This is a genomic window from Streptomyces sp. UC4497 (assembly GCF_054871485.1).
The window spans coordinates 55325-111461 of sequence record NZ_JBTYHB010000025.1 but is presented as its reverse complement, the minus strand read 5'-3'; the positions used below and the strand labels follow the sequence as shown (position 1 = coordinate 111461).

The window sequence follows — 56137 nt, the reverse complement described above, 5'->3', positions numbered from 1 at the left end:
CGGACGTCGTGGTGGAGGCCGTGGGTCGCCCCGAGACCTACCAACAGGCCTTCTATGCCCGCGATTTGGCGGGCACCGTAGTCCTCGTGGGCGTCCCCACCCCCGAGATGAAACTGGAACTGCCGCTCGCCGACGTCTTCGGTCGCGGCGGCGCCCTCAAGTCGTCCTGGTACGGCGACTGCCTGCCCTCCCGCGACTTCCCCGCCCTCATCGACCTCTACCTCCAGGGCCGCTTCGACCTCGGCGCGTTCGTCAGCGAGGAGATCGGCCTGGACGAGGTGGAGTCCGCGTTCGACGCCATGCGCCGCGGAGACGTACTGCGCTCAGTGGTGACGCTGTGAGCGCGGGGGCCCTCTGAGCACGGGGCCCCCAAGCGTGGGTCCCTCTGAGCCCCGACACCACACACAACTCGCTTCGCTTCGGCACCTGCCGCGTGTCCGTACGACATCTACCGAGGTGACTCCTGATGAGCATCACGAGCCTGCCCCCGAGTCTGATCTCCACGCTTCCCGGCGACTACTACACCGACCCGCAGATCTTCGCGCAGGAGCAGGAGCACATCTTCGAGTCCATGTGGTTCTGCGTGAGCCGGGCCTCCGACCTCACGAAGCCGGGCAGCTTCCGCACCTACCAAGTGGGCCGCGAGAGCGTCCTCGTCGCGCGTTCCCGCGACGGCTCCGTGCGCGCGTTCCTCAACATCTGTCGGCATCGCGGCGCCAAACTGTGCACCGAGGAGTCGGGTGAGGTCAGGCGGAACTTCCAGTGCCCGTACCACGCCTGGACCTACGGCCTCGACGGCAAGCTGATCGCCGCACCCAACCTGACGTCGATGCCGGACATCGACCGCACCGAATACGGCCTGGTCACCGTGCATGTCAGGGAGTGGCTCGGATATGTGTGGGTGTGCCTGGCCGAGCAGCCGCCCTCCTTCGAGGACGAGGTGATCGGAGCGGTCAGCGAACGCCTCGGCGGCGCCGACGCGATCGAGAACTACGCGATCGGGGACCTCGACCTCGGCAAGCGCATCACGTACGACGTCCAGGCGAACTGGAAGCTCATCATCGAGAACTTCATGGAGTGCTATCACTGCGCCACCATCCACCCCGAACTCACCGAAGTGCTGCCGGAGTTCAAGGACGGACTGGCGGCCCAGTACTTCGTCGGCCACGGCGCAGAGTTCGCCGAAGAGGCCAGGGGCTTCACCGTCGACGGCTCCGAGGGCCTCGACCGCATCCCCTCGGTCGCCGACGAGCAGGACCGGCGCTATTACGCGATCACCGTGCGGCCCCAGGTGTTCATCAACCTGGTCCCGGACCACGTGATCCTCCACCGGATGTACCCGATCTCCCACGACCGCACGATCGTCGAGTGCGACTGGCTCTATCTGCCGCACGTCGTGGGCAGCGGAACCGACGTCGAGCGCTCCGTCGAACTGTTCCACCGCGTCAACCAGCAGGACTTCGACGCCTGCGAGCGCACCCAGCCCGCGATGAGTTCGCGCGCCTACGCCAAGGGCGGCGTCCTCGTCCCCAGCGAACACCACATCGGCGAGTTCCACGCCTGGCTCCAGGCCCGGCTCGGCACGCAGCGCGCCAACTGACCGTCCATTTGTTTCCTGGAGGTTCCCCATGATCCCGGTGTGCCGCATCGAAGATCTGCCCCCTGGTGAGTCCATCCGCGTGACCGAGGGAGTGCCGGCCCCCGTCGCCGTCTTCAACGCCGACGGCACGGTGTACGCCATCGACGACACCTGCACCCACCAGGACGCCTCGCTCGCCGACGGCTTCCTCGAGGGCTGCTTCGTCGAATGCCCCCTGCACGAGGCGTCGTTCGACCTGCGCGACGGACGCCCGACCTGCCCGCCCGCCAAGACGCCCGTCCGCACCCACCACGTCACCGTCCAGGACGGTCAGGTCCTGCTTCACGTCACCGTTGGGGAGCCCGCATGAAGCACATCACTGTCGTCGGAGCCTCGCTCGCCGGCCTCGGCGCCGTCCGATCGCTGCGCTCCGAGGGATACGACGGAGGGATCACCGTCGTAGGAGAGGAACTGCACCGCCCCTACGACCGCCCGCCCCTGTCCAAGGCCTACCTCAAGGGCGAGGTCACGGCCGATGCCCTCGAACTCGGTGACGCCGAGGAGTACGAACAGCTCGGAATCCACTGGGAGTTGGGCGAACGCGCCGTACACCTGGACTGCTCCACCACATCCGTCATCCTCGCCAACGGGCGCAGGATCGACACCGACGGCGTCGTGGTCGCCACCGGTTCGACCGCCCGCCGTCTCCCCGGCACGGACGGACTCGCCGGTGTCCACACCCTGCGCACCCTGGACGACGCCCGGAGCCTGCGTGCCGAACTGCTGAGCGGGGCGCCCCGGATGGTGGTCATCGGCGCCGGGTTCATCGGGGCCGAAGTCGCCGCCACCGCCCACCACTTGGGCCTCGACGTCACCGTGGTCGAGGCGCTCGACACCCCGCTGGAACGCCAGTTGGGCGCCGAGATGGGCCGCGTCTGCGCCTCCCTCCACACCGACCATGGCGTACGCCTGCTGTGCGGCACGGGGGTGGCGGAACTGGAGAGCGGTGGCGGCCGGGTCACCGGGGTGCGGCTCACGGACGGGCGGCTGCTGCCCGCGGACATCGTGCTCGTCGGAGTGGGCGCCCGGCCGGTCGACGACTGGCTCGCCGACTCCGGTGTGTGGGTCGACAACGGCGTGGTGTGCGACGCGGGCGGCGCCTCCAGCGTCCCCAACGTCGTCGCCGTCGGGGACGTGGCCCGCCGCCCGCACCCCTTCACCGGCCGGCACGCCCGCATCGAGCACTGGTCGAACGCCGCGGAGTCGGCCGCCACGGCGGCCCGCACGCTGCTCACCGGCGAGTCCGCGACCCCGCGGGCCACCCCGCCGTCCTTCTGGTCCGACCAGTACGACGTCCGCATCCAACTCGCGGGCTGCGTCGGTCCCGGCGCCCAGGTCGAACTCGTCGAGGGCTCCTACGAGAGCCGGTCCTTCGCGGCCCTCTACAAGGAGGACGGGGCGCCCACTGCGGTCCTCGCCATGAACCGCTCCAAGATCTTCAACCGCCTGCGCCGCACCCTGATCCCCGCCACGGAAAGGATCGCGCCCGCCGCCGCCTGACGGGCCCGCCACGATGCCTTCGCCTCTCCCGCCGCTCCGCACCCCTGATATATCAATGCAGGGATGCGGTACGGTGAGGTCTCATCGCGGACACGTCAGGGGAGGGGCGAGATGGCATCTGTGCCTGCCGCCGGGGGCCAGTCGCACGGCGCGACACTGGCCGACCAGGCGTACCAGGAGATCACGGACCGACTCGTCACCCTGCAGATCCGCCCCGGCGAACCCGTCCACGACGGGCGCCTCGCCGCCGACCTCGGCCTCGGCCGCACCCCGGTCCGCGAGGCCCTCAAGCGCCTGGAGATCGAGCGGCTCATCGTCGCCTTCCCCCGGCGCGGCACCTTCGCCACCGAAGTACAGATCGCCGACCTCGGCCACATCTCCGAAGTGCGCCAGGAACTCGAACCCCTCGCCGCCGCGCGCGCCAGCAAGCGGGCCACCGCGGCGGACCGGGAACGGCTGCGCGAACTGCTCACCCGCGTGGAGGAGGAGTCGCAGGGAGCGCCGGAACACGGCGAGATCGGCCTGCTCCGGCTCGACATGGCGGTGCACCGCGCCGTCTACGCGGTCACGTACAACCCGTACCTCGAAGCCACGCTGGTCAACTACGACAACCTCGCCACCCGCATCTGGTGCCTGTTCATCGACCGCCTGTCCGGACTCGAGCAACACGTCCACGAACACGGGCAGTTGCTGCGGGCCGTCATCGACGGCGACGAGGCCAAGGCCTCGGCCGTGGCCGCCGAGCACGTCGAGAACTTCGAGCGCGCGATCCGCTCGATCATCTGAAGCACCCGGCTGCCTCTCAACTCCGGTCAATCCGGGGCCCATTGACGCCCGCCGCGCGTCGGTTCTAGTGTGCCGATCGCTGGTATATCAATCTCGTTCATCTGTCGTTTCACTCCCACGTGAACGCGCGGCCGTCCGCCTCTGACGACACCGCCCCCGATCCCTCCCACGTCACCCTCGTGCACCCTTGAACTCCCGGAGGACCCACCATGAACTCGCAGTCTTCGCAGCCCAAGGTGGTCATCATCGGAGCCGGAATCGTCGGCTGCTCCCTCAGTGACGAGCTCACCGCACTCGGCTGGACCGACGTCACCGTCCTCGAACAGGGCCCCCTCTTCGCGACCGGCGGTTCCAGCTCGCACGCCCCCGGCCTGGTCTTCCAGACCAGCCCCTCCAAGACCATGACCGAGTTCGCGCGCTACACCGTCGAGAAGACGAGCGCCCTCGACCTGGACGGAGACTGGTGCTACCGGCAGGTCGGCGGCCTGGAGATCGCCACAACTCCAGAACGCCTGCGGGAACTTGAACGCCGGCACGGCTGGCTCAGCTCCTGGGGCGTCGAGAGCCACCTCCTCGACCCGGACGAGTCCGCCAAGCTCCACCCGCTGCTCGACCCCGGCGCCATCCTCGGCGGCTACCACATCCCCAGCGACGGCCTGGCCAAGGCGCTACGGATCGGCGAGGCACAGGCCCGCCGCGCCCTCGCCCGCGGCGCCACCTTCCTCGGCCACCACACCGTCACGGACGTCGAGACATCCGGCGGAGCCGTCAGTGCCGTCGTCACCGACCGCGGCACCTTCCCCGCGGACATCGTCGTCTCCTGCGCCGGATTCTGGGGCCCGCGCATCGGCCGCATGGTCGGCCAGGACGTGCCGCTCGTCCCCATGGGCCACCAGTACGCCACCACCACACCCATCACCGAACTCAAGGGCCGCAACAGCCAGTTGGACGAGGCGAACCTGCCGATCCTGCGCAACCAGGACGCCGGCCTCTACTACCGCGAACTCGTCGACCGGATCGGCATCGGCTCCTACGCCCACCGCCCCATGCCCCTGTCGCCCGACGACGTCGCCCACCCCGCCGACAGCCCGGACCAGCCCTCCAAGCTGGACTTCACGAAGGCCGACTTCGAGGGCGCCTGGGCGGACACCCGCAGGCTGCTGCCCGCTCTGAACGACGCGGACATCGCCGACGGCTTCAACGGACTGTTCTCGTTCACCGTCGACGGCATGCCCCTGATCGGCGAGTCCCCGACGGTGTCCGGCTTCTGGCTGGCCGAAGCGGTGTGGGTGACCCACTCGGCGGGCGTCGCCAGGGCCGTCGCGAAGTGGATGGTCGAGGGCCGGCCCGGCATCGACGTCCACGGCTGCGACATCAACCGCTTCGAGGACGTGCAGCTCGCCCCCGACTACGTGCACGAGCGCAGCTGTCAGAGCTTCTCCGAGGTCTACGACATCATCCACCCGCTCCAGCCGCCGAACCGCCCCCGGCCGCTGCGCGTGAGCCCCTTCCACATACGCCAACAAGAGCTCGGAGCCGTGTTCCTGGAGGGCGCGGGCTGGGAGCGCCCGCACTGGTACGAGGCCAACGCCGACCTCCCCGAGGTGTCCCACATCGGCGAGCGGAACGAATGGGCCTCCCGCTTCTGGTCACCCGTCGCGGGCGCCGAGGCACTGGTCACCCGCGAGCGCGTGGCGATGTACGACATGACCCCCCTCAAGCGCCTCGAGGTCACGGGCCCGGGCGCCCTGACATTTCTGCAAGGCCTCTCAACGAATCAGCTGGACAAGGCAGTCGGCGCGGTGACGTACACCCTGCTCCTCGATGAGGCGGGCGGCGTGCTGAGCGACCTCACCGTCGCCCGGCTCGCGGAGGACCGCTTCCAGGTCGGCGCCAACAGCAACCTCGACCTCGTCTGGCTGCGTCGCCACCTGCCCGCCGACGGCACGGTGCAGGTCCGCGACATCACGGCAGGCACCTGCTGCATCGGCGTGTGGGGGCCGCGCGCCCGCGACCTCGTGCAGCCCCTCACCGACGCCGACTTCTCGCACGAGAACTTCGGCTACTTCAAGGCGAAGCAGGCCTTCATCGGGGACGTCCCGGTGACCGCGATGCGCCTGTCCTACGTCGGTGAACTGGGCTGGGAGCTGTACACCACCGCCGATCTGGGCCTGCGCCTGTGGGACACGCTCTGGCGGGCCGGACAGGAGCACGGGGTGATCGCGGCGGGCCGCAGCGCCTTCAACTCCCTTCGCCTGGAGAAGGGTTACCGCGCCTGGGGCCACGACATGACCAGCGAGCACAACCCCTACGAGGCAGGTGTGGGCTTCGCGGTCCGCAAGAAGAAGGGCGACTACGTGGGCCGAGACGCGATCGTCGATGTCACCAAGGACACGGTGGATCGCCGCCTCACCGCCCTCCTGATCGAGGACGACCGCTCGGTGGTCATGGGCCACGAACCGGTTCACGTGAACGGCCGGCCCTGCGGTTACGTCACCAGCGCCGCGTACGGCTACACCCTCGGCCGCCCGATCGCCTATGCCTGGCTCCCGGCCGAACACGCGGAACCCGGAACACGGGTGGAGATCGGCTACTTCGGCGACCGTGTGGCGGCGACGACTGCGGCGGAGCCGCTGTTCGACCCGGAGATGACGCGGATCCGCCGGTGACGGAGGCCCCGCGGAAGCGAAGGTGGACGGGCGGCGACGATCGGGCGGCGCCCGGTCACCCCACCAGGTCCCCGATGGCCCGTGCTACTTCGACCGCCCGCGGATCCGCGCCGCCCGGCCACGGGCCCCGGGCCACCGTGTAGCCGAAGGCCACACCCGTGTCCGGGTCGACGCAGCCCACCGCGCCGCACGCGCCGTCGTGGCCGATGCTGCGCGGGCCGCCCCACGCCAGCTGCCTGCTCGGCTTCTGGAAGACGATGGCGTGTGCGCGGTCGTGCTGGTCGAGTACCTCGTCGTAGCCGCGCACCTGCTGTTGGCCGACCGTGGCGACGGTGTCGGGGCTCAGTAGTGGCGCGGATCCCTCGACACCCGTGACCGCGGCCGCGAGCAGTGTGGCGATGCCGAGGGCGTCGGCCGTCGCCGAGCCCGCCGGGTGGCCGAAGCGCCAGGACTGCTCGTCGTTGGCGAGGTGGACGGCCGGTCCCGGCCGGGGTCCGAAGGTCAGCCGCTGCATCGCATGCGGTGGGCCCTGCGGCTTCGGGGGTTCGCCGAGCGGCGGGATCATGGGCAGGACGTCCACGCGCCGCTCCTCGAGCCCCTGCCCCTCGGGGAGACCGAGGTGGAAATCGGCGCCGAGCGGCCGGCGGATCTCCTCCTCGTAGAAGTCGTGGAGCGTGCGCCCGGTGATCCGGAAGACCAGCTCGGCGGCGAGGTTCCCGATCGTCAGGCCGTGGTAGCCGAAGGCCGACCCGGGATGCCACAGCGGCCGTGTCGCGGCCAGCCGCTCGGCACCCTTGTGATGGTCGAGCAACTCGTCCCAGGTGAGGCGGGGTTGAGCCTCCGGGAGCCCGGCCTGGTGCGAGAGCAGCTGCCGTACGGTGACCCGCTCCTTCCCGGCCTGTCCGAACTCGGGCCAGTACGACGCCACCGTCGCGTCGAGTTCCAACAGCCCGCGCTCGACGAGGAGCCCGACCGAGACACCGATGATGCTCTTCGACGTCGAGTACGGCACGATCAGCGAGTCACGTCCCAGATGCGGCCCGCCGTACGCGTCGAGCGCGATCTCCCCGTCCACGTACGCCGCGACCTGGAACGAGAGGTCGGGATCGGCGGACAGCAGCCGGTCCAGCCGGTCGACGACTTCCTCGAGACCGGCATCGGCCCGTCCGGACAACGGCCCTTGCAGCTCCGACAGCTTCATCGCTCTCCCTCGATCCGCGCGTGCGCCCAACCGATCACCGGCGCTTGCACGTGTCAAGAGGCTGCGCGGAGTCCCACCGGAACCCTGCGAAGTGCGCCTGAAACATCATGTGTTCCCATATCCGGGCCGAGGGAGTGGGATGTCGCGCGGACGCCGCGCGGGTCGGCGTGGCGAAAGGGCGGGTGGCGGGGTGGCAGGCGCAGGGAACAGAGGCGCGCGGACAGTCATGTGGCTGCTGGGCGCGGTGCTGATGCTCGCCGTCGGGGCGGCGATGGTCCCGGAGTTCCGCGCGGCGCAGGAACGGGAGCGGGAGTTCCGGGCGGCACCGGTGTGCGCCTCGGCCCCGGTCGAGGTGTCGAACTGCCGGTGGAAGCAGAAGTTCACCGTACGCAGTGTGGACCTGAACCGCGGATCGAGGCACAAGTCGCCGGAGGCCGACCTGCTGCTGCCCTCCGGCGGGCCGTGGCACGTGACCTTCCGAAACACCAACCCCGTCGCGTCGGGCCTCGAACCGCACGACAAGGTGGTCGGACTGATCTGGCGCGGCGACGTCGTCGACCTGCGCGATGCCGAGGGTGAGCACCAGGAGACCACCGAGGGCCCGCTGGACTGGCCGACGGACCGCCTCGGCGGCGCCCTCGCGTTCCTGTCGTTCGGCGCCGCCGCCCTGGTCGGAGCGCTGTGGTCGGCGTTCTCCCGCGGCAACCGGCGCCACGACGCGGCCGGAAGAATGGTGTGCCTGCACGGCATCCCACTCGGCGTCACCGCCATCCTGACCCTGTGGCTGCAGTCGGCCAACGACTGGCCCGCGCGGTCGCTTCCCATCATCTGGGGGATCGCCGCGGTGCTGATCCTCGCCAACATGGTGGGCTTCGTCGTGGCGGCGCTGCGCGGGCAGATCGGACGCGCGAGCGGCGAAGCGTGACGGCGGCTCAGGAGGTGCCGGCAGCGGAACTGTGACGTCTGACCACGAACTATTCGTAGTCAGACGTCACAGTCCCGAGCGAGCGGCGGATGCTGGATTGCGCGCTACTCCGGCTCCAGTACGAAGGTGTATTCGGCCTGAAGGTACGGCTCCGTGAGCTTGCTGCCGTCCGGCGGCGGGGCGGAGGCCGGGTCGCGTTCCGTGAAGGGAACGACCAGGCGGTCCTTCGTGCCGAACACGACGTCGCTGTCCAGGTATGGGCTGCCCTCCCGGAACAGATGGGTGATCAGCTTGCGGTGGCCGGGGTGGTCGATGAGGAAGTGCACGTGGGCCGGGCGGAAGTGGCTGATCCGGGTCCTGTGGATGAGCTCGCCCACCGGGCCGTCCATGGGGATGGCGTAGCCGAGGGGCGCGACGGTGCGGATGCAGTACGTGCCGTCCTCGCGGGTGGTGTACTTCGCGCGCAGCCGGGCCTCGTCGACCTCGGGGACCTGGGACTCGTACGCGCCGTCGGTGTCGGCCTGCCATACGTCGAGGACGACGTGGGGGAGCGGCCTGCCCGCGGTGTCGGTGACCGTGCCGGTGAGGAAGAGCGGGGTGCCGGGGAGGCCGTCCGACATGTCGTGGGCGTAGGGCACGTCGGGGGAGCCGTCGATGTGGAAGGGGCCGAGGACCGTGGCGGGCGTGGCACGCTCGGAGAAGCGGTGGCCGAGCTCCACGGTGAGCATGCTCAGGCCCAACACGTCGGAGGCCAGGACGAGTTCCTGGCGCTTGTCGTCGCTGAGCCGGCCGGCCTCCGTGAGCCAGGTGATCGCGGCCGCCCACTCGTCCTCCGTCAGGTTCACCTCGCGGGCGTACGCGTGGAGGTGGCGGACCAGGGAGGTCAGCAGCTCGGCCAGGCGCGGGGAATCGGCGGTGGACCAGCGGTCGACGGCCAGTTCGGTGAGGTCGTGCTCGTCGGTGGACACGGGCTACTCCTGCGGGGAGGCGGAGGGAAACGGGGTCGGTGGGATAGGAGTGCTGTGCTGTTCCACTGAGGCGAAGATGTCCCGGGCGACCGGCGTGCGGATCTCCTCCGCCAGCTGCCCGATCAGGCCCGCGGTGCGGGCGAGCAGGGCGAAGCCGCGCAGGAGGGGGAGCGGGAGGCCCAGGTCGGCGAGGGCGGCGCCGCACACACCGGCGCCGTTCAGGGGGAGTGTGCGGCCGAGGACGCTCGGGTGGGTGCGGCCGATGGCCTCGAAGAGGGTGAGGTGCGGGCCGAAGACACCTTCCTCGTGGGCGATGTCCATGAGGCGCTGCGTGCGTGGGTCGCCCTCTTTGTGGAGGTGGTGGCCCAGGCCAGGGATCAAGTCGTGGGAGGAGTGGGTGTGTTGGATCGTGCGCAGGGCGATTGCGTCCCAGGCTTCCTGGTCGTCGGGGGCCGGGTGGTCATCACCGAGTGAGGTCACTATCGCGTTGAGGTAATGGCCCGTGTCCTCGGTGACGCCGAGGAAGCGGGAGCCGCCGCCCAGCAGGCCTGCGGCGAGGGCGCCCTGGATCGAGTCCGGGGCGGAGAGGTACGTGAGGCGGGAGACGATCGCGGTCGGGGTGAAGCCGTGGTCGGCGAGTGCGGCCAGGACCGCCTCGAAGACGCGGGTCTCGCCGGGGCTCGGGCGGCGCTGCGTGGCCAGCCAGAACGCCAGCTCACCGAAGCCGACGGAGCCCATGATGTCCTCGGCCAGGTCCTGGCCGAGGAGCGTGATCCGCTTCGGGTCCGATGCACCCAGGGCCGTGGGGTAGGAAGGGGGTGCGGGGGATGTGGGGTGAGTGGGCTGATTCGGTCGCTGCGGCTGCTTCGGGTGGTCAGGCATGTGGGGGCTCCGTGGGTGGGGGCTTTGACAGCCATGTGCGCAACTCCTCGCCGTGTTCGTCCAGTTCGGGCGGTGGCAGGCGGTACGCGGCCGGGGTCGCGGAGAAGTGGATCGGGTGGCGGGTCGTGGGGAGGGCGCGGTCGCCCTCGCCGACGGTGACGACCGGGTCGAGGCCGAACTCCTCGGCCATCGCGAAGCCGCCGTCGATCGTGTTGATCGGGCCGCTCGGGACCCCGGCCTTCACGAGCAGCGTGAACCATTCGTGCGCGCCGCGGGTGGCCAGGCGCTCGACGAGGATCGGGCGCAGTTCGTCGCGATGGGCCGTGCGATCGGCGTTGCGGGCGAAACGCGGGTCGTCGGCGGCTTCCGGGATGCCCAACACGGAGCACAACGTGCGGAATTGGCCGTCGTTGGCGGCGGCCACGATCAGGTCGTGGTCGGCCGTAGGCAGCGGTTCGTACGGGAAGACGCTGGGGTGGGCGTTGCCCATGCGGTACGGGACCGTGCCCCCGGCGACGTACGCGGAGCTGTGGTTGACGAGACCGGTGAGCGCCGAGGAGAGGAGGTTCACCTCGACGTGCTGGCCCTCGCCGGTGGCGTCGCGGTGGCGCAGCGCCGCGAGGATGCCGATGGCGGCGTGGTTGCCCGCCATGACGTCGAAGACGGAGATGCCGGCCCGGAAGGGCGGTCCTTCCGGGTCCCCGGTCAGGCTCATCAGGCCGGACATGGCCTGCACCATCAGGTCGTAGCCGGGGACGTCACGGCCCGCGCCGGTGCCGAATCCGGTGATGGACGTGTAGACGAGGCGGGGGTTCGCGGCGTGGATCGTCTCGAAGTCCAGGCCGTAGCGGTCCAGGCCGCCGGGGCGGAAGTTCTCGATCAACACGTCGGCGCGGTGGGCGAGTTCGGATGCGAGCTCGGCGTCGGACTCGTCCCGCAGGTCCAGGGCCAGGGAGCGCTTGCCGCGGTTGATGCCCAGGTAGTACGTCGAGACGCCGTCGTGGACCGGGGGCATCCACGTGCGGGTGTCGTCGCCGCGCGGGCCCTCGACCTTGATGACATCGGCGCCGAGGTCGGCGAGCAGCATCGTCGCGTACGGGCCCGCGAGGATGCGGGAGAAGTCGGCGACAAGGATGCCGGAGAGCGGTCCCTTGGCGGGAGGTTGGTCGGGTGCCGTGCTTGGTGGCATGGAGTCGGCCTCTCCGTGTCCGGGGGGCGGACACTTGTCCGTGGTGATTCTGGGCTCGGCGGGTGGGGCGTCACGGAGTGGCGGGTGCGCTCTCGGGGCTCCGCCCCGACGTCAGGTGCGGGACCGACTCCATCCGCGCGAAGTCGAGGCTGATCTCTCCCGCCGCATGAAGTAGGTGCGGCAGATGGGCGTGCACCAGGACGTCGACCGGGGTCTCGGCCGCGTGTGCGTTGACGTTGAGGCTCGCGATCACGCGGCCCGTGCCGTCCCGAAGGGGTGCCGCCACCGAACGGATGCCGCGGGCCAGCTGTTCGTCGGTAAGGGCCCAGCCGCGGGCCCGGACGTCGCACAACTCCGCCTCCCACTCGTCGCGTTCGGGGCGCCAGAGCGGAGTGAGGCCCGAGCGGCTCGGCTCGGCGAGGACCCGTGCGGCCTCGTCCGGCGTGAGCGCGGCGAGCAGCACCTTGCCGAGGGAGGTCTGGAGCGCGGGGAAGCGGGTGCCGATCTGCACGGACAGCGTGACGATCTTCGGGCGGGCCACCCGGGCGACGTAGACGATGTCCGAGCCGTCGAGCTGCGCGATCGAGCAGGACTCGTCCGTCTGCTCGACGAGGCGTTCCAAGTGGGGGCGCGCCACGTCCCACAGGCCCATCGAGCGGACGTAGGCGACCCCGAGGTCGAGCACGCGCGGCGTGAGCGCGAAGCCGGCGGCGCACTGGCGGACGTAACCGAGTTCGGTCAGCGTCAGCAGGATGCGGCGCGCGGTCGGGCGGGCGAGGCCCGTCCCGGTTGCGACCTCGGCGAGCGACATCACCGGCCGGCCCGGCCGGAACGCGGTGATCACGTCCAGGCCGCGGGCCAGCGCCTCGATGAAGTCCGGTCCGGTTCCTTCGCGTGGCATGGCGGCTCCTCCGTGCCATGGGCGGATCCAACTCCCCGCCGTTCCACGGGGATTGACATCAGGGTGCGCCTTCATCAGCATCGGTGGCAATGGCCGATACCGGCATACGGACGCTCGTCCGAAAGCGGCCGAAGCGATCCGGGCTGGTCCCGACTGGTCCGGAGTGCCGGAGAGGAGACCGATGATGGATCGCTCAGCTCCCTCGGAACCGTCGAACCCGCCGGAATCGTTCCCGCCCGGCCGGCCCGTCGTCCTGCGCCGCGGCACCGTCCTGCCCATGGACCGCGCCCGGCAGGTCCTCCCCGACACCGACGTGCTGGTCATCGGCGATCGCGTCGCCGCCGTGGGACCTCAACTCGCCGTACCCGACGGCACATTGGAGATCGACGCCACCGACGGCATCGTCATGCCCGGCATGATCGACACACACCGGCACATGTGGCAGACCGCCATGCGCGGCTACGGCGCCGACTGGACGCTCACCCAGTATTTCGTCTGGTACTACCTCGAACACGGCACCGCCTTTCGCCCGCAGGACATCCACGCGGGCAACCTCCTTGCAGCCGTCGAGGCGATCGACGCGGGAGTCACGACGGTCGTCGACTGGTCGCACGGGCTGCAGAGCGTCGCGCACGCCGAAGCCGCCGTGGACGCGCTGCGCTCCGTTCCCGGCCGGAACGTCCTCGCGTACGGCAACATCCAGCAGGCGCCCGCCGAATGGGCCACGGCCCCCGACTTCCGCGCCTTCGCGCACCGGCACATCGCCGATGCCGACGACATGCTCGGCTTCCAGCTCGCCTTCGACGTCACGGGCGACCCGGCCTTCCCCGAGAAGCCCGCCTTCGAGGCCGCCCGCGAACTCGGCGTACCCGTCAGCACGCACGCCGGGGTGTGGGGCGCCACCAATGACGACGGCATCCGCCTCATGCACGAGCACGGCTTCATGACACCCGAGACGGTGTACGTGCACGCGGCGACGCTGTCACCGGACTCGTACCACCGCATCGCGGCGACCGGCGGCTCGGTGTCCGTGTCCACGGAGAGCGAGCAGAGCGCGGGTCAGGGCTATCCGACGACCTGGGCGCTGCGCGCCCACGGCATCCCCGTGTCCCTGTCGATGGACACGAGTGTGTGGTGGAGCGGCGATCTGTTCTCCGCGATGCGTACGACGCTGGGCGCCGACCGGGCCCGCCAGCATCTGGAGGCGCACGCGCTGGGGGAGACCGTCACGCACTGCGCGCTGCGGGCGGAGCAGGTCGTGGAGTGGGCGACCGCGGGCGGCGCGCGGGCGCTCGGCCGTGACCGTGACCTCGGCAGCGTGGAGGAGGGCAAGAAGGCCGATCTCGTCCTCGTCAAGAACGACCGCTCGCCCGTCTCCTTCCCCCTTCTCAACCCCTACGGACACATCGCCTTCCAGGCCCAGCGCGGCGACGTGCACACCGTCCTCGTCGACGGGCGGATCGTGAAGCACGAGCACCGCCTCGTCGACATCGACCTCGCCGCCGTGCGACGCGAGGCCGAGGGCACCGTCGAGCACCTGCGCTCGACACTGGGCGAGGAGGCGTGGCGGGCCGGGATGAACCCCGACGTTCCCGAGACGAAGATCCTCGACAACCCGTACACGTACACCGACTTCCGGTCCGGAACGACCCACGGCCGGTGAGGTCCGTGAGCGGTCGGACGGAGGCCGCGTCGAGGGCATCGGGTGCGGTGTGAAAGACTTTCACCCTGCCGGTGCGAGCACGGTCCCCATGGAGACCGTCGACGCCACCATCTCTTCTTCCGTTCTCCGGATGCCACGACCGTTTTTCTCCCCGGTCGCGCCGTGTCCGGACGTCGGCATGAGCGGGTGGGGCAGGTCGCCCGCCCCGGCGCCTGCCCCAGCCCACCTCGCGCGACGGAACGACGGAACCAAGCCACATGACACAACTGGATGAGATGGCCGCGACCCCGAGCGCCGCGGGCCCGGTGGACAGTGCGGACGGCGGCGACGGCGGTGACAAGCCCAGCCGTTACGCGAAGAAGGCGGTGTTCGCCTCCTCCCTCGGCTACGCGATGGACGGCTTCGACCTGCTGATCCTGAGCTTCGCCCTCTCCGCGATCTCCGCCGACCTGGGCCTGGACAAGGCGCAGGGCGGATCGCTCGCCACCATCACGCTCATCGGAGCCGTCGTCGGCGGACTCGGGTTCGGGATGCTCGCCGACCGGGTCGGGCGGGTGAAGGTCCTCACCTATTCGGTGATCTTCTTCGCCGTCTTCACCGGCCTGTCGGCGCTGGCGACCTCGTACGGGGAGCTGTCCGCGTTCCGGTTCCTGGCCGGCGTCGGCATCGGCGGCGAGTTCGGCATCGGCATGACGCTCGCCGCCGAGGCGTGGCCGAGCAAGAAGCGGGCGCGCGCCACGTCGCTGGTCGCGCTCGGCTTCCAGGCGGGTGTGCTGGCCGCGGCGCTCATCTCGGCGCCGGTGCTCGCCGCATGGGGCTGGCAGGGACTCTTCCTGATCGGCGCGGTGCCCGCGGTGATCGCCATCGCGCTCCGTTCCCGGCTGCACGAGCCCGAGCACTTCACGCGCAGCCGCAGCGAGGGGGCGGCACTCTCCACCCTCGCGTCCCTGAAGCTGCTGGTGAAGGACGGCCCCACGGCCCGCGCCAGCTTCGGCGTCCTGGTCCTGACCTCGGTCCAGAACTTCGGCTACTACGGCATCATGACGTGGCTGCCGACCTACCTGAGCGAGCGGTTCGGCTACAGCCTCACCAAGTCCTCCGGCTGGACCGCCGTCACCGTCGTCGGCATGGCGCTCGGCATCCTCCTCTTCGGTGAACTCGCCGACCGCCTCGGCCGCCGCAGGACGTTCTGGCTCTTCCAGGTCGGCGCGGCCCTCTCCGTCCTCGCGTACAGCCAGCTCGTCTCGCCCTGGGCGCTGCTCATCGGCGGCGCCGTGATGGGCCTCTTCGCCAACGGCATGACCGGCGGCTACGGCGCGCTGATGGCCGAGCTGTACCCGACGCAGGTGCGGGCCACCGCACAGAACACCCTGTTCAACATCGGCCGAGCGGTGGGCGGTTTCGCGCCCGTCGTCGTGGCCCTGTGCGCGGACCGGTGGGGCTTCGCCGTCGCCATCGGCCTGCTGTCCGCGATCTACGTCGCCGACATCCTCGCCATGTTCGTCATCCCCGAGCGCAAGGGCGCCCGGCTGGCCTGAGGGCCCCTGACGGCACCCGCGCAGGGTGCTCGCCTTCGGCGCGGACGGGCCGCATGCTGGGACCGGACGTCCGCGCCGAAGGGGAGGCAGCCGTGACTGCTCGCGATCAGGATCTGCGTACCCAGAAGATCTGGGCCCGCGACGCGCCCCACTACGACGGCTGGATGCGCCGCATCGACCGGCACCTGCTGCGCGGCGGGCGCGCCCGGCTGTGCGAGCGGGCCCACGGGCGGGTCCTCGAGGTCGCCGTCGGTACCGGCCTCAACCTGCCGCACTATCCCAAGGGCACCGACCTGACCGGGATCGACCTCTCCCCGGACATGCTGGCCCGCGCCCGGGTACGAGCCGCGGACCTCGGCGTCGACGCCGTCCTCAGCGAGGCGTCCGCGACCCGGCTCCCGTTCCCCGACGGCTCCTTCGACACGGTCGTCTGCGCGCTCGCCCTGTGCTGCATCCCCGACGACCGCTCGGCCGTCGCCGAGATGCACCGCGTCCTCGCACCGGGCGGCACGCTCCTTCTGATCGACCATGTCATCAGCCACCGGTTCGCCGTCCGCACGCTCCAGCGGGCGATCGAACCCGTGATGATGAGGCTCGCCGACGACCACCAACTGCGCCGCCCGCTGCACCTCGTACGGGAGGCGGGATTCAGCGTCGTCGAGCGTGAGCGCTACAGCTTCGGTGTGATCGAACGGCTCGCCGCGGTCAAGCCGGAGCCGGATCCCGAGCCGGAGTGAGGGAGTCCAGGACCGCTGCGAGGTCCGCGCCCGCGCGCAGGAGTTCCACGGAGCGCGCGGCGATCCGGTCGAGGCGTTCCACGAGGATGTGCCGGACCCGCTCAGGTCCGCCGCCCTCCTGCAGCGAGTCGATGATGTCCCGCACCGCGGGGATGCCGTATCCGCTGCCGCGCAGCGCCGCGACGATCCTGGCCGCACCGATCGCCGCCGCGTCGTAGCGGCGCGCCCGCAGCGAGGTCACGCGCTCGGGCGCGACGAGTCCCTCCCGCTCCCAGAAGCGCAGCGTCGAGGTGCGGACGCCGAGCGCGGCGGCGAGTTCGGTGATGGTCATGGTGTCGACGCCCTCGGCCGCGCCCCGGCGTGCCGCCTCGGTTTCGGCCGCGCCGTGGTGGGCCGACTCGGACTCGATTGCCCACAGCGCCTGCTGGGCGCGGAGCACTTCGTCGCGTTCGCGCGCGAGGCCGACGTGCGCGGCGTTGATCGCGGCAGCCGCCTCCGTGACCGTCCGCGTCCACAGGTCCGCCATCAGCTGCCGGGCGGCGACGGGCCCGATGGCCCCGGCGAGCCCCCGGTAGGCACGCAACGCTTGTACGTGGACGGGCGCGTAGGCCCGGTAGCCATTGCCCGACCGCGTGGCTGCCGGGATGACTCCGAGCCGCTCCAGATCGCGCACCTGTTGCACGGAGTAACCCGACTCCCTGGCGACATCGACGGTCCTGAGCGCGCTCTCGTCGGCCATCGATCCCCTCTCGTCTCCCCGCAACCCCACATAAGCACTTCAAGCAGATGCTTGAACCATGACCAGCAACACGAGTATGGAACACATCATCACGACCGTGCGCGGCTTCGACGGCGCGCTCGTCCTCGCGCCCGAGCCCGGCGGCGACTTCCCCGAGATCGCGTGGGGCGACGCGTTCTTCTACTACGCGCCGGACGGCGAGGTCCCGCAGGCCGTCCAGCCGTACGGGACGATCGTCACCAAGAACTACCCGGGTGACGCGCTGTCGGCGCTGGACGCGCCCGGCCGCCTGCGCGTGAACATCCACCTCGACCGGGCCACGTTCCGAGAGCTCACCGGAGAGTCCCCGGTGGACCACGCGGCCGTCGACACCGTGCTGCCCCATCCCGTGTACGGCGCCCAGAACTGGATCTGCGTCGTCAATCCCGGCGAGCGGACGTACGACACGGTCCTGCGGCTGCTGCGCGACGCGCACGACGCCGCTCGCGCCCGCTTCGAGCGCCGTCGCCAGGCGTGATCAGCAGACCGTGCCCGGTCGGGCGGCCGTCGCCCGCAGCAGTTCCCGCACCAGGTCGAAGTCGACGGCGGTCGCCTTCCGGAACCGTAGGCACCCCTTGCCCATGTCCTGCCCCGCGAGCCGCTCGGTGAAGGCCTCACGCACATCACTGCGCATCAGATAGAAGGAGATGTACTGCTTCTGGCTCGCGAACGCGATCTCGGCGACACCGTCCCGCTCGTAGGCGGGCATGCCGTACGCCATGACCTCCGCGAAGCCGGCCAGCTCGGCGCGGCACAGCCGCCGGAGTTCGCCGAGCGCGGCCCTGCGCTCCTCGGGCACCTCGTCGAGGTAGTCGTCCACGGTTCGGGCGGAGCTTTGCACCATGGCGGGATCGTACGTCGCCGCTCGGGCGTCCGTCGGCGCGCTCGCTCACGCCTCGCTCGACGCCGCGGCGGGAGACAGGACGTCGGGCGCCGGCGTCGGTCGGCGGGCGCCCGCGCGGGTGGCGCCGATGCCGGCGGCGACCACGAAGGCGATCCCGGCGGCGGGTGCCAGGCCGGGTGTCTGGCCGAGTACGAGCAGGCCGACCAGCATCGCGATGGCGGGTTCGAGGCTCATCAGGGTGCCGAAGGCCGACGTGGTCAGGCGTCGCAGGGCGAGGAATTCGAGGGCGAAGGGCAGTACGGGACTCAGGGCGGCCAGGGCGAGCATGATCCACAGAGTCGGCCAGGTGACGTGGGCCGTGACGGCGGGCGCCGCGATGAGCAGGCCGAGCACGCCGGCGACGGGCATGGAGACCGCGAGCCCCTTCAGGCCCGTGACGCGGTCGCCGACGCGCTGGGTCAGCAGGATGTAGGCGGCCCAGCAGGCCGCCGCTCCCAGTGCGTACACCACACCGAGCGCGTCGAGGCCGCCGTGCCAGGGCTCGGTCAGCAGGACGACACCGATCGCGGCCGCCGCGGTCCATATCCGGCGCCCGTGACCGGGCCCGAACAGGGAGACGGCCAGCGGGCCCAGGAACTCCAGCGCGCTCGCCGTGCCCAGGGGCAGACGGGCGAGGGCCAGCATGAAGAAGACCATCATGCCCGCGGTCGCGGCGCCGAGCACCGTGCACGCCAGCAGATCGGACGCGGTGAAGTCACGGCGGCGGGGGCGGACGAGGACGAGCAGCAGCACGCCGGCCCAGCCCAGGCGGAGCCCCGCCGTGCCCAGCGCGCTGAGCTGGCCGAAGAGAGGCACGGTCAGGGCCGAGCCGAGCTGGACGGTGGACATGGAGGCGACCGCCATCGCGAATCCGGCTTGCGCGCCGCTCGGACGGGATCGGTGCAGGGGCTGGGGCGAACTCATGGGCGACAGTCAATGCCTCTTGCATCGTTCGCGTCCACGTGCCGATCCTGGACGTTCTGTTCGACGATCCTGGACAATGAGGAGATGGAGACACGGCGCCTGCGGCTACTGGTGGAACTGTCCCGGTTGGGCTCGATGCGCGCGGTCGCGGACACGGTGGGCACCACGACCTCGACGGTCTCGCAGCAACTCGCCGTCCTGGCAAGGGAGATGGGGGCCGATCTGATCGAGCCGGAGGGGCGGCGGGTGCGACTCACCCCGGCCGGCCGACGGCTGGCCGAGCACGCCGCGGTGATCCTTGCCGCCGTCGAGGCAGCGCGCCTCGACCTCGCTCCCGGAGCGGAGCCCAACGGGACGCTGCGGGTGGCCGGGTACGCCACCGCCATCCGCGTCCACCTGCTGCCCCTCGTCACCGAGCTGGCGGTCAGCCATCCCCGGCTGAACATCCTCGTCCGCGAGCACGAACCCGCCGAGGCGCTGGAACTCCTCGCCTCCGACGAGACGGATCTCGCGCTCACCTACGACTACAACCTGGCCCCCGCCGACCCGGCCCCCGCACTGCACACCACCGCTCTGTGGACCGCATCCTGGGGGCTCGGCGTCCCTGCCGACGCCGAGGCACCCGAAGGGGCGGACACACTCGACGTCTTCGCCCGGTTCCGCACGCAGGACTGGATCGTCAACTCCCGCGGCATCTTCGACGCGACAGTCATCCAGACCCTGGCCTCCATGGCAGGGTTCACGCCCCGCGTCACCCACCAGGCCGACAGCCTCGACCTGGTCCAGGGCATGATCACCGCCGGGCTCGGAGTCGGACTGCTCCCCGTCGACACCCCCACCGTCCCCGGGGTCCGGCTGCTTCCCCTCACCGGCCCCGAGGTGGTGCTGCGCGCCCACGTCGTCGCACGCCACGGCCGCCTGGGCTGGCCGCCGATCGCACTGGTCACCGACCTCCTCGCCCGGCGGACCGCGGACCGGCCGGCCGCTCAGTAGCTGTCGTAGCTGGGCTCACCGTTCGGCCGGTAGACGCCGACGACGGTGCCGCCCTTCGTCGTCGAGACGCTGACCGGTTCGAGCGCGGTGGGGATCGCTCCGTCGGCGAACAGTCGCTTGCCGGTGCCGATGATCACCGGGTGGATGGTCAGCCGGTACTCGTCGACGAGGTTGTTCCGCATCAGGGTCTGCGCGAGGTCGCCGCTGCCGACGACGTTGATGTTGCCGCCGCCGGACGTCCTCAGCTTGCCCACGGCGTCGACGACGTCGCCCTCCAGAAGCGTGGAGTTCCGCCACTCGACGGACTTCAGGGTCCGGGACGCCACGTACTTGCGCATGCTGTTCATCCGCTCGGTGAACGGGTTTCCGGGATCGGCGTTCGGCCAGTACGACGCGAACAGCTCGTACGTCTTGCGGCCGAGCAGTATCCCCTCGGAGTTCTCGTACCAGCCGGCGATGGCCGCGCCGACCTCCTCGTCGGCCGTCGGCTTCTGCCAGCCGCCGTGCCGGAAACCGTCCTCCAGGTCCTCGTCCGAACCACCGGGCGCCTGCATGACGCCGTCCAGGGTCAGGAACGTGCAAACGATGATCCTGCTCATGGTGTGCTCCCTTCGTCGACAGGTAGACCGGGCAAGCGCCGGGAACTCATCGACGGAACCCACCGGGAGGGTGGCCGCGCGGCGCGCCTACAACCCGTACGTCTTGCCGATGATGTCCCGCTGGATCTCGCTCGTCCCGCCGTACACCGTCGACACGACCGTCGCACGCAGCATGGCCTCCATGCCGTACTCGGTGGCGTAGCCGTAGCCACCCATCATCTGCATGCCCTCCAGGGTGATGTGCTTCGCCAGCTCCGTGCACTTGAGCTTCGCCATCGAGGCCTCGCGGGGGAACACCTTGCCCGGTTCCGCGTCGATCGTCGCGGCGACGTCGTCCAGGAGGAGCTGCGCGCACTCCAGTTCCGTCGCCATGTCGGCGATGCGGTGCTTGAGTGCCTGGAAGGAGCCGATGGGGCGGCCGAACTGCTCGCGCTGGCGGACGTAGGCCAAGGTGTCGTCGAAGGCCCGGCGCGCCACCCCCAGCATCATCGCGGCGAGGATCATCCGCTCCAGGTTCAGGCCCGCCATCAGCTGCGTCCAGGCCTTCCCCGGCGTGCCGACCACCGCCGAGTCCGGGACGAAACAGTCCGTGAAATAGAGGTCGTTAACCTCCTTGCCGCCCATCGTGTCGATGCCACGGATGGTCAGGCCCTCGGCGTCCGTCGGCACCATGAACTGGGTCAGGCCCTCGTGCTTCGAAGAACCCGGTTCCGTACGGGCGATCAGCAGGATGTGGTCGGCGAAGTGGGCGTTGGAGCACCACGTCTTCTGCCCGTTGACCAGATAGCCGCCCGCGGTGCGCTCCGCGCGGCAGGTCAGCGCGCCCACGTCGGAACCGGCCCCCGGTTCGGACATCGAGACCGACTCGACCCGGCCGTTCACCACACCTTCGAGGATCGTGCGCTTCTGCTCCTCCGTGCCGAACTTCTCGTACGCCGCCGCGGTGATGATCGTCGTGCCGAAACCACTGATGGGGGCGCGGCCGTAGGAGGTCTCCTGGAGGAAGAGGGAGAGGTCCACCATGCCGCGCCCCGCGCCGCCGTACTCCTCGGGGACGGCGATGCCGAGCCAGCCGAGCTTCGCCATCTTCTCGTACAGCTGCTGGTTGTGGTGTTCCGCGCCGTTGGACGTCAGCTTGTCGCGCTGTTCCTTCGTGCCGCACTCGCGGGAGCAGAAGTCCGCGATGGCCTTGACCAGATCGCCGCGCTCGTCGGACAGGACTCGGGGCATGGTGTGTCTCCTGAGGAATAGGAAGGTGTGTACGTGACGGGTGGGGGAACGGTCAGCCGCCCCGTACCGCGGGGAAGACCGTGTGCAGCAGGTGGAGCACCGAGCGGGTGAGCAGCACGTGCAGGTCGTCGCGGGTGAGCGTGCCGCGCTCCAGCCACTCGTGGGACGCGGACTTGAGCATGGCGCTGTGGGCGCGGATCATCGCGCGGAGCTTCTCCCGGCCCGCGTCCTCGGCGACGTCCGTCATCATCGCGGCCTCGAGGATCCGGTCGGTGGCGATCTCGTCGGCCTCCAGCATGATCCGGTCGACCTCCGGGTCGCCGAGCGACTCCATGCCGATGGCCGCGAGCCACATCTCCCGGTTCCGCTCGACGACTTCGAGCCAGCGGTCGACACAGACGGCCAGGCGTTCCTCGGCCGTGGTCGGGGGCAGTCGCTGTGACACGGAGGCCGGGATGACCATCATCTGCCGCACCACTTCCAGGTACAGCTGCCGCTTGTCACCGAAATAGTGGTTGACCAGGGCCCGGGCCACGCCGGCCTCGGCCGCGATGTCCGAGATCGACACCGAGGCGTAGCCGGCGGAACCGAAGTGTCGGCGGGCGACGGCGAGGATCTCGGCGCGGCGCACGTCCGGTTCCATCCGGCGCCGCCGGGTGGCCTGGGTCTTGCCTCCCATGGGCGGCTACTCCTTGTCCCTGTCCACTGGTTCGTTGGACTCGTACATCGACTCGATCGTCGCCGCGTGCAGGTCGTCGATGGCCTTCCGGCGCAGGCTCAGCTTGGGCGTCAGCTCGCCGGTCTCCGCCGTCCACGGCCCGGCGACGACCCGGTAGCGCTTGACCTGTTCCACCCGCGAGAGCACCGAGTTGGCCTCCTCGACCGCGGCGTCGAGCGCGGTCAACACCTCGGGGTGCACGGCGAGTTCGTCGAGCGCGGTCGTGGTGAGTCCATTGGCGCGTGCCCAGGATGGGGCCGCTTCATCGTCGAGGACGAGCAGCGCCGTGAGATAGCGGCGCCGGTCGCCGATCGCGACGGCCTGACCGATCAACGGGTGTGCGCGCAGCAGGGATTCGATCCTCGTCGGGGCGATGTTCTTGCCGCCCGCGGTGATGATGAGTTCCTTCTTGCGGTCCGTGACGGTCACGATGCCCCGGGAGTCGACGGTGCCGACGTCACCGGTCGGCAGCCAGCCCTCGGCGTCCGTGCCCGGCGCGATGCCGCCGTCCGCCTGGAGGTATCCGGAGAAGACGACGGGGCCGCGGACGAAGAGCTCGCCGTCCTTGGCCTCCTTGACCTCGATCGCCGGTCCCGGACGGCCGACCGAGCCGAGGGCGAACACGTCGGGCGTGCTGACCGTGGCCGCGCCCGTGGTCTCGCTCAGGCCCCACACCTCGTACACCGGCAGGCCCACGCTCGCGAGGAACTCCAGGACGGCCGTGGGGATCGGGGCGGCGCCGCTGAACGCCCGCAGGCAGTCGTCGAAGCCGATCGCGGCACGCAGCGGCCGCAGGGCGAGTTCGTCCAACTTCTGCAGCTGCTCGGTCAGTTCGGGCGGGACGCCCTTGCCAGCGGAGCGCAGCCGGAACACTTCGAGGGCCGTCTTCTGGGCCTGTGCCAGGGCCGTCGCCTGCTGCTCGGGGAGCGCCGCGAGCTGGGCGCGCAGGCCGGTGGTGAGCTTCTCCCACACCCGCGGCACACCGAAGAAGCCGTGCGGGCGGACCTTCTGGAGCGCGGGCAGCAGCTGGTCGGGGGAGGGGCAGATGGTGACATGGCCGGCGCTGCAGATCGGCATGTAGATGCCGAGGACTCGCTCCGCGATGTGCGCCATCGGCAGGTACGCGACCGAGCGCGGATGCGGCGGCAGCGGCACCAACTGCTCCTGCATCACGGACTCGTGGATTACGTTGCGGTGCGAGAGCACCACGCCCTTGGGGTCGCCGGTGGTGCCCGAGGTGTAGACGAGGGCCAGCGGCTGGTCCGTGGTCACGGCGTCCGTGAGCGACTCGAAGGCCGCGTCGTCGGGCGGCAGGGCATTGCGCACCGCCGCGTAGCTGACGAACCGCGGGTCGTCGGCGGGAGCGGCCGACCAGTCGAGGACGACCACGGCGCGCAGGTTCGGCAGATCGTCCAGGACGGGCGCCCAGCGCCGCACCTGCTCCGCGCCCTCCAGGACGAGCACGGTGGCCGCGCTGTGCCGGGCGATGACACCGATCTGTTCGCCGCTCAGGGTGTCGTACGTGCTGCAGGGCAGCGCGCCGATGTGGGCGGCGGCCAGATCTGTGACCCAGTGCTCGGCGCGCTTGGACATCGCGATGAGCAGGCGATCGCCGCGGCTCAGGCCGAGTTGGGCGAGGCCGCGGGTGAGCGCGGCGGTCTCGGCGCGCAGTTGGGACCACGTCAGCGTGCCCGCGTCCGGGCCGATTCCGGTGGTGAGGGCGGGCCGGTCACCGAATTCCTCGGCGTTGCGGCGCAATAGTGTGGTGATCGTCAGCCCGTCGATGGACTGGCGCAGCGGCTCTGTTGGCGTCACGGCGGCTCCCGGGAACGTACGACGTTGAACGTGCGGGTTGGGCGGACTGTGCGTGAGCGGTGCCCACCGTGGACCGTTATTGGCGCCGTGTCAATAAGTCGCGTCGTCGTCACCAGGGGCCGAATTCGACGACAGGGTCTACGCCGGCGGCTCCAGCATCGGCACCAGGAACTGCCGGGCCACCTCCCGCATCCGCGCGTCGTCGTCCAGGTCGATGACGTGGCTGGGCACGACCAGGAACGACGTGCACACCCGCACCATCATCTCGGCCACCACGTCCACGTCCACCTCGGCGGCCACCTGTCCCGCCCGCTGCTCCTCGCGCAGCCGCGCGGCGACGAACTGCTGCACCACGTACTGGGTGCGGCCCCCGTCCGTGGTCATCGAGGGCACCACGGAGTCCGGCTCGACCGCCATGAGGCCGCCGATGAGCCGGTTGTGGCGGATGGCGCGCAGCGAGCTCACGAAGCCGAGGACGACCCGGTCGGCGACCGTGTCCGCGCCCCGGATCTCGGTCGCGAACTGCTCGAAGTAGCGCCGGAATTCGCGTCGTACGACGTGCTCGACCAGTGCCTCCTTCGTGTCGAACCGGCGGTAGACGGTGATCCGGGAGACGCCCGCGAGCCGCGCCACGTCGGCCATCGTGGAGCGCTTGATGCCCATGCGGCAGAACTGCTCGTAGGCGGCGTCGAGCAGTCGGACGGTCACGTCGTCCGTGTCATCGGCCCCGGTGGTGGAGTTGCTGAAGGCCAGCTCGAGCACGTTCGGTTCCACAGGTGCCTCCCTGATTGCGTGAAGCCTCTGGCGTTCATGCCGCGTCTGTGCTCCCCTGTGGTACTGATACAGAGATGCTCAACGTGTTTCATCGTACCAAGGCAACTGCCGTCCAGGCAGGGCCTGTTGGTTGTCGTGCGCGTCACGGAACTCAAGGAGGAGTTCGGAGCGATGGATGGTATGAGCAGGCGGAACATGTTGCTCGCGGGCGGGGCGTTAGGCACGTTCGGCGCGATCGGTCTCGCGTCACCCGCGAGCGCCCGGTCCCTGTGGACCTGGTCACCGACGGCCTCCGTCGCCGGGGCCGGCGCGGGCGTCGACCCCGAGTGGGTGTGGGACGAACAGGCCGACCCGGTGATCGCGGGAGTCATCGAGCGACGTGAAGTGGCCAAGGTCAACGGCCTCCTCGCGCAGTGGAAGCGCAACGACCAGCCGCTGCCCGACGGACTCCCCGCGGATCTGCGGGAGTTCATGGAGGCCGCCCGCAAGCTGCCCTCCTGGGCGGACCCGGCAAAGCTCGACCGCGGCTCCAGGTTCAGCAAGACCAAGGGCATTTACGTCGGCGCCCTGTACGGCCTCGGCAGCGGCCTCATGAGCACCGCCATACCCCGCGAATCACGCGCCGTGTACTACTCCAAGGGTGGCGCGGACATGAAGGATCGCATCGCCAAGACCGCCAAACTCGGCTACGACATCGGGGACTTGGACGCCTACAAGCCCGAGGGCTCGATGGTCGTGACCGCGGTCAAGACACGGATGGTGCACGCGGCGGTGCGGCATCTGCTGCCGCAGTCCCCGGCGTGGACGCAGGTCAGCGGCGGGCAGAAGATCCCGATCAGCCAGGCCGACATCCTCGTCACCTGGCACAGCCTCGCCACCTTCGTCATGCGCAAGTTGAAGGACTGGGGTGTGCGGGTCGGCGCCGCCGACGCGGACGCGTATCTGCATGTGTGGCAGGTGAGCGCGGCCATGCTCGGCGTCCAGGACGAATACATCCCGAAGACATGGGACGCCGCCAACTCTCAGTCGAAGCAGGTGCTCGACCCGATCCTCGCGCACACCAAGGAGGGCGAGGCGCTGGCCGATGTCCTCCTCGGCATCGTGGCCGAACTGGACTTGGGGCTGACCCGCCCCCTGATCAGCGCGTTCTCCCGGTATACGCTGGGCGGCCGGGTCGGCGACATGATCGGCCTGTCCAAGGAACCGATCCTGGAACCGCTCGTCGCGGGTGCCTGGCCACTGCTCGTGGCCTTCCGCGAGGGGCTCATCCCCCTGCCGGGGGTGCCGTCGGTCATGTGGACATTGGAAGAGGCGATCCGACGGTTTGTGCTCCTGTTCCTGGCCGAGGGGCAGCCGATCGCCATCAATCTTCCGGACATAAACCGGCCGGAGTGAGAGGGAGTATGCGCAGACGACAGTTGCTCGGCTACGTACTGGCGGCACCTACGCTGGTGGCCGCGGCCGAACTCGCACCGGCGAGGGAAGCGGCGGCCGAGGGCGCCTCGGCGAAGAAGGCGGCGGGAGTCGGCGGCCTGCCGTCCCTCGACATCACGGAAGTCGTCGACCTCAACGACGCCCTGTCCCTCGCGGCCGCGCCGACCTCCGCGCTCATCACGGTCCAGGTGAACAAGGACGGCACGGTGTCCTTCGCGCTGCCGCGCGCCGAAGTGGGCCAGGGCATCACGACATCGACGGCGATGCTGATCGCGGAGGAGATGGACGTGCCCCTCGACCGGGTGCACGTCACGCTCGCCGACGCCCGCCCCGAACTCCTCTTCAACCAGCTCACCGGCGCCTCCAACACGACGATCGCCACCTACACCCCGGTGCGGGTGGCGGCCGCCGTCGCGCGCGGCCGGCTCCTCGACGCGGCGGCGCTCGAACTGGGCGCGCTGGTCGAGGAGTTGAAGGTGAAGGCGGGCGTCGTCCTCGGCCCGGCGGGCAAGAGCATCGGCATCGGGGAGCTGGCGGAGAAGGCCGCGGCGGCCACGACGCAGAAGGTCACGGCGCGGCTCAAGAACGCCGACGAGTTCACCGTTATCGGCACACCTCAGGGCCGCGTCGACGCCCGCGCCGCGGTCACCGGCGCCAAGAAGTTCGCCATGGACCTCGCCGTGCCGGACGCGCTGCCCACCATGGTGTGCCGCGCTCCCACCATCAACGGCAAGGTCGGCTCGGTGGCCAACCTCGACGCGGTGCGGGCCATGCCCGGTGTCACCGACGCCGTGGTCGTCTCCACCGGCGTCGCGGTGCGGGCCCGCACCTTCGGTCAGTGCATCGACGCCGTACGCGCCCTGGACGTGTCGTGGCGGGGCGGCACGGCGGAGGGCAAGTCGGACGACACGGTCCTCGCCGAGCTGAAGAAGGCCGAACCCTCCATGGGTCTCCCGTCGTTGACCCGCACGGTGGAGGAGCGCTTCACCTTCCACTTCCGCGGCAACAGCGCGCTGGAGCCCAACTGCGCGATCGCCGACGTCCGTTCCGGCAAGGCGGAGATCTGGGGCGGCCTCAAGTCGCCGATCGTCGCGAAACAGACCATCGCGGCCCGCCTCGGCCTGCCGGTCGGCGCCGTCACCGTCCATGTCACCGAGAGCGGCGGCTCCTTCGGCCGCAAGCTGTTCTTCGACGCGGCCCTCGAAGCCGCCGAGATCTCCCAGAAGATGGGCAAGCCCGTCCGGCTCATGTGGCACCGCGCCGACGACGCACGCCAGGGCCGCGCCCACCCGATGGCCACCTCGCGCGTACGGGCCGCGTACTCGGGCGACAAGGTGCTCAGCTTCAAGCAGCGGCACACCAGCGTCTCCACCGACCTCGGCATGGGCTTCGGTGAGGCCCTCACCTCCGTGGCCGCGAAGCTGCCCGTCGCCGACCTCGCCTTCTCCGAGACGTTCTTCCAGCTGTCGCAGTCGATGCCGTACGAGTTCGGCGCGTACAGCCGGATCCTCAACGAGACGGACAAGGGCTTCAACACCGGGAGCATGCGCAACGTCTACTCGCCCGACGTGACCTGCGCCCGTGAGCTCATCGTCGACCGGCTCGCCGCGAAGATGGGCAAGGACCCGCTCGCGTTCCGCCGCGACTTCCTGCACGACGAGCGGGCCCGCGCCGTCCTCGACAAGGTCGCCGAGGTCGGGCAGTGGGGGCGGAGCCTCCCGGACGGTGTCGCACAAGGCGTGGCCGTGCACACGGAGTACCACGCGGTCAACGCGGTCCTCGTGGAGATCGACTGCAGGCCGGAGACGGTCGACCGGCCGATCCGCGACGGTGTCACGGGGCCCCGTGTCACCAAGGCGGTGTGCGCGGTGGACGTGGGCCTCGCCGTGAACCCCCGCGGCCTGGAGGCCCAGATGATGGGCTGCCTCATGGACGGCATCGCGCAGACCCTGACGTCGAGCCTGCACCTGAAGGACGGCCACTTCCTCGAAGCGAGCTGGGACAACTACCTCTACACGCGGCAGTGGAACACCCCGCCCGAGCTCGACATCATCGTCATGCCGAACACGAGCGAGAAGCCGGGTGGCGCAGGGGAGTTGGGGGTCGCGGCGTCCATGGCCGCCGTGGCGTGCGCGTACGCGAGGGCGACCGGCACGATGCCGACGACGTTCCCCATCAACCACGACACCCTCTCCTTCACCCCGAAGCCGACGGTCCCGCCGGTCCCGCAGTCGCCGACCGACGGCCGCGACCACGCCATCTGACCCACGGACAGCCGGCTCACCGCCATCCGACCCACCGACGAATCAGGGAGACTGGAACCCCCGTGCCCAAGCACACTTTTCGCGTCAACGGCGAGCAGGTGACGGTCGACGTAGAGGACGACGTGCGCCTGCTGTGGGTGCTGCGCGACATCCTGGGCGTCACAGGCCCGAAGTACGGCTGCGGCATCAACGTCTGCAAGGCCTGCACCAGCCACCTCAACGGCAAGGCCGTCAACCCCTGCTCGATCCCCGTCAAGGCGCTGGCCGCCGACGACGAGGTGACGACCATCGAGGGCCTCGCCGACACCGTGGACACCGACCTGCACCCGATGCAACAGGCCTGGCTCGACCAGGACGTCGCCCAGTGCGGCTACTGCCAGCCCGGCCAGATCATGGCCGCGGTGGCGGTGGTCCGCCGGGCGAAGGAGGAGGGCCGCGCGATCACCGACGCCGACCTGGACGGCATCCGCAACGTGTGCCGGTGCGGCACGTACTTCCGGATCCGGGAGGCGATCCGGGAGGGCGCGAAGGGGATGTGAGGGACGAGGGGACACCCGGTGGGCGGCCGACCGAAAGCGCGGCCGCCCACCGAACCGTCAGCCCTCGACCCCAGCGGTGGAGTCGCTGCCGCCCGTGCGCAGCCACACCGCCGTGTCCGCCGGCAGCAGCCCGTCCTCCGTCAGCGGTCCGCTCGCCAACAGGACCTCGCCGGGCGGGAGATGGGCGGGCGGGCCGTCGACGTTCACCACGCATTCCCAGCCGTCCGGGCGGGTGAAGTGGAGCAGTTGCTCGGCCTCTCCCATCTGGGGCTCGCCCAGTACCTCGCTGCCGGGCGACCCCGGTCGCAGCAGCTCGCGGCGCAGGCGCAGTGCCGTCCGGTAGAACGCGAGGTGTGAGTCGGGGTCCCGGTCCTGGGCCGCCACCGACAGTGCGCCGAAGCCCTCCGGCTGCGGCAGCCAGCCCGGCGCTTCACCGAAGCCGTACGAGGGGCCCTCGGTGTCCCAGGGGAGCGGCACCCGGCAGCCGTCCCTGCCCTTGCGGCGGCCGCCGGACTGCCCGTACACCGGGTCCTGCAGGTCCTCGACGCGCAGATCGGCCACCTCCGGCAGGCCCAGTTCCTCGCCCTGGTAGATGTACGCGGAGCCGGGCAGGGCCAGCATCAGCAGCGTGGCCGCGCGGGCGCGGCGCAGGCCGAGTTCGCGGTCGGGCTCGGGGGAGCGGCCGTCGGCGCGGAGCCAGGCCTCCAGGTCGGTGCCGGGCGGCAGGCCGAGGCGGGAGGCGTGCCGCACCACGTCGTGGTTGGACAGCACCCAGGTCGCCGTCGCGCCCACCGATCCCGCCGCGTGCAGTGACTCCGAGATCACCTTGGCGAGGTCCGGTGTGCGCCAAGGGGCCGACAGGAACTCGAAGTTGAAGGCCTGGTGCAGTTCGTCGGGGCGGGTGTAGAGCACCCTGCGGGAGTTGGTCACCCAGGCCTCGGCCACGGCGACGCGCGGCGGGGAGTAGGAGTCGAGGACCGCCCGCCAGTCCCGGTAGATCTCGTGCACCTCGTCGCGGTCCCAGTACGGGTGGGTGCCCGGCGGCATGTCGTCGTGGATGCCCTTGTACTGCGGGCGGCCGATGTCGGCCAGCGGCCCGGCCAGGTCCTTCGCGCAGCCGTGGGCCACGTCGATACGGAAGCCGTCGACGCCGCGGTCGGACCAGAACCGCAGGGTTTCCTGGAAGTCGGCGCGTACGTCGTCGTGTTCCCAGTTCAGGTCGGGCTGTTCGGGGGCGAACAGGTGCAGATACCACTGCCCGTCGGGCACCTGCTTCCAGGCGTTGCCCGAGAAGCTGGCCTCCCAGTCGGTGGGCGGCAGCGAGCCGTCGGGGCCCGAGCCGTCGCGGAAGACGTAGCGTTCGCGGGCCGGCGAGCCCGGCGGGGACGCCAATGCCTCCTGGAACCAGATGTGCTGGTCGGAGGTGTGATTGGGGACGATGTCGACGAACACCTTCAGGCCGAGCCGGTGGGCCTCGGCGACCATGGCGTCGAAGTCGTCGAGGGTGCCGAGACGAGGGTCGACGTCCCGGTAGTCGGCGACGTCGTAGCCACCGTCCTTCAGCTCCGACGGGTAGAACGGGCTCAGCCAGATCGCGTCCACGCCCAGATCGGCGAGGTGGTCGAGGCGGCGGGTGATGCCGACGAGGTCGCCGATGCCGTCACCGTCGGAGTCGGCGAAGCTGCGCGGATAGATCTGGTACACGACGGCCTGACGCCACCAGTCGGCGTTCTGCGGGGAGTTGTCGACGGTGTGGGGAGCGCGGTCCGTGGTGTGCTCGGTCATGCGGACTCCGTACGTTGTCGGATGGTGGGGGAGGAAAGCAGCCGGAGAGTCATCCCTTGACCGCGCCGTCGGTCAGACCGGAGAGCACGCTGCGGCGGAAGATCAGCACCAGGAGCGCGATGGGAACCGTCGCGGCCATCGCTCCGGCGAAGATGGTGCCGAAGGGGATCTCGTAGACACCGGAGAAGAGGGCGATGCCCACCGGCACGGTGCGGAAGTCGTCGGCGGAGTTGAAGGTCAGGGCCATCAGGAACTCGGTCCAGGTGGCGGTGAACGTGAACACCCCGGCGGTGAACAGCGCGGGCCTGGCCTGCGGGAGGATCACCGACAGGAGGGTGCGGACCGGGGAGGCGCCGTCGACCGTCGCCGACTCCTCCAGCTCATGGGGGATGTCGAGCAGCGAGTTGCGCAGGATCCACACCGCGAAGGGCAGATGGAAGGCGACGTACGGGATGATCAGACCCCAGTAGCTGTTGAGCAGGTCGAGCCGGCGTTCGACCAGGTAGAGCGGGGTGACCACGGCGATGGTCGGGAACACCGAGATCATCAGCAGTGCCACCATGATGGGACCGCGGCCGCGCAGCGGCAGCCTGCCCAGGGCGTAGCCGGAGAACAGGCCGAGGCCGAGGACGATGGCGGTGGCGCTGAGACACACCACGGCGCTGTTGAGGAGATAGCGGTCGAAGCCGGCCGAGGTCAGCGCCCGCGCGTAATGCGCCCACGTGGGGTCCTTGGGCAGCACGGAGGGCGGCGACGCGCCCAGCTCGGCCTCCGACTTGAAGGACGTCACCGCCATCCACAGCAGCGGCAGGGAGACCGCGATGACGAGGACGAACGCCCCGATGTTCACCACGTTCAGCCAGCGCCGCACACCGGTGGCCTGTCGTCCGCGGCGGCTCATCGGCCCACCCCTCCCTCGTCCACCTGCATCTTGAAGGCCCGGAGGAACAGCAGACAGCCGATGGCCACCAGCGCCCCCGTCGCCGTGGCGATCGCCGCCCCGAGTCCGACGTTGAGATCCTGGAACAGCGCCTTGTAGCCGAGGATCGCCAGCGACTGGGTGGCCGTGCCGGGACCGCCCTGGGTGAGAACGAAGGGCAGGTCGAAGATGCCGAAGGCCTGCAGGACGCGGAAGAGCACCGCCACCGCGATGACCGGCCGCAGCGCGGGCAGCACCACCAGGCGGAACGTCGTCCAGGCGTTGGCACCGTCCATCTCGGCCGCCTCGTACCGCTCCTGAGGGATCTTCACCAGGCCGGCCAGGATGATCACGGCGACGAACGGGGTCGTCTTCCAGATGTCCGCGACCGCGAGCCCCGCGATGGCCGGCACGGGCTTGCCGAGGATCACCGGCGGCGCCTCCATGACCAGGCCGAACAGCCAGGTCACCGCCCCGTACCCGGCGTCGTACAGATACGCCCACAGCTGCGCCGAGACGACGGTGATCAGCGACCAGGGGATGAGGAGCAGCGCCAGGATCCAGCCGCGCCCCGCCTCGAGACGCTCGAGGAGCACCGCCACCGCGATACCGAGCACGATCTCCACCGCCACCGTGCCCAGCGTGTAGCCCAGGGTGAACACCAGCGCGTCCAACCAGGCGGAACTGGAGAACATCGTCGCGTAGTTGGCGACCGTCCACTCCTCGACCTCCATGCCGCCGAAGGTGAAGCGGATCTTGGCGAAGCTGGTCACGACGGAGTACAGCACCGGGAAGAGTGTCACCAGGCCCACCACGACCAGCGTCGGAGCGGTGAACAGCCATCCGGTACGTGCCTTGCGACGCCGCAGACTCGAATCGTCCGCCCGACCCGACGCCGCGGAACCCGGCACGCTCGTCGCCGCGTCCGGGTGGGGACGCGACTGCCGCACCGGGGCCGTCACAGCGACTCCCCGGCGAGCGCGGCGGTCAGCTGGTCCTGCGCGTCGGCGACCGCACGGGCCACCGGCACACCGGTGAGGACCCGGTTCGCATGCGTATAGATCGCCTTGCTCACCTGCGGGTACGACGGATTGCGGGTCGGGCGCGCGACGAGCTTCATCTCCGGTGCCAGGGCGTAGACCGGGTTCTTCGAGCCGCGGATCCAGCGGCTGTTGAGGGCCTCGCGGGTCGTGGGCAGCTGCGCGCCGTGCTCGGCGAGGACCATCTGACCCTCCTGGGCGATGAACTTGGCGAAGGCCGCGGCTGCGCCCAGCTTGCGGGAGTGCGGGTTGAGGTAGTTGCACCAGCCGCCCAGGCAGCCGAGGCCGCCCTCGCGCCCCTCGAAGCCGGGTCGCAGCGCGGCGCCGACCTTCCCGGCCACGGAGGAGGAGTCCGGGTTGGCCACCACCCCCCACGCGTAGGGCCAGTTCCGCAGGAACAGCGAGCGGCCCGCGGAGAAGTCGTCGATCGTGTTCTGCTCGATGAACGTGGAGACGGCGGACGGGGAGACGCGGCTGGTCACCAGGTCCCGCATCAGCCCGAGGGCCCTTTCTGCGGCCGGACCCGCGAAGGTGGCGCGGCTGCCGTCGGGGGAGAGCGCCTGACCGCCGGCGTCCGCGAGGATCTCGGTGACGTTGCAGGTCATCCCCTCGTACACATTGCCCTGCCAGACGAAGCCGTGCTTGATGTCCCCGGCCCGCTGGACCCGCTGTGCGGTACGCATCAGCTCCTCCCAGGTGCGCGGCACCCGCAGCCCGTGCTTGTGCAGCAGATCGCGGCGGTAGTAGAGGTACGGCTGGTCCTGGTACAGGGGAAAGGCGTACCGGTGACCCTGATAACCGAGCGAGGTGAGCAGGGCCTTGGGATAACGCTGCCACTCCTCCTCGTCCAGCAGCGACTCCACCGGCAGCGCGAAGGACGCGGCGCCGAACTGGGCGGCCCAGGTGATGTCACCCTGGTAGACGTCCGGACTCGCGCTGCCGGCCGCCAACTGCGTGGACAGCGCCGAGCGTTGGGTGTCGGTGCTGGCCGGCGCCTTGATGATGTTCACCGAGATCTGCGGATACCGCTTTCGGAAAGCGCTGATCAGACGGGGTGCCAGGTCACCACCGTCCTTGGCGGCCACCGAGCTGTACCACCAGTCGATGGTTGTCTTCCCGCGCGGCACCTGCTGGGCCTCGGCCGGATCCGGGGGAGTGGCCGAGGCCCGGGAACAGGCCGAGACGAGCGGGGCAGCGGCGGCGGTACCGGCAGCGATGCCCAGGGAGGACAGGGTTCTTCTACGGCTCAATGTCATGGGGAGGTGCTCCTGCCGAGGTGGCGGCTGACCCATCGCTGACAACTTCCTGAGAACGCTTGCACGCTAGGCAGTGACGTCCGGCACGGTCAATGGGTCTGCACAGCCCGGAGTTGGAGACAACGTTTTCAGACTTCTGTCGTCACGTGTCACCGCCGTGCTACGTTCCCGCCATGCCGATATCCGACCAGCGATACCCGACGATGGCCGACGTGGCCGAGCGGGCCGGGGTGTCGGTCTCGACCGTCTCGCGCACCCTGCGCGGCATGTCCACGGTCTCGCCGGACGCGCGCCAACGCGTTGAACAGGCAGCGAGAGAGCTGGAGTTCGTGGTCTCCCGCCAGGCGTCCTCTCTGGTCACGGGGCGCACGGGCAATGTCGCGGTGCTGGCCCCCACCCTCTCGTCCTGGTTCGTGGGGTGCGTGTTGCAGGGCCTGAGCACGCAGTTGAGCGGTGCGGGCCTGGATCTGCTGATCTACCCCGTCGCCGAACTGGCCGAGCGGAAGGCCTTCTTCGAGCGGCTCCCGGCCCGGCGCAACGCCGACGCGCTGATGGTGCTCAGCTTCGACCTCACCGAGGAGGAGACGGCACGCCTCGACGGTCTCGGCATGCCGGTCGTGTACGTCAGCCGCAAGGTCGAGGGCCGGCCGAGCGTGTACGTGGACGACGTCGCGGGCGGCCGCGCCGCCACCCGACACCTGCTCACCCTCGGACACCGCCGCATCGCGTATCTCTGCGGCAGCCGGAGCGACGGTTTCACCTACAGCTCCCGGCAGCGCAGGACGGGGTGCCTGGAGGCCCTGGCCGAGGCGGGGACCGAACCCGCCCTCGTACGCGAGGTGCCGCACGGACGGCGTTCGACGCTGGAGGCCATCGGGGACATGACGACCCTCGCCGACCCGCCCACCGCGGTCTTCGCCGAGACCGACGAACTCGCGCTCGACCTGCTCACGGCCCTGCGCGAGGCCCGGATCGAGGTCCCCGAACAGCTCTCCGTGGTGGGCTTCGACGACCATCCGGTGGCGGAGTGGGCCGGCCTGACCACCGTCGCGCAGGACCCGGTGAGCCTGGGGGCGGTGGCCGGCGGCATGGTCACGGACCTGATCGCGGCCCCGGACGCCGACCCCGCCGCCCACCGGGAGCTGCCGCTGCGGCTGATCCCGAGGGCGTCGACGGTGCCGCCCGGGCGCTGACCTGCCGCGCCGCGCCGGAGGGTGTGTCCGCTCGTTCAGCCCGCCCCGCCGTCGAGCAGTCGGCTGTAGCGCAGCCGCAGCGCCCGTTCCGTGCTGGCCACCGCCGTGGCGATACCGACCGCGATGTTGCCCCACTTCGTCAGGTCGACGGGGGAGTGGAACCGGCCGGTGTGTTCAGCGACGGGGGGCGGCGCCGTGATCTGTTCGACGAGTTGCGGCAAGAGGACGGCCAGTGCGGCGACGAGGACGAGCACCGAGAGGGCCGCCAGGCCGCGGCTCAGCGTGGGGTGTGACCGGTCGAGTCGCGCCCGGCGCCCCTCGGCGGAGGCGGGGTCCGGGGTGAGTTGATACTCGGTTCCGTCATCGGTGACGTAATGGCAGCGCTTCAGCCCGAAGCCGCTCATCCGGACCTCGACGACGCCGCCGGGTACGGGCAGGACGGCGGGGATCCGGGACTGCGAGTGCAGCCTGCCGCCGAGGTAGAGGCGGGCCCTGACGTTGCCGGACGACTGGTTCTGGCCGTGCTTGACGTCGACGGAGTACACCTCCTGCCGGCCGTCGGGGAGCGTCAGGGGCAGATGGAACAGTGCCCGGGACGGAAGCTGCCACCAACGGAACCGCTTCAATGGACGCCCGTCGCCCGGTTCCACACGCCGCAGGGCCCGGTCCCGCCGCCATTCCCGGATCATGTGCGCGCCCCCTTCACTTGACCGGCCCGGCAGTGCACGCGCGGTCCTGCGGCGGGCGCTGGCCCGTGGTCAGGAACGCCGTCACCGTGTCGTTCGCGCACGTGTTGCGGCCGAACGGATAGACACCGTGGCCGCCCTGATCGACCGTCACCATCGTGGCCCGCTTGCCGAAGGCCTGGCGCAGCTTCCGTGCCCCGGCCAGTGGCGTGCCGGGGTCCCGCTCGTTCTGCGCCATCAGGACGTTCGCGGGGCCCCGGTCGGTGATGCGCACCGGTGGCTCGACGCGCTCGTGCGGCCAGAACGCGCACGGGCCGATGCTGCCCGTGGACCCGCCCACCATCGGATACCTGAGGCGGTCGAGCGTCGCGTCGCGCTGGTAGTCACGGACCTGCCCCGGCCAGCGGGTGTCGTTGCAGACCACGTGGAGCCAGGCTGCCATGAGGTTCTCCGGCGTCGACGGGGCGGGCGACACCGGCTTGCCCCGGTCGAGCGCCTGCCAGTCCTTCGCCAGCGTCGGCATGAGGGCGTCGCTGTAGAGGCGGTCGAAGGTCAACCCGCGAAACGCCGTCCCGTCGATGCCGTCGACCGGGTGTGCGTCCAGCCGCTTAGCGAGCCGGAAGAATGTGGCGGTCACCTGCCGCGGCGTGCTGCCGAGACCGTACTCGGGGTGCGCGGCGGCGAACGCGGCGAAGTCCGGGAACCGCTCCTGCATGCCACGGGCCAGCATCCGGAAGGCGGTGCGGTCATAGCCGTCGGGCCCTAGGTTGCTGTCGAGCACGATCCGGTCGCTGCGCCCGGGGAACAGTGTCGTGTACACCGCGCCGAGGTGGGTGCCGTAGGAGTGACCGAGGTACGACAGCTTCGGCGCGCCCAGTGCCGCCCGGACGCGGTCCATGTCGCGCGCCGTGTTCGCGGTGGTGATGTGCGGGAGCATCCACGACGTGCGCGAGTCGGCGCACTGCCGGGCGACGGTCCGCGCGTGCTTCGTCTCCCGCAGGACGTCGGCGGCGGTGTGCGCGTACTTCGGGAAGTTGCCGCGTTGGCGCTGCTGTGGCGTCAGGTCGCAGGTCACGGGTGTGCTCCGGCCGACGCCACGGGGGTCAAAGCCGATCACGTCGTACGAGTCGAGCACGCTCTTCGGCAGCGTGGGCGCGAGCAGGGCCGGGTAGTCGAGTCCTTCGCCGCCGGGGCCGCCGGGGTTGACGAACAGGACGCCGCGACGCTTGGCGGGCTTGTCGCTCGCCAGGCGGGAGATCGCGATCTCGATCCGCCGGCCGTCGGGTTCGCCGTAGTCGAGGGGGACTTGGAGCGTCGAGCATTCGAGGCGCGATGACGATTCCCGCTGCGGGTCCTGTTGCGCGTCCTGCTGGGGGCACGCGCCCCAGCGCGGGGAGTCCGCCGCTCTCTCCTCGGCGTCGGGCGTCGCCGCCGACGCTCCGGTCGTCGCGGTCGCCGCGACGGCGAGGATGGCGAGGGCGACGGACAGGGGCCTTCTGCGCATCTGTTTTCCTCCTGAGGAGACGGCATGGGGAGCGCACGGCGCGGATCCGGTCGGCGCGGCGCATGAACGACTCTGGCCGCCCGGCGCGTCCCGCACATCGGCCCGGCGGCCCGGCCCGTATTCGACCTTGGTCATAGCCGCACCCGCCTCAGGTCGGACGTACCGGCCGGTTGCCCTCGCGATAATTGCCGGGTGAACACGGACCTCTCGCCGCGCCTCGGAGCGTGGCAGCAGACCTGGCGCCTGCTGGCGGCCGCGGGCGTGGGTGCGGTCGCCTGGCTCTACACCGGTGTGGCGGTGCATTGGCAGGGCGACGGGACCGGAGCCTGGTTCCTCGTCGGCGATCCGCTGGTGGCGCTCGGATGTCTCGCGGTGATGCTGTGGCGGCGGCGCTTCCCGCTCGCCGTCGCCGTCACGGTCGTGGCCGCCGCGACCGTCTCGGCGGCCGCCGCCGGAGCGGCCCTGTGGGCGCTGGCCTCGGTCGCCTCCCGTCGCCGTCCCCTGGAGATCGGGGCCGTCGTACTCGCCTACGTGACCGGGGCACAGTTCACCGGCCGGGTCTACGAGATCCGGACGCCGGAGGACTCGTGGTGGCTCCAGATCGTGCTCCCGGCGCTGGCCGCGGGGATCGCGGTGGCCGTGGGCATGGCCATCGGCGCGCGGCGGGTCGAAGTGCGCTCCCTGCGGGACCGGGCGCACAGCATGGAGCGCGAGCACGCCGCCCGCGTGGCGCAGGTGCGGGCGGTGGAGCGCAACCGGATCGCCCGCGAGATGCACGACGTGCTCGCACACCGGATCTCCCTGGTAGCCATGCAGGCCGGAGCCCTGGACCACCGCGTCGACCTGGCGGCGGAGGAGAACCGCACACTGGTCCGCGGCATCGCCGACGGCTCCCGGCAGGCACTCGAGGAACTACGCGACGTACTCGGGGTGCTCCGCGCCGACCCGGCGGGACCGGAACCACCGCAGCCCTCCCTGGACCGGATCCCGGACCTGGTGGCCGACGCCCGCTCGTCCGGAGTCGACGTCGACTACACCACCGCCGTGACAAGCAACCCGCCCGACGCCCTGGGGCGCACCTGCTACCGCATCGTCCAAGAAGGACTCACCAACGCCGCGAAGCACGCACCAGGGGCCCGTGTGCACATCACGCTGGACGGAACGCCCGGCGACACGCTGCACGTCAGCGTCCGCAACTCCCGGGCCGCCACGGGCATCGCACCACCACCCAGCTCGGGATACGGCCTGCTCGGCCTCGGCGAACGCATCACCCTCGCCGGCGGCGAACTCGACCACCACCCCACGTCCGACCATGGCTACGTCCTCACGGCACACCTACCCTGGCCGAACACGAAGCACCACGGCGAAAGAGGGCACGAGTGAACAGCCGACAGGAGCCGGTACGCGTCCTCATCGTCGACGACGAGGAACTCGTCCGGATGGCACTGCGGCTCGTGGTCGACGGCGAACCCGACCTGACCGTCGTCGGCGAGGCGGCCGACGGCGACAGCGCGCTCACGGCAGCCGAAGAGCTGCGTCCTGACGTCGTGCTGATGGACGTACGGATGCCGGGACGCGACGGTCTCGACACGACCCGGGAACTGCTCGGCCGGCCGGGCCCTCCGCGGGTGCTCATGCTGACCACCTTCGACTCCGACGAACTGGTGCTGGGCGCGCTGCGCTCGGGAGCCCTCGGATTCGTCCTCAAGGACACCAGGCCCGCGCACCTCGTCGACGCGGTGCGCACCGTCGCGGACGGGCAACCCGTACTGTCCCCCGCGGCCACGGCACGGGTGATCGCGGCAGCCACCGCACCGGACTCCGCGCACTCCCGCGACACATCACGGGAAACGGCACGCAGGCGGCTGTCCGCGCTGACCGCCCGCGAACTCGACACCGCCAGGGCCATCGCGGACGGGCTCGGCAACCCGGAGATCGCCGAGCGGCTGCGCATCAGCGTCGGGACCGTGAAGGCGCACACCGGCAGCCTGTTCGCCAAGTTGGGGGTCGAGAACCGGGTGCAGATCGCCCTCCTGGTCCGCGACGCGGAGCAGTGACCGGCCGAAGCGCGGGCGTGTAGCAGACGCGCCGGGGCCCGGCAATCCGTGCGGCACCGAAGCCGGTACGTGTCCCTGTGGTGCCCGGAACCATAGTGACGCGACGGGCCCGCCCCTACGGTTCCGAACATGCCCGGTGCTACCGGGCATGTGCCGAATCAAGGAGCGTTCCGCATGCCAGTGCCCTCACGCCATGCGCGGCCCCGGAGCCGGTGGAGCCGTTTGACGGCCGGTTTCGCCGCCGTCGTCTCGCTCGTGTTCGCGTCCGTCCTCGTCGGTCCCGCGTCCTCGGCGAGTGCCGCGGTGAGCCTCACTCCGGTCGGCAATTTCGGTTCAAACCCTGGTGGGTTGAACATGTACGTCTACAAACCGGCGGCACTGCCGGACAGCGCGCCCGTGGTGCTCGCGCTGCACGGATGCACGCAGAACGCCCAGACGTACGCCGACAACTCGGGCCTGCCCGAGATGGCCGAGCGCGACGGGTTCGTGCTCGTGCTCGCCGAGACGACGTCGTCGAACAACTTGAACAAGTGCTTCAACTGGTTCCAGCCCGGCGATGTCCGGCGTGACCAGGGCGAGGCACTGTCGATCAAGCAGATGGCCGACCACGCGGTGTCGTCCTTCGGCGGCGACGCCGAGAAGGTGTTCGTGACGGGCCTGTCCGCGGGCGGCGCCATGACCTCGGCCGTGCTGGCCGCCTACCCGGACGTGTTCTCCGCCGGCGCGATCGTCGCGGGCCTGCCCTCCGGGTGCGCGAAGGACGTCCTCGGCGCCTACTCCTGCATGAACCCGGGCGTGGACAAGAGCCCGACCGAATGGGCCCGGCTTGTGCGTGACGCCAACCCGTCGTACTCCGGCCCCTGGCCGCGCGTCGCCATCTGGTACGGCGACAAGGACACCACCGTCGCACCGCGCAACGGCACCGAACTCCGCGACCAGTGGACGGAGTTGCACGGCGTGGGCCAGACGCCGACAAGCACCGCCGGCATCGGCCCGAACGCCACGCAGCAGGACTCGTACGCGACGTCCGACGGCACGGTGGCCGTCGAGGTCGACAAGGTGCCGGGCATCAACCACGGCACCCCCGTCGACCCGGGAACCGGCGCCGAACAGTGTGGCAGCACCGGCGCCCCGTACTTCCTGGACTCGATCTGCTCCAGCCACTGGATCAGCAAGTTCTTCGGCCTCGGCGGCTGACGAGCCCCCGCCACACGTCACTTGGAGGAATGGATGCCCTCGGCCCGCACGGAAACCCGTCCACACCGCAGACGAACCGCACTCGGGGCACTGCCGCTCGCGGGAATCTGCTCACTGGTCCTCGCGTCCACCGCGACGGCACCCGCAGCCGACGCGGCGACTCCCGGCGGTCACTGCGCCGCCCGCGCCCAGCTGCGCGTACCCGGCGCGGAACGCCAACAGGTCGACTGTCTGGACGAGTTGACGACAGCGGGCACGGTCGGGTCCGGTCACACGGACCCGGCCGACTACAACGGCCTCACGCCCAAGGATCTGCCCACCCCCACCGGCGTCCCCGGCATCCAGATCGACGGCTACTTCCCCGACACCTCCACCACGAACACCAATCACGGGTGGAACCACGACGCCCAGTTCGTGATCCGGCTGCCCGACCACTGGAACGGCGGCCTCGTGGTGTCCGGCACCCCGGCCAACCGCGAGCAGTACGCCAACGACCGCGCGATCGCCGACTGGGTCCTCGAGCGCGGCTACGCCTACGCCGCCACCGACAAGGGCAACACCGGCCTGAGCTTCTACCGCGACGGCCGCAGGCCGGGCGACGCCATCGCCGAGTGGAACGACCGCGTCACCCAACTCGCCCGCGCGGCCAAGACAGTTGTCGCCCAGCGCTACCACCGCCCACCCGCCCGCACTCTTGCCACCGGCATGTCCAACGGCGGCTACCTGGTGCGCTGGCAACTGGAGAACCACCCGGAGCTGTACGACGGGGGAGTGGACTGGGAGGGCACCCTCTGGCGCACCGAGGGCCCCAACCTGCTCACCTTCCTGCCCCCGGCCCTGCGCGATTACCCGACGTACGCGGCCGGGGGCGAGGGCGCCGAAGCCGCGCAGCAGGCCATGCACAAGGCGGGCTACCCGGCAGGATCCGAGTTCCTGTGGCCCTACCACCACAAGGTCTACTGGGATCTCACCCAGCGCATCTACCGCGAGGAACTCGACCCGGACTACGACGGTGCGACGGAGGCCGGCACCCCGTACTGCGCCCCGGGAACCCCGGCGTGCGACGCCGACTACGCCTACGCCGACCGCCCTGCCGCGGTCCACCGCGCCGTCGACCGCATCGCCCTGACCGGCCGCATCGGCAAACCCCTGATCACCCTCCAGGGCACCCTCGACGTCCTGCTCCCGGCCGGCAAGGGCTCCGACGTCTACGCCGACATGGTGCGGGAGTCCGGCCGGGGCGCCCTGCTGCGCTACTACCGCATCGAGGACGGCACCCACGTCGACTCCCTCGTCGACACCTTCCCCGACAAGCTCCGCCCGATCGTGCCGTGCCACCGGGCCGCCTTCGAGGCCATGGAGGAGTGGGTCGCAGGCAAGGGACGGCCCCCGGCCGACCACACCGTCCGGCGGCCGGCCGACGCGAACTCTGCGACGCTGCTCGCCAGTTGCCCGTTGGAGTAGCGTCAGCGCTTCAGGTCGCGCAGATACTTGCCGAACTTCTCCAGGCCGTCGATGTTGCGCGGTCCACTGATGCCCTCGTTGTAGTCGAGCACGAAGAAGTTGTTCTTCTTGACCGCGGGCAGATCTCTTGTGTGCGGTGAGCTCTTCAGGAATTCGATCTTCTTCTTGGCGGGCTGGTCACCGTAGTCGAGGATGATGACTACCTCGGGCCGACTGGAGGCGACGGCCTCCCAGTTGACCTGTGTCCAGCGCTGATCGACGTCGGCGAAGACGTTGCGCCCACCGGCGCTCTTGATGATGTCGGTGGGCGGGACCTGGGCGCCCGCCGTGAACGGCTGGTCCGTGCCCGAGTCGTAGAGGAAGACCGGCACGCGCTCGCCCTTGGGTGCCTTCGCCTCGACGGCCCGCACGCGCTGCTTGAGGTCACTGACAACGTCCTTCGCCCGCCCCTCCACGCCGAAGATCTTCCCGAGTCGCTCCAGGTCGGAGTAGAGGGCCTTGAACGGGGTGAGTTTCTGCGGGTACTTGGGATAGTTGAAGCAGCTCTCGGTGTGCAGGAAGCTCTGCACGCCCAGCTTGTCGAGGATCGCGGGGGTGATGCCCCTCTGATCGCTGAAGCCGGAGTTCCAGCCCGCGACCACGAAGTCGGCCTTGGCGTCGACCACGATCTCCTTGTTGAGGAGGTCGTCGCTGAGCTTCTTGACCTTGGCGTACTCCTTGGCCCACGGCGACTGCTCCACCGGCGGGTTCGCGGGCGGCATGACGTAGCCGAGCACCCGGTCGGTCAGACCCAGGCTGAACAGCTTGTCCGCGCTGCCGCCCTCATAGGCGACGGCGCGCTTCGGCTTCGTGTACGCGACGCTCTCGCCGCACCGCTTGACGGTGGTCTTCTCGGCGGCGGCCGTCTTGGAGTCGGCATCCACGGAGGCGCCGCAGGCGGTGGCCAGAAATGCGGTGGCCACGGCGGTGCTCAGGGCGGCCCGTCTGCGGAACGAGGCGCGGGGCGGGAGGAGTTGCGGCATGGGTGGTGCACCTTTCGGTGTGTGGCGAGTGGGTGGGGTCAGGTGGTCGGGTCGGAGGCGGGGGCGAGCGAGTAGAGCAGCTGGGGATCGCCCGTCAGGGGGTGCGGGACGACGCTCGCCTCGACCCCGAACACGTCCTGGACGAGCTCGGGTGTCAGGACGTCCTTGGGCGTCCCGGCAGTCACCAGGCGTCCCTGCGACAGCACGCCGATCCGGTCACAGGCGGCAGCGGCGAGATTGAGATCGTGCAGGACGATCAGGACGGTGAGCCCCGACTCCCGCAGCAGGGACAGGAGTTGTACCTGATGGCGTACGTCGAGGTGGTTGGTCGGCTCGTCCAGGACCAGGATCTCGGGGTCCTGCACGAGGGCGCGGGCGAGCAGAACACGCTGGCGTTCGCCGCCGGACAGGGTCAGCACGCCGCGGTCGGCGAGATGGCGGATGCCGAGACGGTCCATGGTCGCGGCGCACACCTCGCGTTCGTGCCGGCTCAGGCGCTGGTTGCCGCGCAGGTGGGGCGCGCGGCCCAGGGCGACGGCCTCCTCGACGGTGAAGTCGAGGTCGACTGCGCCGTCCTGCGTCATGGCCGCGATGAGCTGCGCGCTGCGCCGCAGCGGCAGGCGTGACACGTCGTCGCCGCCCACCCGTACGGCGCCCGAGGTGGGCCGCAGGGCCCGGTAGACGCAGCGCAGCGCGGTGGACTTGCCGCTGCCGTTGGGGCCGACGAGACCCACGACCTCGCCCTCGGGTACGTCGAGGGACAGGTCACGTACGAGGCTCTTCCCGTCGGTGACGACCGAGAGGCCGTCGAGTCGCAGATCCATCTCAACGGCCCCCGAACACATAGCCGTTGCGGCGCATCAACGTGATGAACACCGGCACGCCGACGAGCGCGGTGATGACACCGAGGGGCAGTTCACGCGGGGCGGCCAGCGTGCGGGAGACCAGGTCTACCCAGACCATGAACACGGCTCCGGCGAGCGGCGCGACCGTCAGCACCCGGGCGTGGGTGGCGCCGACCACCATGCGCACCAGATGCGGCAGCACCAGACCGACGAAGGCGATGGCACCGCTGACCGAGACCAGAACTCCGGTGACGAGGGAGACCAGCAGGAGCAGTGCCTTGCGGTGCCGGTCGGGGTCGATGCCCAGGCTCGTGGCGGCCTCGTCGCCGAGCGCGAGGAGGTCGAGGGCGCGGGCGTTCCGGTGCAGGACGACCACACCGACCAGCACCACGCCGGTCACGAGGGGCAGCACACCCCACGTGGCGGCGCCGAAGCCACCGAGCGTCCAGTGCAGGACGGTGCTCGTGGCCTCGCTGTCGGGGGCGAGGTAGACGATGACGCTCATCAGCGCCTGGAAGCCGAACGACAGGGCCACGCCGGTCAGGACGAGACGCAGCGGCGACAGCGCGCCGCGGCGCGCGGAGGCCACGTAGACGAGGACGGACGCGGCCAGCGCACCGAGGAAAGCCCCCGCAGACACCGCGTAGATGCCGAGCGCGGCGAGCCCACCGGTGACCGTGACGGTGACCGCCCCGACCGAGGCCCCGGACGAGACACCGAGGACGAACGGGTCGGCGAGCGCGTTGCGCACCATGGCCTGGACGGCGACACCGATCGCGCTCAGGCCCGCACCGACCAGCGCGGCGAGCAGGACGCGTGGCGCCCGGATCTGCCAGATGATCTGGTACGTGGTGACCTCGTCGGCCCGGATCGTCCCGCCGGTCAGCGCGGCCCACAGGTAGTGCGCGGTCTCGCCCGGGGGGACCACCGCGGCACCGAGCCCGATGGCCACCACGACCGAGACGGCGAGCAGTGCGCCGAGAACCGCGCAGGTCAGAAGCAGGCCCGGAAGGGTGGCAAGAAGCTTCTTCTTCCCAGGCGTCGGCTCCAGGCCGGTGGTCGGATCCGCCAAGTCCGCCGGGCCTGCCGGATCCGCCGTAGAAGCGCCCGCCGGTGTGGTCGGCGCGGGGGTGAGGGGTGGGGGCATGCGGCCACCCTTTCCATGGAGAGGAACGGTCGTGGGGCTCGTCGGGATCGGCGCTCGCCTACGCCACCGCCGCGGCGGGCGCACCCGCCCCGTCCCAGCTCATCCGGCACCAGGGCAGGGCGAGTTCGTCGAGAGAAGCGACGGGGCGCGGGGCGAGGTCCTCCACGCGGGCGGCCTCTGCGTGGCGGGCGAAGACGCTGTCCACATAGCGGTGGCCGGTGTCGGCGGCGATGAACAGCACGGTGCGCCCCGGATCCTGGCCCCGTTCCCAGCCGGCCGCGAGGTGCCCGGCCCCCGTGGACAGACCCGCGAAGACGGCATGGCGGCGCAGCAGATCGACGCTGCCGGCGAGCGCGGCGTCGAACGAGACCCAGTGGACGACGTCGTACGACGCGTGGTCGACGTTGCCGAACGGGATGGAGCTGCCGATCCCGGCGATGATGATGTCCGGGTCGGCGACGTGTTCGCTGCCGAAGGTGATGCTCCCGAAGGGCTGCACACCGACGAGGCGGACATCGCCGCCCGACTCCCGCAGATAGCGGGCGAGCGCCCCGGTCGAGACACCGGACCCGACGCCGCCGACGACCGTGACCGGCTCGCCCGCGCCCAACTGCTCGCGTACGTGGTCGGCGACCGCGCGGTATCCGAGGTAGTGGATGTCGTCGTGGTACTGGCGCATCCAGTGGTAGTCGGGGTGCTCGGCGAGGATCTCCTGGATGCGGGCGACGCGCCGCTTCTGATCCAGCTTGAGGTCGGCGCAGGGCTCCATCTGCTCCAACGTCGCGCCCAGCAGCGCGAGTTGGGTGCGCAGGGTGTGGTCGACGGTGGTGGAACCGACGATGTGGCAGCGCATGCCGTGCCGGTGGCAGGCCAGCGCGAGCGCGTAGGCGTAGATGCCGCTCGAGCTGTCGAGGAGGGTGTCGCCGCGGCGGACCGCGCCCGTGACGAGCAGATGCTCGACGGCCTTCAGGGCGGAGACCACCTTCATGGTCTCAAAGCGCAGACAGACGAGCCGGTCGTCGAGGCGTATCAGGTCCGGTCGGCCGATCGCCTCGGCTATGTGCTGCTCCATGGGCGAACTCCTCAGGTGTGGGGAAGGTCGTGAACGTCCGGGTGACGGGCAGGCCCGCACGGTCCAGGTCCCGCGCGCAGCGGCGGATGCGATGCCGGGCCCCGGGGGCTGCCGGGTCGAAGAGGACACCGGCGACGGACCCGCTGTGCGCGATCTGCACGCCGACGGCGCCCGCCCGGTCCGCGAGGGCGGTGAGCGTCTCGAACCCGGCATGGCCGAGCCGCAGTTGACCGCGCCGGGCGCTGGCCGTGGCGACGCGGCCGAGCAGGGCGGGGTCACGGTCACGCACGGCGCGACGCAGCTGGGCGCGCAGGGTCTCGTAGGCGTCGACGTCGGTGTCGGCGCAGGTCGGGGCGGGCAGGGCGAGGGTGTCGACCGGTGCGCCGCCGGCCAGGGCGCAGCCCACGACGACCACCGGGGGAAGCGCCTCGCCGAGCACTTCGAGGACCTGGCCGTGCCGCTGCGCGAACAGGCGCGGACGGCCGTCCAGCATCAGCGGGTCGCAGGCCAGCTCGGCGCTCAGGGAGATCCGGGTGACCACGTCGGGAGCGAGACACAGCCCGAAGGCGTCGGCCACGGCCCGTACGGTGGCGAGCACGTCGCTGGTGGAACTGCCCATGCCGAGACCGACGGGAATGTCGCCGACCAGCGTCAACACGCCACCGCACGGCTCCCGTTCACATTGCGAGGCGCACTCCTCGACGGTGAGGGTGGCGGCGCGCAGCGCCTTCGTGCGGTCGGCGGGGACGACGGTGAGCACGCCGGGCCCGGGGGTGAACCGGGCGTGCGTTCCCGGCTCGCTCATCGGGAGCGTGACGAGGCCCGGGCGACATCGCCCGTGCTCGTCCCGGAAGACACCTTGCAGGATCTCGCCGTGGTGACAGGGCGCGTACCCGGTGCCGGTGCGGACGGCACCGGGGGCGGCCCGACGGGTTCCAGCCGTCACGAGCCGCTCGCGGACCGGTAGCGATACAGGGTGCTCGGGTCGGCGCTGAACTGCGAGAACGGGAAGGGCTCCGCGGACAGCGCGGACACCCCGTCCCCGAGGAAGGCGCGGGCGACGGCGCCGCCGGACTGCGCGTAGACGATCAGCGGGACGGCGCGGGCGCGGCAGCGCTCCAGGACGGTGTCGAAGCTGCCGTTGCCGAGTGTCATGCCGGTGGCGACCATCGCGTCGGCGGTGTCGAGGACCTGATGCATGTCGTCGGTGACCTCGTCGCCCCACTGGGTGGCCCGCAGATTGAAATCGCAGGGGAGCGGCACCCCGCCACGCTCCCGGATCGCCGCGACCAGCGGGTTGACGACACCGATGAGGCCGACGCGGGCGCCCGCCGGCAGGTCGAGGAGCCCGGCGATGGCGGTGTCCCGGGCGACGGCACGCACCTCGGGCGGACCCGCGGGGAGTGTCACGGGCTCGGCGTCGGCCGCCTCGCGGTGCGGTCGCTGTTCGGCGAGATACGCGTCGAGGGCGGCGATCCGCAGCGGGCGCGGCCCCTCCCGGAGCAGGGTGTCGAGGGGGCTGCCGGAAACCTCCCGGCACAGCTCGGGCCCGATCTCGCCCGCCTCGAAGGCGCAGCCGCCGAAGGAGCCGCCGAGCCGGACGAGAACGTACTGGTTGAGGTACGTCACATCACCGCCCGCGAGCCGGGTGCCGTGGTGGATCCAGAAGACGCTGGTGGCCGTCAACGTCGAGGGATCGGGGCCGAGTTCGCCGCCGAGCGCCGCGGCGAACAGCTCGTCGGTGTGCTTCACGCGGAGGCCCCTTCGGTGGTGCGGGTCGGTTCGGCGGTGCGGGTCAGGCGGAACAGGAAGGTGAGCACACCGTCCTGCCAGTCGTGCAAATGGGCGATCTCGGGCTCGAACCCGTGGTCCAGGGCGTGCCGCACGATGGTGTGCAGATCCGCGGTGTTGGAGGCGATGACGAAGACCTCGCCACCGGGCGCGAGCAGGTCACGCCCGGCGAGCTGCGCGAAGAACCGCTCGAGCAGGGGAGCGCCCACGCACGTGTTCCGTACGACGTGGGGGTCGTCGCTGACGGGCTGGCTGACGGCGGGCGGATTGAACGTGACGACATCCACCTGCACTCCCGCGGGCAGGCCGTCGAAGAGGTCGCCGACGACGGGTGTGAACTCGCCGTCCGGGCTCCGGCCCACCAGCCGTTCGTAGTGGCGTGCGGCAGCGGCGACGCTCTCCTCGTGCACATCGATGGCGTAGATCTTGTCGGCGCCGCGCACCCCGGCGGTGACGGCCTCGACGCCGAGTCCCGCGCCCATGGCGGCGTAGCGGCGGCCCTCGACAGCGATGCGGCCGTCGAGCAGCCACTCGTGGATCATGCGGCTCGTCCAGCCGGGCATGAAGACGCCCGGCGGCACATCGAAGGACCAGCCGTTCCACTCGTACGTACGGGACGTGTGCAGGTCCGCTTTGGGCTGATTGAGGGCGATGATCTGCTCGGCGGGCAGCGGGGGCGGCAGCTGGTCGAGCAGCGCGGTTCCGGTGGCGGTGCGGTGCAAGGGGCTTGCTCCTCAAGGGTGTTCCTGGTGGTGGGCAGGGGGAGGCACGGGAGCCGTCACCCCGGTGCGGGGTGGTGGAACCCGAGAGGTACTGTAACGACAATCGTTTTCACTAAGCTAGTCCGTGCCCGACATCCGGTCCTGCGGCAGACCCGCGCGCTGCGGGTCAATGCCGCGCGATCGCGCGCCTGTTGGGCGAAAACACTCACTGATCCCCGTCGCCCGCCTGTTGGGCGAAAAACCCACCGATCCCCGTCGATCGCCGACCCATGGGAGTCGCCAACCGTGACCACCTCGCCACCCCAGGACCCCGCCATCACCCGGCCGCCGCGCCCGCGGCCCGTCCTGCTCGACCCCGCCTTCCTGCGCCTGTGGACCGGCACCACCGCATCCGGCCTCGCGACCTGGGCCCTGCCGTTCGTCCTCGGGCTCGCCGTACTCGAACGCGACCTCACGGCGGCGGGCCTGGGCCTCGCCCTGGCGGCCCGCACCGCCGGCTTCCTCGGTGCGGTCGCCATCGGCGGAGTGCTGGCCGACCGGCACTCGCGCCGCGCCGTGGTCCTGTGGTCCGCGCTGGCCGCGGCCGTGGCCGCGCCCCTTCTGGCCGCGGGCCTGGGGCGCTCACTGCTCCTGATGGCCGGCGCCGCGCTGCTCGCGGGCGCCGGGCAGGGGGCGTGCCGCCCGGCGTTCCAGGCGCTCGCGGCGGAGGTCGTCGAGCCCGAACGACGCCAACAGGCCAATGCCGCCATGACGTTGGCGGTCCGCGCGAGTACGTTGATGGGTCCCTCGCTCGCCGCGCTGCTCGCCGCCGTGCTCGACATCAAGGCCCTGCTCCTGGGTATCGGAGCGCTCTGGCTGGTGGCGGCGCTCGTCCCCGGCCGCGGCGCGAAGACACCCCCCGTGGGGATCGAGGCCGAGTCGCAGGCGCCCCAACGGGCCTCGTTCCGCCGCGAGTTCCTGGAGGGCGTGCGGGAGGCCCGCCGCCACCCGTGGTTCGTCGCCGGCCTCGGCGCGCTCACCGCCGTCATCGCCACTGGCTACTCCGCCACCGGAGTGGCCCTGCCGTTGATCAGCCGCGACCGCTACGACACCGAGGCGGTGCTCGCCGCGGCCACCACCGCGTACGCCGTCGGCGCCCTCGTCGGCGCCCTGGTCATCGCCCGCTGGCGCCCGCGCTCCCAGGGCTGGTCGGCGCTCGCGGGCCTGGCGGTCTACGGTTTCGCCCCGCTCAGCCTGACGCTGCCGGTGCACCCCGCGGTGGTCGTCGCCGCCTACGCGGTCGCCGGCCTGGGTATCGAACTGTTCAACGTGCCCTGGTTCACGGCCACACAGCGCGAGATCGCCCCCGACAAACTCGCCCGCGTCTCCTCCCTCGACTTCCTGCTCTCCTACGGCCTGGCCCCGCTCGGCCTCGCCCTCATCGCGCCCGCCATCACCACCTTCGGTACCCAACCTGTGCTGCTCACCTGCGCGTTGATCTGCTTCCTGGCCCCGGCGGCAGCCGCCCTCGCCCCCACGGCGCGACGCTTCACGCGGACGCCGAGCGACCAGGAAAACCCCCGCCACCAGGTGTAGGAAACTCCACCCCACCGAGGGGCACTGCGCCCAATGTGCCCGCACCCGTTGCTCCATAGCGTCGTCACCGGGGCACAAGCGGTGCCCCACGTGAAGACGTGGAGGTGCCGACGATGGTCGGTCGTACGAGTCGTGCGCGCAGGAAGGTCCGGCCGGCACGCAGCCCGGAAGCACTCCGGCTCGACCGGGTGCGCAAGGTGTACGGGACGGACGAGGCCGCGGTGACCGCGCTGGACGGGGTGTCGCTGTCTCTGCCCGCCGGGAGTTTCACCGCGGTCATGGGCCCGTCCGGCTCCGGCAAGTCGACGTTGCTCCAGTGCGCGGCCGGGCTCGACCGGCCGGACGGCGGGATCGTCACGGTCGACGGGGAAGAGCTGACCGGAGGCACCGAAGCGGCGCTCACCAAGTTCCGCCGCACCCGGATCGGTTTCGTGTTCCAGCAGTACAACCTCCTCGACACCCTCACCGTGGAGCAGAACACGAGCCTGCCGCTGCGACTCGCCGGGCGGCGGGTCGACCGGGCTCGGGTGCGCGAGACGCTGCGGCAGGTGGGCCTCGCGGAGCGCCTCGGGCACCGGCCCGCCGAACTGTCCGGCGGGCAGCGCCAGCGCGTCGCGATCGCCCGCGCGCTGGTCGCCGAACCGGCCGTGGTCTTCGCCGACGAGCCGACCGGCGCGCTCGACACCCGCAGCGCGCGGGAGGTCCTCACCCTGCTCCGGGAGGCGGCGCGGCTGCACGGCCGCACCGTCGTGATGGTCACGCACGACCCGGTGGCCGCCTCGTACGCCGACACGGTGCTCTTCCTCGCGGACGGACGGCTCGCCGGGCGCCTCGACGCGCCGAGCGTGGACGCCGTCGCCGAACGGCTCGCGCACCTCGGGGACCGCCCGACGGAGACCACCAACGCCGCGGCGCACACCGAGATGGAGGTGTGAGCGCATGTTCTCCCTGGCCCTGCGGTCCGTGCGGCACCGCCCCGGACGGTTCGCCGCGACGCTGCTGTCCGCGTTCCTCGGCGCGGTGATCGTCATGTCCTTCGACTCGCTCTACGACACCGCCGCCCAGGCCGGCGTCGACGACACCAGCGCCGAGACCCTGACCACGTCCGCGAGCGTGGTCGGCGGGTACGGCACGCTCCTGGTGTTCTTCGCGATCGCCTCCACGCTGACCGTGAACGTACGCCAGCGCGCCGTGGAACTCTCCCTGCTCCGCAGCTGCGGCGCGACGCCCGCACAGATCAAGCGCATGGTCGTCGGCGAGGCGGCCCTGATCGGGATCGTCGCGTCACTGCTCGCCATCGGACCCGCGATCCTCGGCGGGCGCGCGCTCGTGGGTGCCTTCCAGGACACCGAGCAGGTAGCGCACGGTGTCGACCCGGTGTTCGGGCCGGTCGCGGCGGGCAGCGGCGCCGCGGTGACGGTGCTGGCGTCGACCGGTGCCGCGTTCCTCGCGGTGCGCCGCGCCACTCGGCAGCAGGCCGGCGGGCGACGGCCGCGCGGACGCCTGCGGACCGTCGGCGGGACCGCGGCGCTCGTGCTCGGCGTCTGCTCGGCGAGCGCCACCTTCGCCTTCGACACCACCGATCCGGCGCTGATGGCGCTCCCCGCCTACGGCGCGATTCTGCTGTCCATCGGCTTCGCCACGTTCGCCCCCGCGCTGCTGCGCGCCGCGCTCGCGGTGCTCACCCGGCCGCTCACCGCGCTGACCGGCGCGAGCGGGTACTTGACGGTCCACAACCTGCGACAGCGCGCCGGGGATCTCTCCGCCGTGCTGATGCCGTTGATCCTCTTCATCGGCGTCGCGACGGCGACGCTCTCCATGCAGGCCGTGGAGAACGACGCGGTCGCGTCCTCCGGCCTCGCGCGCAGCGTCGACGACAAGAACCTCGCGACGCTCAACCTGATCGTCGTCGGCATCATCGTCGTCTTCGCCTGCATCATGCTGATCAACAGCCTGTACGCGGCGACCGTCCACCGGCGCCGCGAGTTCGGCGGCCAGCGGCTCGCGGGCGCGACCCCGGGGCAGGTCCTCACGATGGTCGGCGCGGAGAGCGCGGTCCTGACGGTCACCGGCGTGGTCGCGGGGACGATCGCGGCGCTCGCCGGGCTCGTGCCGTTCACCGCGGTGCGTGCCGACGGAGTGCTGCCGGGGCAAGGGCCGTGGATCTGGGCGGCCACGGTGGCCGTCGCCGCTGCGGCGACGTTCGGCACCGGACTCGCCACGACACGGCGGGTGTTGAGGGCCCCGGCGGTCGAGGCGGTGGCCGTTGCCGCCTGAGGCGCCGGAGCCGGCCCGGCATAAGGTGAGCGGAACGGGGCTACGGGGCGGCGGACGGATCACCGACATGCGCGTCACACGGATCGAGCGGATCAAGGGGGCGGCGCTGGCCGGGGCTCGTGGCCTCGCGCTGTCCCTGCTGTCGCTCGGCGGATCCCTCGTCCTGTTCGTGACGTCCGTCGTCTCGATCGTCTGCATCGTGGCCGGCGTCGGCCTGTTCACCACCCCGCCGCTGCTGCGCCTCGTCCGCTCCCACGCCGACGTACGGCGCGTGCTGGCCGCGCGCTGGTGCGGCGTGACGATCCCGCGGGCCGCGTACCGGCCTCGGCCGGGCGACCGGCTGACCGGTCTGCTCGGGCAGCCGGACGCGTGTCTGCGGCTGCTGCGCGACCCGGCGACCTGGCGGGACCTGCGCTGGCTCGCGGCCGACATGACCGCCGGATTCGGTACCGCGCTACTGCCCGCCGCACTCGTCGCGTACCCGGTCGAGGGCTACGCGCTCGCGGCGGGACTCTGGCGCGCGTTCGACGGCGGAGTGTGGTGGTACGGCTTCGTCCCGGTCAGCGGCCAGGCCACCGCACTGGCCGCCGCCGTACTCGCCACCCTCATCGCCGTCGCCGCCTATTACGCGGCGGAACCGATGCTCCGCGTCCACTTCACGCTCACCCGATGGCTGCTCGCCCCGCACGGCGCCGAGCTGCGGCAGCGCGTCGAGGAACTCGCCCGGACCCGACACGACGCCGTCGACGCCTCCGCCGCCGAACTGCGCCGCATCGAACGCGACTTGCACGACGGCGCGCAGGCCCGGCTCGTCGCGATGGGCATGCACCTCGGCACCGTCGACGCACTCATGGAGAGCGACCCGGCGACCGCCCGGGCGCTGCTCGCCCGGGCCCGCGCCGACTCCGTCCGGGCGTTGGAGGAACTGCGCGAACTCGTCCGCGGCATCTACCCGCCCGTCCTCGCCGAACGCGGCCTCTCCGACGCCGTCCGCGCACTGGCCCTGCGGATGCCCGTGCCCGTGGAGCCCCGGACCGAACTGCCCGGCCGCCCCGAGGCCGCCGTCGAATCCGCCGCCTACTTCGCGACGAGCGAGGCACTGACGAACGCCACCAAGCACGCCGCCGCCACCCGGATCCGCCTCCAACTCACCCACCAATACGGCGTCCTGCGCATCGACGTCACCGACGACGGCCGCGGCGGCGCCGACCCCGAGGGCTCCGGCCTGCGCGGCATCGCCCGCCGACTCGACGCCTTCGACGGCACCCTCACCGTGCACAGCCCCGACGGCGGACCCACCAGCGTCACGATGGAGATCCCGTGCAGCCTGCTCCCGCCCGGTAGCGTGGCGTGAGCCGATTGCCGAGAGCCCCACGGGAGCCAGCGTGCGCGTAGTGATCGCCGAGGACCTCTTCCTGCTGCGCGACGGACTCGTACGCATGCTGGAGGCGTTCGGCTTCGAGGTGCTCGCCGCGGTGGACAACGGACCCGATCTCGCCCGCGCGCTCGAGGAACCGAGCCTCGAGGTCGCCGTCGTCGACGTCCGGCTCCCGCCGACGCAGACCGACGAGGGCCTGCGGTGCGCCCTCGCCGCCCGCCGGGCCCGTCCCGGGCTGCCGATCCTGGTCCTCTCCCAGCACGTCGAGCAGTTGTACGCGCGTGAACTCCTGGCCGACGGCAGAGGAGGCACCGGCTATCTGCTCAAGGACCGTGTGTTCGACGCCGCGCAGTTCGTCGACGCCGTACGCCGCGTCGCCGCGGGCGGCACCGCGATGGACCCCGAGGTCATCTCGCAGCTCCTGGCCCGCAGTTCCACCCGCGACCGCGCCGTGAACCGCCTCACTCCCCGGGAGACCGAGGTGCTCGAACTGATGGCGCAGGGCCGCTCCAACGCCGCCATCGCCGAGAAGCTCGTCGTCACGGAACGCGCGGTGTCCAAGCACACCGCCAACATCTTCCAGAGGCTGGAGCTCACCGTGTCGGACGACGACAACCGGCGGGTACTCGCGGTGCTGGCGTATCTGGACCGAGGATGAGCCGATCGAGAGGAAGACCCGTGTCCCTGTCCGCTTTCGACCGCGCCTATGACGAACTCCTGGCCCGCTGGCCCGAGTTCACGGAAGAGCGCGACGTCGTCACGCCGTACGGGCGTACCCGGGTCCATGTGCACGGACCGGCGGACGGCAGACCGCTCGTGCTGCTGCCCGGCGGCTCGGCGACGGGTCTGGTCTGGTTCGCCAACGCACCGGATCTCGGCAAGCGGTACCGGATCTACGCGATTGATCTGCTGGGCGACGCCGGCCGCACCGAACGCCGTGGCGTACCGCTGCGGAACGCCGACGACCTGATGGCCTGGATGGACGCGCTCCTCGACGGGCTCGGCCTCACCCGCACGCACCTGTGCGGCCACTCGTACGGCGCCTGGACAGCCGTCCGGTACGCGCTGCACGCCCCGCAGCGGATCGACCGGCTCGCCCTCGTCGACCCCACGCAGGTCTTCGCCGGATTCCGCCCCGGCTATCTGCTGCGCGCGCTGCCCACCCTCGTCCGCCCGAGCGAGGCCCGTGCCCGCTCCTTTCTGGCCTGGGAGACGCGGGACGCCCACCCGGACGAGGACTGGCAACGCCTCTACGCGCTGGCCGCCACGGTTCCCGGTCGCAAGCTCATCGCCGGCGGCCGCCCGCGGGTCACCGGCCTCCGGATGCCGGTGCTGACGCTGCTCGCGGAGCACAGCCGCGCCCACCACTCCGGCAAGGTCGCAGACAAGGCTCGCCTGACACTCCCACGGGGCGAGGTGGCCGTGCTCCGCGGAGCCACGCACCACTCCCTGCCGCTCACCGCACCGGAGGAGTTGAACGCCACGCTGGTGGATTTCCTGGGGTGAAGTGGCGGCTCCGGATCAGTGGCGGATCCGGATCAGCGGTGGCTCCGGATCACCGCTCCCGGGCCGTCAACTGTTCCATCACCGCGCTCAACAACTCCGCAGGAACCCGCAGCGCATGCAGCGCCGAGATCTTCGACGTCAGCGGGCCGGGG

At 71.0% G+C, this 56137-nt stretch carries 53 protein-coding genes (2 of these 53 cut by a window edge); 26 read left to right on the top strand and 27 right to left on the bottom strand.

Going from position 1 to position 56137, the window contains the following annotated elements; translation table 11 throughout:
- The 6 genes from ACYSUO_RS29080 to ACYSUO_RS29055 form a co-directional block, all read left to right on the top strand.
- Positions 1 to 341, top strand: the end of a protein-coding gene (locus ACYSUO_RS29080; protein ID WP_461779210.1) for an S-(hydroxymethyl)mycothiol dehydrogenase. 745 nt of this gene lie to the left of the window's left edge; 341 of the gene's 1086 nt are visible here — the last part of the coding sequence; its start codon lies beyond the left edge, outside the window; its stop codon occupies positions 339 to 341.
- Between the two features lie 125 nt (positions 342 to 466).
- Complete coding sequence (locus tag ACYSUO_RS29075; protein WP_461779209.1) at positions 467 to 1600, top strand: aromatic ring-hydroxylating oxygenase subunit alpha; 1134 nt, start codon at positions 467 to 469, stop codon at positions 1598 to 1600.
- Positions 1601 to 1628: 28 nt separating this feature from the next.
- The gene (locus tag ACYSUO_RS29070; protein ID WP_267073362.1) at positions 1629 to 1949 is read left to right on the top strand and encodes a bifunctional 3-phenylpropionate/cinnamic acid dioxygenase ferredoxin subunit; all 321 of its coding nucleotides are present in this window, start codon (positions 1629 to 1631) and stop codon (positions 1947 to 1949) included.
- Positions 1946 to 3139 (top strand): NAD(P)/FAD-dependent oxidoreductase, encoded by a 1194-nt coding sequence (locus ACYSUO_RS29065; RefSeq protein WP_461779208.1) that lies wholly within the window; start codon positions 1946 to 1948, stop codon positions 3137 to 3139. The genes ACYSUO_RS29070 and ACYSUO_RS29065 overlap by 4 nt, the downstream gene beginning before the upstream one ends.
- 111 nt (positions 3140 to 3250) lie before the next feature.
- On the top strand, positions 3251 to 3925 hold the full coding sequence (locus ACYSUO_RS29060; RefSeq protein ID WP_426906233.1) for a GntR family transcriptional regulator: 675 nt from the start codon (positions 3251 to 3253) through the stop codon (positions 3923 to 3925).
- 209 nt (positions 3926 to 4134) lie between these two features.
- A complete protein-coding gene (locus tag ACYSUO_RS29055) occupies positions 4135 to 6594 on the top strand; it encodes a GcvT family protein (RefSeq protein ID WP_461779207.1) in 2460 nt (819 codons plus the stop codon).
- Between the two features lie 55 nt (positions 6595 to 6649).
- Here the strand turns inward: ACYSUO_RS29055 and ACYSUO_RS29050 are convergent, their stop codons facing one another.
- Positions 6650 to 7795 carry a serine hydrolase domain-containing protein gene (locus ACYSUO_RS29050; protein WP_461779206.1) on the bottom strand — a complete coding sequence of 382 codons (1146 nt, stop codon included), beginning with the start codon at positions 7793 to 7795 and terminating at the stop codon, positions 6650 to 6652.
- A 226-nt stretch (positions 7796 to 8021) separates the two neighbouring features.
- Between ACYSUO_RS29050 and ACYSUO_RS29045 the strand changes: the two genes are divergently transcribed.
- Positions 8022 to 8720 carry a hypothetical protein gene (locus ACYSUO_RS29045; protein ID WP_461779205.1) on the top strand — a complete coding sequence of 233 codons (699 nt, stop codon included), beginning with the start codon at positions 8022 to 8024 and terminating at the stop codon, positions 8718 to 8720.
- Positions 8721 to 8824: 104 nt separating this feature from the next.
- On the opposite strand, the gene ACYSUO_RS29040 is transcribed toward ACYSUO_RS29045, so the two are convergent.
- The 4 genes from ACYSUO_RS29040 to ACYSUO_RS29025 form a co-directional block, all read right to left on the bottom strand.
- Positions 8825 to 9688, bottom strand: a complete 864-nt coding sequence (locus ACYSUO_RS29040; protein ID WP_461779204.1) for a dioxygenase family protein — start codon at positions 9686 to 9688, stop codon at positions 8825 to 8827.
- 3 nt (positions 9689 to 9691) lie between these two features.
- Positions 9692 to 10570 carry a citryl-CoA lyase gene (locus ACYSUO_RS29035; protein WP_461779203.1) on the bottom strand — a complete coding sequence of 293 codons (879 nt, stop codon included), beginning with the start codon at positions 10568 to 10570 and terminating at the stop codon, positions 9692 to 9694.
- Entirely contained in the window at positions 10563 to 11759 is a 1197-nt protein-coding gene (locus ACYSUO_RS29030) for a CaiB/BaiF CoA transferase family protein (RefSeq protein WP_461779202.1), read from the bottom strand. The genes ACYSUO_RS29035 and ACYSUO_RS29030 overlap by 8 nt, the downstream gene beginning before the upstream one ends.
- 70 nt (positions 11760 to 11829) lie before the next feature.
- Complete coding sequence (locus ACYSUO_RS29025) at positions 11830 to 12660, bottom strand: IclR family transcriptional regulator domain-containing protein (protein ID WP_461779201.1); 831 nt, start codon at positions 12658 to 12660, stop codon at positions 11830 to 11832.
- 184 nt (positions 12661 to 12844) lie between these two features.
- Here ACYSUO_RS29025 and ACYSUO_RS29020 point away from each other — a divergent pair, with 184 nt between their 5' ends.
- From ACYSUO_RS29020 to ACYSUO_RS29010, 3 genes are all read left to right on the top strand, one after another.
- Positions 12845 to 14323, top strand: a complete 1479-nt coding sequence (locus ACYSUO_RS29020; RefSeq protein WP_461779200.1) for an amidohydrolase family protein — start codon at positions 12845 to 12847, stop codon at positions 14321 to 14323.
- Between the two features lie 257 nt (positions 14324 to 14580).
- Positions 14581 to 15861: an MFS transporter gene (locus ACYSUO_RS29015; protein WP_461779199.1), complete on the top strand. Its 1281-nt coding sequence runs from the start codon at positions 14581 to 14583 to the stop codon at positions 15859 to 15861.
- 92 nt (positions 15862 to 15953) lie between these two features.
- Entirely contained in the window at positions 15954 to 16598 is a 645-nt protein-coding gene (locus tag ACYSUO_RS29010) for a class I SAM-dependent methyltransferase (RefSeq protein ID WP_461779198.1), read from the top strand.
- Here ACYSUO_RS29010 and ACYSUO_RS29005 read toward each other — a convergent pair.
- Positions 16567 to 17337: a MerR family transcriptional regulator gene (locus tag ACYSUO_RS29005; RefSeq protein WP_461779197.1), complete on the bottom strand. Its 771-nt coding sequence runs from the start codon at positions 17335 to 17337 to the stop codon at positions 16567 to 16569. The two genes, ACYSUO_RS29010 and ACYSUO_RS29005, sit on opposite strands and share 32 nt — an antisense overlap.
- 76 nt (positions 17338 to 17413) lie before the next feature.
- Here ACYSUO_RS29005 and ACYSUO_RS29000 point away from each other — a divergent pair, with 76 nt between their 5' ends.
- The gene (locus ACYSUO_RS29000) at positions 17414 to 17854 is read left to right on the top strand and encodes a DUF6194 family protein (protein WP_461779220.1); all 441 of its coding nucleotides are present in this window, start codon (positions 17414 to 17416) and stop codon (positions 17852 to 17854) included.
- Here the strand turns inward: ACYSUO_RS29000 and ACYSUO_RS28995 are convergent, their stop codons facing one another.
- A complete protein-coding gene (locus ACYSUO_RS28995) occupies positions 17855 to 18220 on the bottom strand; it encodes an iron chaperone (RefSeq protein WP_461779196.1) in 366 nt (121 codons plus the stop codon).
- A 45-nt stretch (positions 18221 to 18265) separates the two neighbouring features.
- Positions 18266 to 19183 (bottom strand): EamA family transporter, encoded by a 918-nt coding sequence (locus tag ACYSUO_RS28990; protein ID WP_461779195.1) that lies wholly within the window; start codon positions 19181 to 19183, stop codon positions 18266 to 18268.
- Positions 19184 to 19267: 84 nt separating this feature from the next.
- On the opposite strand from ACYSUO_RS28990, the gene ACYSUO_RS28985 reads away from it, so the two are divergent.
- Positions 19268 to 20176 (top strand): LysR substrate-binding domain-containing protein, encoded by a 909-nt coding sequence (locus ACYSUO_RS28985; protein WP_461779194.1) that lies wholly within the window; start codon positions 19268 to 19270, stop codon positions 20174 to 20176.
- Here the strand turns inward: ACYSUO_RS28985 and ACYSUO_RS28980 are convergent.
- The 5 genes from ACYSUO_RS28980 to ACYSUO_RS28960 form a co-directional block, all read right to left on the bottom strand.
- Entirely contained in the window at positions 20170 to 20775 is a 606-nt protein-coding gene (locus ACYSUO_RS28980) for a dihydrofolate reductase family protein (RefSeq protein ID WP_461779193.1), read from the bottom strand. The two genes, ACYSUO_RS28985 and ACYSUO_RS28980, sit on opposite strands and share 7 nt — an antisense overlap.
- An 87-nt stretch (positions 20776 to 20862) precedes the next feature.
- On the bottom strand, positions 20863 to 22005 hold the full coding sequence (locus ACYSUO_RS28975) for an acyl-CoA dehydrogenase family protein (RefSeq protein WP_461779192.1): 1143 nt from the start codon (positions 22003 to 22005) through the stop codon (positions 20863 to 20865).
- A 52-nt stretch (positions 22006 to 22057) separates the two neighbouring features.
- The gene (locus ACYSUO_RS28970; RefSeq protein ID WP_461779191.1) at positions 22058 to 22684 is read right to left on the bottom strand and encodes a TetR/AcrR family transcriptional regulator; all 627 of its coding nucleotides are present in this window, start codon (positions 22682 to 22684) and stop codon (positions 22058 to 22060) included.
- A gap of 6 nt (positions 22685 to 22690) precedes the next feature.
- Complete coding sequence (locus ACYSUO_RS28965) at positions 22691 to 24538, bottom strand: AMP-dependent synthetase/ligase (protein ID WP_461779190.1); 1848 nt, start codon at positions 24536 to 24538, stop codon at positions 22691 to 22693.
- A gap of 138 nt (positions 24539 to 24676) precedes the next feature.
- Entirely contained in the window at positions 24677 to 25312 is a 636-nt protein-coding gene (locus ACYSUO_RS28960) for a TetR/AcrR family transcriptional regulator (RefSeq protein WP_461779189.1), read from the bottom strand.
- Positions 25313 to 25483: 171 nt separating this feature from the next.
- Between ACYSUO_RS28960 and ACYSUO_RS28955 the strand changes: the two genes are divergently transcribed.
- From ACYSUO_RS28955 to ACYSUO_RS28945, 3 genes are all read left to right on the top strand, one after another.
- Entirely contained in the window at positions 25484 to 26707 is a 1224-nt protein-coding gene (locus ACYSUO_RS28955) for an oxygenase MpaB family protein (protein ID WP_461779188.1), read from the top strand.
- 8 nt (positions 26708 to 26715) lie between these two features.
- Positions 26716 to 29010, top strand: a complete 2295-nt coding sequence (locus ACYSUO_RS28950) for a molybdopterin cofactor-binding domain-containing protein (protein ID WP_461779187.1) — start codon at positions 26716 to 26718, stop codon at positions 29008 to 29010.
- Between the two features lie 62 nt (positions 29011 to 29072).
- Complete coding sequence (locus ACYSUO_RS28945) at positions 29073 to 29549, top strand: (2Fe-2S)-binding protein (protein ID WP_461779186.1); 477 nt, start codon at positions 29073 to 29075, stop codon at positions 29547 to 29549.
- Positions 29550 to 29606: 57 nt separating this feature from the next.
- On the opposite strand, the gene ACYSUO_RS28940 is transcribed toward ACYSUO_RS28945, so the two are convergent.
- From ACYSUO_RS28940 to ACYSUO_RS28925, 4 genes are read right to left on the bottom strand one after another with little or no spacing between them, the layout of a single operon-like run.
- Positions 29607 to 31334: a glycoside hydrolase family 13 protein gene (locus tag ACYSUO_RS28940; RefSeq protein WP_461779185.1), complete on the bottom strand. Its 1728-nt coding sequence runs from the start codon at positions 31332 to 31334 to the stop codon at positions 29607 to 29609.
- A 49-nt stretch (positions 31335 to 31383) separates the two neighbouring features.
- The gene (locus ACYSUO_RS28935) at positions 31384 to 32235 is read right to left on the bottom strand and encodes a carbohydrate ABC transporter permease (protein WP_461779184.1); all 852 of its coding nucleotides are present in this window, start codon (positions 32233 to 32235) and stop codon (positions 31384 to 31386) included.
- The gene (locus tag ACYSUO_RS28930) at positions 32232 to 33215 is read right to left on the bottom strand and encodes a carbohydrate ABC transporter permease (protein WP_461779183.1); all 984 of its coding nucleotides are present in this window, start codon (positions 33213 to 33215) and stop codon (positions 32232 to 32234) included. The genes ACYSUO_RS28935 and ACYSUO_RS28930 overlap by 4 nt, the downstream gene beginning before the upstream one ends.
- On the bottom strand, positions 33212 to 34549 hold the full coding sequence (locus tag ACYSUO_RS28925) for an extracellular solute-binding protein (protein WP_461779182.1): 1338 nt from the start codon (positions 34547 to 34549) through the stop codon (positions 33212 to 33214). The genes ACYSUO_RS28930 and ACYSUO_RS28925 overlap by 4 nt, the downstream gene beginning before the upstream one ends.
- A 173-nt stretch (positions 34550 to 34722) precedes the next feature.
- Between ACYSUO_RS28925 and ACYSUO_RS28920 the strand changes: the two genes are divergently transcribed.
- Positions 34723 to 35742, top strand: a complete 1020-nt coding sequence (locus ACYSUO_RS28920) for a LacI family DNA-binding transcriptional regulator (protein ID WP_461779181.1) — start codon at positions 34723 to 34725, stop codon at positions 35740 to 35742.
- Positions 35743 to 35777: 35 nt separating this feature from the next.
- Here ACYSUO_RS28920 and ACYSUO_RS28915 read toward each other — a convergent pair whose 3' ends face one another.
- Together ACYSUO_RS28915 and ACYSUO_RS28910 are read right to left on the bottom strand one after the other, a co-directional pair.
- On the bottom strand, positions 35778 to 36431 hold the full coding sequence (locus ACYSUO_RS28915) for a hypothetical protein (RefSeq protein ID WP_461779180.1): 654 nt from the start codon (positions 36429 to 36431) through the stop codon (positions 35778 to 35780).
- A gap of 13 nt (positions 36432 to 36444) precedes the next feature.
- Complete coding sequence (locus ACYSUO_RS28910) at positions 36445 to 37932, bottom strand: alpha/beta hydrolase (protein WP_461779179.1); 1488 nt, start codon at positions 37930 to 37932, stop codon at positions 36445 to 36447.
- A gap of 192 nt (positions 37933 to 38124) precedes the next feature.
- On the opposite strand from ACYSUO_RS28910, the gene ACYSUO_RS28905 reads away from it, so the two are divergent.
- From ACYSUO_RS28905 to ACYSUO_RS28890, 4 genes are all read left to right on the top strand, one after another.
- Entirely contained in the window at positions 38125 to 39315 is a 1191-nt protein-coding gene (locus tag ACYSUO_RS28905) for a sensor histidine kinase (RefSeq protein ID WP_461779178.1), read from the top strand.
- Positions 39312 to 39989, top strand: coding sequence for a response regulator (locus ACYSUO_RS28900; RefSeq protein ID WP_461779177.1), 678 nt, complete (start codon positions 39312 to 39314; stop codon positions 39987 to 39989). Before ACYSUO_RS28905 ends, ACYSUO_RS28900 begins: the two co-directional genes overlap by 4 nt.
- Positions 39990 to 40211: 222 nt before the next feature.
- On the top strand, positions 40212 to 41186 hold the full coding sequence (locus ACYSUO_RS28895; RefSeq protein ID WP_461779176.1) for an extracellular catalytic domain type 1 short-chain-length polyhydroxyalkanoate depolymerase: 975 nt from the start codon (positions 40212 to 40214) through the stop codon (positions 41184 to 41186).
- Between the two features lie 33 nt (positions 41187 to 41219).
- A complete protein-coding gene (locus ACYSUO_RS28890) occupies positions 41220 to 42650 on the top strand; it encodes a tannase/feruloyl esterase family alpha/beta hydrolase (protein ID WP_461779175.1) in 1431 nt (476 codons plus the stop codon).
- 2 nt (positions 42651 to 42652) lie between these two features.
- Here ACYSUO_RS28890 and ACYSUO_RS28885 read toward each other — a convergent pair whose 3' ends face one another.
- Genes ACYSUO_RS28885 through ACYSUO_RS28855 form a run of 7 tightly spaced genes read right to left on the bottom strand, consistent with a single transcriptional unit; the run spans position 42653 to position 49249 of the window.
- On the bottom strand, positions 42653 to 43672 hold the full coding sequence (locus ACYSUO_RS28885; protein WP_461779174.1) for an ABC transporter substrate-binding protein: 1020 nt from the start codon (positions 43670 to 43672) through the stop codon (positions 42653 to 42655).
- Positions 43673 to 43710: 38 nt separating this feature from the next.
- Positions 43711 to 44496 carry an ABC transporter ATP-binding protein gene (locus ACYSUO_RS28880; protein WP_461779173.1) on the bottom strand — a complete coding sequence of 262 codons (786 nt, stop codon included), beginning with the start codon at positions 44494 to 44496 and terminating at the stop codon, positions 43711 to 43713.
- 1 nt (position 44497) lies between these two features.
- On the bottom strand, positions 44498 to 45664 hold the full coding sequence (locus tag ACYSUO_RS28875) for a FecCD family ABC transporter permease (protein WP_461779172.1): 1167 nt from the start codon (positions 45662 to 45664) through the stop codon (positions 44498 to 44500).
- 58 nt (positions 45665 to 45722) lie between these two features.
- Complete coding sequence (locus ACYSUO_RS28870) at positions 45723 to 46736, bottom strand: pyridoxal-phosphate dependent enzyme (protein WP_461779171.1); 1014 nt, start codon at positions 46734 to 46736, stop codon at positions 45723 to 45725.
- Positions 46657 to 47682, bottom strand: a complete 1026-nt coding sequence (locus ACYSUO_RS28865) for a GHMP family kinase ATP-binding protein (protein WP_461779170.1) — start codon at positions 47680 to 47682, stop codon at positions 46657 to 46659. Before ACYSUO_RS28865 ends, ACYSUO_RS28870 begins: the two co-directional genes overlap by 80 nt.
- The gene (locus ACYSUO_RS28860; protein ID WP_461779169.1) at positions 47679 to 48488 is read right to left on the bottom strand and encodes a Rossmann-like domain-containing protein; all 810 of its coding nucleotides are present in this window, start codon (positions 48486 to 48488) and stop codon (positions 47679 to 47681) included. Before ACYSUO_RS28860 ends, ACYSUO_RS28865 begins: the two co-directional genes overlap by 4 nt.
- Positions 48485 to 49249: a class I SAM-dependent methyltransferase gene (locus tag ACYSUO_RS28855; RefSeq protein ID WP_461779168.1), complete on the bottom strand. Its 765-nt coding sequence runs from the start codon at positions 49247 to 49249 to the stop codon at positions 48485 to 48487. The genes ACYSUO_RS28860 and ACYSUO_RS28855 overlap by 4 nt, the downstream gene beginning before the upstream one ends.
- A 285-nt stretch (positions 49250 to 49534) precedes the next feature.
- On the opposite strand from ACYSUO_RS28855, the gene ACYSUO_RS28850 reads away from it, so the two are divergent.
- The 6 genes from ACYSUO_RS28850 to ACYSUO_RS28825 all read left to right on the top strand — a co-directional run bounded on the left by ACYSUO_RS28850 (position 49535) and on the right by ACYSUO_RS28825 (position 55985).
- Positions 49535 to 50824, top strand: a complete 1290-nt coding sequence (locus ACYSUO_RS28850; protein WP_461779167.1) for an MFS transporter — start codon at positions 49535 to 49537, stop codon at positions 50822 to 50824.
- Between the two features lie 113 nt (positions 50825 to 50937).
- Complete coding sequence (locus ACYSUO_RS28845) at positions 50938 to 51759, top strand: ABC transporter ATP-binding protein (protein ID WP_461779166.1); 822 nt, start codon at positions 50938 to 50940, stop codon at positions 51757 to 51759.
- A 4-nt stretch (positions 51760 to 51763) separates the two neighbouring features.
- Positions 51764 to 53101 carry an ABC transporter permease gene (locus ACYSUO_RS28840; protein WP_461779165.1) on the top strand — a complete coding sequence of 446 codons (1338 nt, stop codon included), beginning with the start codon at positions 51764 to 51766 and terminating at the stop codon, positions 53099 to 53101.
- A gap of 67 nt (positions 53102 to 53168) precedes the next feature.
- Positions 53169 to 54455: a sensor histidine kinase gene (locus ACYSUO_RS28835; RefSeq protein WP_461779164.1), complete on the top strand. Its 1287-nt coding sequence runs from the start codon at positions 53169 to 53171 to the stop codon at positions 54453 to 54455.
- Between the two features lie 31 nt (positions 54456 to 54486).
- On the top strand, positions 54487 to 55137 hold the full coding sequence (locus ACYSUO_RS28830) for a LuxR C-terminal-related transcriptional regulator (protein ID WP_461779163.1): 651 nt from the start codon (positions 54487 to 54489) through the stop codon (positions 55135 to 55137).
- On the top strand, positions 55134 to 55985 hold the full coding sequence (locus tag ACYSUO_RS28825; RefSeq protein WP_461779162.1) for an alpha/beta fold hydrolase: 852 nt from the start codon (positions 55134 to 55136) through the stop codon (positions 55983 to 55985). The genes ACYSUO_RS28830 and ACYSUO_RS28825 overlap by 4 nt, the downstream gene beginning before the upstream one ends.
- Before the next feature lie 49 nt (positions 55986 to 56034).
- On the opposite strand, the gene ACYSUO_RS28820 is transcribed toward ACYSUO_RS28825, so the two are convergent.
- On the bottom strand, positions 56035 to 56137 hold the 3' portion of the coding sequence (locus ACYSUO_RS28820; RefSeq protein WP_461779161.1) for a glycoside hydrolase family 31 protein. It continues 2261 nt past the right edge of the window; only the last 103 of its 2364 coding nucleotides appear in the window; its start codon lies off the right edge, out of view — the gene reads right to left on this strand; the stop codon is at positions 56035 to 56037.

Excerpts from the sequence above, each read along its gene's own strand:
- ACYSUO_RS28980 (WP_461779193.1), bottom strand. The coding sequence starts at position 20,775 with ATGAGCAGGATCATCGTTTGCACGTTCCTGACCCTGGACGGCGTCATG.
- ACYSUO_RS28970 (WP_461779191.1), bottom strand. The coding sequence starts at position 22,684 with ATGGGAGGCAAGACCCAGGCCACCCGGCGGCGCCGGATGGAACCGGAC.
- ACYSUO_RS29060 (WP_426906233.1), top strand. The coding sequence starts at position 3,251 with ATGGCATCTGTGCCTGCCGCCGGGGGCCAGTCGCACGGCGCGACACTG.
- ACYSUO_RS29030 (WP_461779202.1), bottom strand. The coding sequence starts at position 11,759 with ATGCCACCAAGCACGGCACCCGACCAACCTCCCGCCAAGGGACCGCTC.
- ACYSUO_RS29070 (WP_267073362.1), top strand. The coding sequence starts at position 1,629 with ATGATCCCGGTGTGCCGCATCGAAGATCTGCCCCCTGGTGAGTCCATC.
- ACYSUO_RS28955 (WP_461779188.1), top strand. The coding sequence starts at position 25,484 with ATGGATGGTATGAGCAGGCGGAACATGTTGCTCGCGGGCGGGGCGTTA.
- ACYSUO_RS28935 (WP_461779184.1), bottom strand. The coding sequence starts at position 32,235 with ATGAGCCGCCGCGGACGACAGGCCACCGGTGTGCGGCGCTGGCTGAAC.
- ACYSUO_RS29005 (WP_461779197.1), bottom strand. The coding sequence starts at position 17,337 with ATGGCCGACGAGAGCGCGCTCAGGACCGTCGATGTCGCCAGGGAGTCG.
- ACYSUO_RS28875 (WP_461779172.1), bottom strand. The coding sequence starts at position 45,664 with ATGCCCCCACCCCTCACCCCCGCGCCGACCACACCGGCGGGCGCTTCT.
- ACYSUO_RS28990 (WP_461779195.1), bottom strand. The coding sequence starts at position 19,183 with ATGAGTTCGCCCCAGCCCCTGCACCGATCCCGTCCGAGCGGCGCGCAA.
- ACYSUO_RS28915 (WP_461779180.1), bottom strand. The coding sequence starts at position 36,431 with ATGATCCGGGAATGGCGGCGGGACCGGGCCCTGCGGCGTGTGGAACCG.
- ACYSUO_RS28950 (WP_461779187.1), top strand. The coding sequence starts at position 26,716 with ATGCGCAGACGACAGTTGCTCGGCTACGTACTGGCGGCACCTACGCTG.
- ACYSUO_RS28890 (WP_461779175.1), top strand. The coding sequence starts at position 41,220 with ATGCCCTCGGCCCGCACGGAAACCCGTCCACACCGCAGACGAACCGCA.
- ACYSUO_RS29025 (WP_461779201.1), bottom strand. The coding sequence starts at position 12,660 with ATGCCACGCGAAGGAACCGGACCGGACTTCATCGAGGCGCTGGCCCGC.
- ACYSUO_RS28910 (WP_461779179.1), bottom strand. The coding sequence starts at position 37,932 with ATGCGCAGAAGGCCCCTGTCCGTCGCCCTCGCCATCCTCGCCGTCGCG.
- ACYSUO_RS28995 (WP_461779196.1), bottom strand. The coding sequence starts at position 18,220 with ATGGTGCAAAGCTCCGCCCGAACCGTGGACGACTACCTCGACGAGGTG.
- ACYSUO_RS28845 (WP_461779166.1), top strand. The coding sequence starts at position 50,938 with ATGGTCGGTCGTACGAGTCGTGCGCGCAGGAAGGTCCGGCCGGCACGC.
- ACYSUO_RS29075 (WP_461779209.1), top strand. The coding sequence starts at position 467 with ATGAGCATCACGAGCCTGCCCCCGAGTCTGATCTCCACGCTTCCCGGC.
- ACYSUO_RS29065 (WP_461779208.1), top strand. The coding sequence starts at position 1,946 with ATGAAGCACATCACTGTCGTCGGAGCCTCGCTCGCCGGCCTCGGCGCC.
- ACYSUO_RS28840 (WP_461779165.1), top strand. The coding sequence starts at position 51,764 with ATGTTCTCCCTGGCCCTGCGGTCCGTGCGGCACCGCCCCGGACGGTTC.
- ACYSUO_RS29015 (WP_461779199.1), top strand. The coding sequence starts at position 14,581 with ATGACACAACTGGATGAGATGGCCGCGACCCCGAGCGCCGCGGGCCCG.
- ACYSUO_RS28920 (WP_461779181.1), top strand. The coding sequence starts at position 34,723 with ATGCCGATATCCGACCAGCGATACCCGACGATGGCCGACGTGGCCGAG.
- ACYSUO_RS28975 (WP_461779192.1), bottom strand. The coding sequence starts at position 22,005 with ATGCCCCGAGTCCTGTCCGACGAGCGCGGCGATCTGGTCAAGGCCATC.
- ACYSUO_RS29045 (WP_461779205.1), top strand. The coding sequence starts at position 8,022 with ATGTGGCTGCTGGGCGCGGTGCTGATGCTCGCCGTCGGGGCGGCGATG.
- ACYSUO_RS29000 (WP_461779220.1), top strand. The coding sequence starts at position 17,414 with ATGGAACACATCATCACGACCGTGCGCGGCTTCGACGGCGCGCTCGTC.
- ACYSUO_RS29050 (WP_461779206.1), bottom strand. The coding sequence starts at position 7,795 with ATGAAGCTGTCGGAGCTGCAAGGGCCGTTGTCCGGACGGGCCGATGCC.
- ACYSUO_RS29035 (WP_461779203.1), bottom strand. The coding sequence starts at position 10,570 with ATGCCTGACCACCCGAAGCAGCCGCAGCGACCGAATCAGCCCACTCAC.
- ACYSUO_RS28870 (WP_461779171.1), bottom strand. The coding sequence starts at position 46,736 with ATGGAGCAGCACATAGCCGAGGCGATCGGCCGACCGGACCTGATACGC.
- ACYSUO_RS28940 (WP_461779185.1), bottom strand. The coding sequence starts at position 31,334 with ATGACCGAGCACACCACGGACCGCGCTCCCCACACCGTCGACAACTCC.
- ACYSUO_RS29020 (WP_461779200.1), top strand. The coding sequence starts at position 12,845 with ATGGATCGCTCAGCTCCCTCGGAACCGTCGAACCCGCCGGAATCGTTC.
- ACYSUO_RS28835 (WP_461779164.1), top strand. The coding sequence starts at position 53,169 with ATGCGCGTCACACGGATCGAGCGGATCAAGGGGGCGGCGCTGGCCGGG.
- ACYSUO_RS28885 (WP_461779174.1), bottom strand. The coding sequence starts at position 43,672 with ATGCCGCAACTCCTCCCGCCCCGCGCCTCGTTCCGCAGACGGGCCGCC.
- ACYSUO_RS28825 (WP_461779162.1), top strand. The coding sequence starts at position 55,134 with ATGAGCCGATCGAGAGGAAGACCCGTGTCCCTGTCCGCTTTCGACCGC.
- ACYSUO_RS29055 (WP_461779207.1), top strand. The coding sequence starts at position 4,135 with ATGAACTCGCAGTCTTCGCAGCCCAAGGTGGTCATCATCGGAGCCGGA.
- ACYSUO_RS28985 (WP_461779194.1), top strand. The coding sequence starts at position 19,268 with ATGGAGACACGGCGCCTGCGGCTACTGGTGGAACTGTCCCGGTTGGGC.
- ACYSUO_RS28880 (WP_461779173.1), bottom strand. The coding sequence starts at position 44,496 with ATGGATCTGCGACTCGACGGCCTCTCGGTCGTCACCGACGGGAAGAGC.
- ACYSUO_RS28925 (WP_461779182.1), bottom strand. The coding sequence starts at position 34,549 with ATGACATTGAGCCGTAGAAGAACCCTGTCCTCCCTGGGCATCGCTGCC.